Source organism: Stappia sp. WLB 29 (genome assembly GCF_023507705.1).
Lineage (GTDB): Bacteria > Pseudomonadota > Alphaproteobacteria > Rhizobiales > Stappiaceae > Stappia.
Window position 1 is genome coordinate 1 of the sequence record NZ_JALBGD010000008.1, and the last position, 55,351, is coordinate 55,351.

General features: G+C 68.2%; 52 protein-coding genes and 1 riboswitch (1 of these 53 cut by a window edge). Of the genes, 31 read left to right on the forward strand and 21 right to left on the reverse strand.

All coding sequences use genetic code 11. From position 1 onward, the window contains the following. Positions 1 to 823 precede the first annotated feature (823 nt). The 9 genes from MNI96_RS15230 to MNI96_RS15270 all read left to right on the forward strand — a co-directional run bounded on the left by MNI96_RS15230 (position 824) and on the right by MNI96_RS15270 (position 9,658). Positions 824 to 1,723: an NAD(P)-dependent oxidoreductase gene (locus MNI96_RS15230; RefSeq protein WP_249694511.1), complete on the forward strand. Its 900-nt coding sequence runs from the start codon at positions 824 to 826 to the stop codon at positions 1,721 to 1,723. After that, complete coding sequence (locus MNI96_RS15235; protein WP_249694514.1) at positions 1,716 to 2,972, forward strand: alpha/beta fold hydrolase; 1,257 nt, start codon at positions 1,716 to 1,718, stop codon at positions 2,970 to 2,972. The genes MNI96_RS15230 and MNI96_RS15235 overlap by 8 nt, the downstream gene beginning before the upstream one ends. A 19-nt stretch (positions 2,973 to 2,991) precedes the next feature. After that, entirely contained in the window at positions 2,992 to 3,402 is a 411-nt protein-coding gene (locus tag MNI96_RS15240; protein WP_249694516.1) for a carboxymuconolactone decarboxylase family protein, read from the forward strand. Positions 3,403 to 3,456: 54 nt separating this feature from the next. Next, positions 3,457 to 4,686 (forward strand): ABC transporter substrate-binding protein, encoded by a 1,230-nt coding sequence (locus MNI96_RS15245; RefSeq protein ID WP_249694518.1) that lies wholly within the window; start codon positions 3,457 to 3,459, stop codon positions 4,684 to 4,686. An 82-nt stretch (positions 4,687 to 4,768) separates the two neighbouring features. After that, positions 4,769 to 5,659, forward strand: coding sequence for a branched-chain amino acid ABC transporter permease (locus tag MNI96_RS15250; RefSeq protein ID WP_249694521.1), 891 nt, complete (start codon positions 4,769 to 4,771; stop codon positions 5,657 to 5,659). After that, positions 5,656 to 6,645, forward strand: a complete 990-nt coding sequence (locus MNI96_RS15255; protein WP_249694523.1) for a branched-chain amino acid ABC transporter permease — start codon at positions 5,656 to 5,658, stop codon at positions 6,643 to 6,645. Before MNI96_RS15250 ends, MNI96_RS15255 begins: the two co-directional genes overlap by 4 nt. Beyond that, entirely contained in the window at positions 6,642 to 7,382 is a 741-nt protein-coding gene (locus MNI96_RS15260) for an ABC transporter ATP-binding protein (protein WP_249694524.1), read from the forward strand. Before MNI96_RS15255 ends, MNI96_RS15260 begins: the two co-directional genes overlap by 4 nt. Further along, positions 7,382 to 8,116, forward strand: a complete 735-nt coding sequence (locus tag MNI96_RS15265; RefSeq protein WP_249694526.1) for an ABC transporter ATP-binding protein — start codon at positions 7,382 to 7,384, stop codon at positions 8,114 to 8,116. The genes MNI96_RS15260 and MNI96_RS15265 overlap by 1 nt, the downstream gene beginning before the upstream one ends. A 75-nt stretch (positions 8,117 to 8,191) precedes the next feature. Further along, positions 8,192 to 9,658: an NAD-dependent succinate-semialdehyde dehydrogenase gene (locus MNI96_RS15270; protein WP_249694528.1), complete on the forward strand. Its 1,467-nt coding sequence runs from the start codon at positions 8,192 to 8,194 to the stop codon at positions 9,656 to 9,658. A 90-nt stretch (positions 9,659 to 9,748) separates the two neighbouring features. On the opposite strand, the gene MNI96_RS15275 is transcribed toward MNI96_RS15270, so the two are convergent. From MNI96_RS15275 to MNI96_RS15290, 4 genes are all read right to left on the reverse strand, one after another. Continuing rightward, positions 9,749 to 10,492, reverse strand: coding sequence for a sulfite exporter TauE/SafE family protein (locus MNI96_RS15275; RefSeq protein WP_249694530.1), 744 nt, complete (start codon positions 10,490 to 10,492; stop codon positions 9,749 to 9,751). Between the two features lie 31 nt (positions 10,493 to 10,523). Further along, complete coding sequence (locus MNI96_RS15280) at positions 10,524 to 11,090, reverse strand: GreA/GreB family elongation factor (protein ID WP_249694532.1); 567 nt, start codon at positions 11,088 to 11,090, stop codon at positions 10,524 to 10,526. Between the two features lie 166 nt (positions 11,091 to 11,256). Beyond that, on the reverse strand, positions 11,257 to 11,688 hold the full coding sequence (gene rnk / locus MNI96_RS15285) for a nucleoside diphosphate kinase regulator (RefSeq protein WP_249694534.1): 432 nt from the start codon (positions 11,686 to 11,688) through the stop codon (positions 11,257 to 11,259). Positions 11,689 to 12,075: 387 nt separating this feature from the next. Continuing rightward, the gene (locus MNI96_RS15290) at positions 12,076 to 12,270 is read right to left on the reverse strand and encodes a hypothetical protein (RefSeq protein ID WP_249694536.1); all 195 of its coding nucleotides are present in this window, start codon (positions 12,268 to 12,270) and stop codon (positions 12,076 to 12,078) included. A gap of 242 nt (positions 12,271 to 12,512) precedes the next feature. Continuing rightward, positions 12,513 to 12,728, forward strand: a riboswitch (cobalamin riboswitch). A 179-nt stretch (positions 12,729 to 12,907) separates the two neighbouring features. On the opposite strand from MNI96_RS15290, the gene MNI96_RS15295 reads away from it, so the two are divergent. From MNI96_RS15295 to MNI96_RS15310, 4 genes are all read left to right on the forward strand, one after another. Further along, positions 12,908 to 14,890 carry a TonB-dependent receptor plug domain-containing protein gene (locus tag MNI96_RS15295; RefSeq protein WP_249694538.1) on the forward strand — a complete coding sequence of 661 codons (1,983 nt, stop codon included), beginning with the start codon at positions 12,908 to 12,910 and terminating at the stop codon, positions 14,888 to 14,890. A gap of 106 nt (positions 14,891 to 14,996) precedes the next feature. Continuing rightward, positions 14,997 to 15,767, forward strand: a complete 771-nt coding sequence (locus MNI96_RS15300) for an ABC transporter substrate-binding protein (RefSeq protein ID WP_249694540.1) — start codon at positions 14,997 to 14,999, stop codon at positions 15,765 to 15,767. Continuing rightward, positions 15,764 to 16,762: a FecCD family ABC transporter permease gene (locus MNI96_RS15305; protein ID WP_249694542.1), complete on the forward strand. Its 999-nt coding sequence runs from the start codon at positions 15,764 to 15,766 to the stop codon at positions 16,760 to 16,762. The genes MNI96_RS15300 and MNI96_RS15305 overlap by 4 nt, the downstream gene beginning before the upstream one ends. Continuing rightward, on the forward strand, positions 16,759 to 17,556 hold the full coding sequence (locus tag MNI96_RS15310; RefSeq protein ID WP_249694544.1) for an ABC transporter ATP-binding protein: 798 nt from the start codon (positions 16,759 to 16,761) through the stop codon (positions 17,554 to 17,556). Before MNI96_RS15305 ends, MNI96_RS15310 begins: the two co-directional genes overlap by 4 nt. Before the next feature lie 20 nt (positions 17,557 to 17,576). Here MNI96_RS15310 and MNI96_RS15315 read toward each other — a convergent pair whose 3' ends face one another. The 7 genes from MNI96_RS15315 to MNI96_RS15345 form a co-directional block, all read right to left on the reverse strand. After that, a complete protein-coding gene (locus tag MNI96_RS15315) occupies positions 17,577 to 19,373 on the reverse strand; it encodes an ABC transporter ATP-binding protein (protein ID WP_249694546.1) in 1,797 nt (598 codons plus the stop codon). Further along, positions 19,370 to 20,239 carry an ABC transporter permease gene (locus tag MNI96_RS15320; protein WP_502960350.1) on the reverse strand — a complete coding sequence of 290 codons (870 nt, stop codon included), beginning with the start codon at positions 20,237 to 20,239 and terminating at the stop codon, positions 19,370 to 19,372. The genes MNI96_RS15315 and MNI96_RS15320 overlap by 4 nt, the downstream gene beginning before the upstream one ends. A gap of 41 nt (positions 20,240 to 20,280) precedes the next feature. Beyond that, entirely contained in the window at positions 20,281 to 21,222 is a 942-nt protein-coding gene (locus MNI96_RS15325) for an ABC transporter permease (RefSeq protein ID WP_249694551.1), read from the reverse strand. Between the two features lie 162 nt (positions 21,223 to 21,384). Then, entirely contained in the window at positions 21,385 to 22,926 is a 1,542-nt protein-coding gene (locus tag MNI96_RS15330) for an ABC transporter substrate-binding protein (protein WP_249694553.1), read from the reverse strand. A gap of 74 nt (positions 22,927 to 23,000) precedes the next feature. After that, on the reverse strand, positions 23,001 to 23,714 hold the full coding sequence (locus tag MNI96_RS15335; protein ID WP_249694555.1) for an SDR family NAD(P)-dependent oxidoreductase: 714 nt from the start codon (positions 23,712 to 23,714) through the stop codon (positions 23,001 to 23,003). A 13-nt stretch (positions 23,715 to 23,727) separates the two neighbouring features. Beyond that, a complete protein-coding gene (locus MNI96_RS15340) occupies positions 23,728 to 24,906 on the reverse strand; it encodes an NAD(P)/FAD-dependent oxidoreductase (protein ID WP_249694557.1) in 1,179 nt (392 codons plus the stop codon). Then, positions 24,903 to 26,204 carry an NAD(P)/FAD-dependent oxidoreductase gene (locus tag MNI96_RS15345; protein WP_249694559.1) on the reverse strand — a complete coding sequence of 434 codons (1,302 nt, stop codon included), beginning with the start codon at positions 26,202 to 26,204 and terminating at the stop codon, positions 24,903 to 24,905. Before MNI96_RS15345 ends, MNI96_RS15340 begins: the two co-directional genes overlap by 4 nt. A gap of 92 nt (positions 26,205 to 26,296) precedes the next feature. Between MNI96_RS15345 and MNI96_RS15350 the strand changes: the two genes are divergently transcribed. Next, the gene (locus MNI96_RS15350; RefSeq protein WP_249694560.1) at positions 26,297 to 27,202 is read left to right on the forward strand and encodes a LysR family transcriptional regulator; all 906 of its coding nucleotides are present in this window, start codon (positions 26,297 to 26,299) and stop codon (positions 27,200 to 27,202) included. 145 nt (positions 27,203 to 27,347) lie between these two features. On the opposite strand, the gene MNI96_RS15355 is transcribed toward MNI96_RS15350, so the two are convergent. From MNI96_RS15355 to MNI96_RS15375, 5 genes are all read right to left on the reverse strand, one after another. After that, positions 27,348 to 28,598, reverse strand: a complete 1,251-nt coding sequence (locus MNI96_RS15355; protein WP_249694561.1) for an ABC transporter substrate-binding protein — start codon at positions 28,596 to 28,598, stop codon at positions 27,348 to 27,350. Between the two features lie 70 nt (positions 28,599 to 28,668). Next, the gene (locus MNI96_RS15360) at positions 28,669 to 29,493 is read right to left on the reverse strand and encodes a carbohydrate ABC transporter permease (RefSeq protein ID WP_249694562.1); all 825 of its coding nucleotides are present in this window, start codon (positions 29,491 to 29,493) and stop codon (positions 28,669 to 28,671) included. Continuing rightward, complete coding sequence (locus MNI96_RS15365; protein ID WP_249694563.1) at positions 29,490 to 30,392, reverse strand: carbohydrate ABC transporter permease; 903 nt, start codon at positions 30,390 to 30,392, stop codon at positions 29,490 to 29,492. The genes MNI96_RS15360 and MNI96_RS15365 overlap by 4 nt, the downstream gene beginning before the upstream one ends. Beyond that, the gene (locus MNI96_RS15370) at positions 30,389 to 31,480 is read right to left on the reverse strand and encodes an ABC transporter ATP-binding protein (RefSeq protein ID WP_249694564.1); all 1,092 of its coding nucleotides are present in this window, start codon (positions 31,478 to 31,480) and stop codon (positions 30,389 to 30,391) included. The genes MNI96_RS15365 and MNI96_RS15370 overlap by 4 nt, the downstream gene beginning before the upstream one ends. 53 nt (positions 31,481 to 31,533) lie before the next feature. Then, positions 31,534 to 32,166 (reverse strand): TIGR00725 family protein, encoded by a 633-nt coding sequence (locus MNI96_RS15375; RefSeq protein WP_249694565.1) that lies wholly within the window; start codon positions 32,164 to 32,166, stop codon positions 31,534 to 31,536. Positions 32,167 to 32,228: 62 nt separating this feature from the next. Here MNI96_RS15375 and MNI96_RS15380 point away from each other — a divergent pair, with 62 nt between their 5' ends. Continuing rightward, the gene (locus MNI96_RS15380; protein ID WP_249694566.1) at positions 32,229 to 32,975 is read left to right on the forward strand and encodes a DeoR/GlpR family DNA-binding transcription regulator; all 747 of its coding nucleotides are present in this window, start codon (positions 32,229 to 32,231) and stop codon (positions 32,973 to 32,975) included. A 52-nt stretch (positions 32,976 to 33,027) separates the two neighbouring features. Here the strand turns inward: MNI96_RS15380 and MNI96_RS15385 are convergent, their stop codons facing one another. Continuing rightward, positions 33,028 to 35,427, reverse strand: a complete 2,400-nt coding sequence (locus MNI96_RS15385) for a YbcC family protein (RefSeq protein ID WP_249694567.1) — start codon at positions 35,425 to 35,427, stop codon at positions 33,028 to 33,030. Between the two features lie 29 nt (positions 35,428 to 35,456). After that, the gene (locus MNI96_RS15390) at positions 35,457 to 37,022 is read right to left on the reverse strand and encodes a proton-conducting transporter transmembrane domain-containing protein (protein ID WP_249694569.1); all 1,566 of its coding nucleotides are present in this window, start codon (positions 37,020 to 37,022) and stop codon (positions 35,457 to 35,459) included. Between the two features lie 115 nt (positions 37,023 to 37,137). On the opposite strand from MNI96_RS15390, the gene MNI96_RS15395 reads away from it, so the two are divergent. The 11 genes from MNI96_RS15395 to MNI96_RS15445 all read left to right on the forward strand — a co-directional run bounded on the left by MNI96_RS15395 (position 37,138) and on the right by MNI96_RS15445 (position 47,576). Continuing rightward, on the forward strand, positions 37,138 to 38,052 hold the full coding sequence (locus MNI96_RS15395) for a LysR family transcriptional regulator (protein WP_249694571.1): 915 nt from the start codon (positions 37,138 to 37,140) through the stop codon (positions 38,050 to 38,052). 208 nt (positions 38,053 to 38,260) lie between these two features. Continuing rightward, the gene (locus MNI96_RS15400) at positions 38,261 to 38,731 is read left to right on the forward strand and encodes an Lrp/AsnC family transcriptional regulator (protein ID WP_067339422.1); all 471 of its coding nucleotides are present in this window, start codon (positions 38,261 to 38,263) and stop codon (positions 38,729 to 38,731) included. Then, the gene (locus tag MNI96_RS15405; RefSeq protein WP_249694572.1) at positions 38,718 to 40,457 is read left to right on the forward strand and encodes an aminotransferase class V-fold PLP-dependent enzyme; all 1,740 of its coding nucleotides are present in this window, start codon (positions 38,718 to 38,720) and stop codon (positions 40,455 to 40,457) included. Before MNI96_RS15400 ends, MNI96_RS15405 begins: the two co-directional genes overlap by 14 nt. 13 nt (positions 40,458 to 40,470) lie before the next feature. Beyond that, positions 40,471 to 41,769 (forward strand): NAD(P)/FAD-dependent oxidoreductase, encoded by a 1,299-nt coding sequence (locus tag MNI96_RS15410; protein WP_249694573.1) that lies wholly within the window; start codon positions 40,471 to 40,473, stop codon positions 41,767 to 41,769. A gap of 35 nt (positions 41,770 to 41,804) precedes the next feature. Next, on the forward strand, positions 41,805 to 42,314 hold the full coding sequence (locus MNI96_RS15415; protein ID WP_249694574.1) for an L-2-amino-thiazoline-4-carboxylic acid hydrolase: 510 nt from the start codon (positions 41,805 to 41,807) through the stop codon (positions 42,312 to 42,314). Between the two features lie 80 nt (positions 42,315 to 42,394). Beyond that, positions 42,395 to 43,519 (forward strand): ABC transporter substrate-binding protein, encoded by a 1,125-nt coding sequence (locus tag MNI96_RS15420; RefSeq protein ID WP_249694575.1) that lies wholly within the window; start codon positions 42,395 to 42,397, stop codon positions 43,517 to 43,519. 169 nt (positions 43,520 to 43,688) lie between these two features. Continuing rightward, entirely contained in the window at positions 43,689 to 44,603 is a 915-nt protein-coding gene (locus MNI96_RS15425; RefSeq protein ID WP_249694576.1) for a branched-chain amino acid ABC transporter permease, read from the forward strand. Next, the gene (locus MNI96_RS15430) at positions 44,596 to 45,606 is read left to right on the forward strand and encodes a branched-chain amino acid ABC transporter permease (protein WP_249694577.1); all 1,011 of its coding nucleotides are present in this window, start codon (positions 44,596 to 44,598) and stop codon (positions 45,604 to 45,606) included. The genes MNI96_RS15425 and MNI96_RS15430 overlap by 8 nt, the downstream gene beginning before the upstream one ends. Further along, positions 45,603 to 46,358: an ABC transporter ATP-binding protein gene (locus MNI96_RS15435; protein WP_249694578.1), complete on the forward strand. Its 756-nt coding sequence runs from the start codon at positions 45,603 to 45,605 to the stop codon at positions 46,356 to 46,358. The genes MNI96_RS15430 and MNI96_RS15435 overlap by 4 nt, the downstream gene beginning before the upstream one ends. Further along, positions 46,355 to 47,065 carry an ABC transporter ATP-binding protein gene (locus tag MNI96_RS15440; protein ID WP_249694580.1) on the forward strand — a complete coding sequence of 237 codons (711 nt, stop codon included), beginning with the start codon at positions 46,355 to 46,357 and terminating at the stop codon, positions 47,063 to 47,065. Before MNI96_RS15435 ends, MNI96_RS15440 begins: the two co-directional genes overlap by 4 nt. A gap of 40 nt (positions 47,066 to 47,105) precedes the next feature. After that, positions 47,106 to 47,576, forward strand: a complete 471-nt coding sequence (locus MNI96_RS15445) for an L-2-amino-thiazoline-4-carboxylic acid hydrolase (RefSeq protein WP_249694582.1) — start codon at positions 47,106 to 47,108, stop codon at positions 47,574 to 47,576. A gap of 39 nt (positions 47,577 to 47,615) precedes the next feature. On the opposite strand, the gene MNI96_RS15450 is transcribed toward MNI96_RS15445, so the two are convergent. From MNI96_RS15450 to MNI96_RS15460, 3 genes are read right to left on the reverse strand one after another with little or no spacing between them, the layout of a single operon-like run. Then, positions 47,616 to 48,539, reverse strand: coding sequence for a DMT family transporter (locus tag MNI96_RS15450; protein ID WP_249694584.1), 924 nt, complete (start codon positions 48,537 to 48,539; stop codon positions 47,616 to 47,618). A gap of 29 nt (positions 48,540 to 48,568) precedes the next feature. Continuing rightward, positions 48,569 to 49,201: a 2-dehydro-3-deoxy-6-phosphogalactonate aldolase gene (locus MNI96_RS15455; protein WP_249694586.1), complete on the reverse strand. Its 633-nt coding sequence runs from the start codon at positions 49,199 to 49,201 to the stop codon at positions 48,569 to 48,571. Next, a complete protein-coding gene (locus MNI96_RS15460; protein WP_249694588.1) occupies positions 49,198 to 50,145 on the reverse strand; it encodes a 2-dehydro-3-deoxygalactonokinase in 948 nt (315 codons plus the stop codon). The genes MNI96_RS15455 and MNI96_RS15460 overlap by 4 nt, the downstream gene beginning before the upstream one ends. Before the next feature lie 114 nt (positions 50,146 to 50,259). Between MNI96_RS15460 and MNI96_RS15465 the strand changes: the two genes are divergently transcribed. From MNI96_RS15465 to MNI96_RS15485, 5 genes are all read left to right on the forward strand, one after another. Next, positions 50,260 to 51,183 (forward strand): dihydrodipicolinate synthase family protein, encoded by a 924-nt coding sequence (locus MNI96_RS15465; RefSeq protein WP_249694590.1) that lies wholly within the window; start codon positions 50,260 to 50,262, stop codon positions 51,181 to 51,183. Next, positions 51,180 to 52,349, forward strand: coding sequence for a mandelate racemase/muconate lactonizing enzyme family protein (locus MNI96_RS15470; protein ID WP_249694592.1), 1,170 nt, complete (start codon positions 51,180 to 51,182; stop codon positions 52,347 to 52,349). Before MNI96_RS15465 ends, MNI96_RS15470 begins: the two co-directional genes overlap by 4 nt. Positions 52,350 to 52,370: 21 nt before the next feature. Further along, positions 52,371 to 53,648 (forward strand): ABC transporter substrate-binding protein, encoded by a 1,278-nt coding sequence (locus MNI96_RS15475; RefSeq protein WP_249694594.1) that lies wholly within the window; start codon positions 52,371 to 52,373, stop codon positions 53,646 to 53,648. An 89-nt stretch (positions 53,649 to 53,737) separates the two neighbouring features. Then, positions 53,738 to 54,646: a carbohydrate ABC transporter permease gene (locus MNI96_RS15480; RefSeq protein ID WP_249694596.1), complete on the forward strand. Its 909-nt coding sequence runs from the start codon at positions 53,738 to 53,740 to the stop codon at positions 54,644 to 54,646. Between the two features lie 13 nt (positions 54,647 to 54,659). Next, positions 54,660 to 55,351, forward strand: the 5' portion of a protein-coding gene (locus tag MNI96_RS15485; protein ID WP_249694598.1) for a carbohydrate ABC transporter permease. 139 nt of this gene lie beyond the right edge of the window; 692 of the gene's 831 nt are visible here — the first part of the coding sequence; it begins with the start codon at positions 54,660 to 54,662; its stop codon lies beyond the right edge, outside the window.

Genomic DNA, 55,351 nt, shown 5'->3' on the forward strand with positions numbered 1-55,351 from the left:
GAGGGGATGCGAGGGCGTGCCCCTTTCTGGGGGTGACGGGAGAGGGAATGCGGGGTGGTGCCTCCTCCTCGGAGGTCATCCCGGCCGCAGGCGAAGCCGGAGAGCCGGGAGCCATTGGCGCCCTCGGCAGGGGTTAAGCGGGAGGCATCGCCACCTCCTCGGCTGTCACGCCTGCGCAGGCAGGCGTCCAGTATCCGCTGGGGCAGATGGTGGCGCAAAACTGGCCGCCACCGGCGGTTCGGCGGCAGGGCTGAGGCCCGACTTCAACCGTTCGAGTGTACTAGATCCCGGTTTTCGGCTGCGCCGAAACTGGGATGACATCCTGTGGTCGGGGTTTGCGTGGGCGTGCCCTCCGCCGCGGCTCTGGAAGCCAATAGGCCCCGGGTCGCGCTGCGCTTGCCCGGGGTGACGGCAGAGGGGATGCGAGGCCGTGCCCCTTTCCCGGGGTAACTGGAGAGGGGATGCGAGGTCGGGCCACGTCTCGGAGTGACAGCCGAGGGGATGCGGGCGCGCGCCATTTTCTCGGAGTGACAGCCGAGGGGATGCGGGCGCGCGCCATTTTCTCGGAGTGACAGCCGAGGGGATGCGGGGCTGTGCCTCCGTCTCAGGCTGACGTTCAAGCTTCCTACCGACCCAAACTCCTTCCCCCTGACGCTCTCCCAACCTTCTCCTTGTGCGCTTTCACGCCCGTATCGCGATGTTGCCGCGGCAGGTTTGCCTGCAAGCGCAGGCACTTGCGCGACTGATTGACAGATTGTCTGATAATCTGATAATGCCGACCTGTCAGTTATGCAGAGGCTGAAAGCCCAGGGAGTTACGGAAAATGGTCGAGCAACCGGTCGCCACAAAAATCGCCTTCATCGGCCTCGGGCGGATGGGGCTGCCGATGGCGGTCAACCTGGTCTCGGCCGGCTACAACGTGACCGGCTACGACCGCTCGGCAGAGGCCTGCGCCGCCTTCGCCGCCAAGGGCGGAACGGCGGCCGACAGCGCCCGCGCGGCGGCACGCGGCGCGGAGATCGTCATCACCATGCTGCCGACCTCGGCCATCGTCGCGTCCTGCCTCGTCGGCGAGGAGAACGCGCTGGCGGACGCGGCGCCGGGCGCGCTGGTGATCGACATGAGCTCGTCGGTGCCCGCCGACACGCTGAAACTCGCCGAGGAGCTGAAGGCGCGCGGTCTCTCGCTGGTCGATGCGCCGGTCTCCGGCGGCGTCGGCAAGGCCATCGACGGCACGCTGGCGATCATGGTCGGCGGCGAGGCGGGCGATGCGGCCCGCGCCGAGCCGGTGCTGAAGGCGATGGGCGAGCGCATCTTCCTCGCCGGCAAGCTGGGCGCCGGCCATGTGATCAAGGTGCTGAACAACTACGTCTCGGCGGCCGGTGCGCTGGCAGCCGTGGAGGCGCTGATCGTCGGCCGCGAGTTCGGCCTCGACGAGGGCGTGATCACCGACATTCTCAACGCCTCGACGGGGCGCAACAACACGACCGAGAACAAGGTCAAGAAGTTCATCCTGTCGGGCGCCTTCAACTCCGGCTTCGATCTGGCGCTGATGTCCAAGGATATCGGCATCGCGGCGGGGCTCGCCGGCGATCTCGGCCTCGACATGAAGCTGCTGGCGCGCACCTCGCAGGAGTGGAACGCGGCGACGGACGAGCTGCCGGCCGGCGCCGACCACACCGAGATCTACCGCTATGTCGACGGCGGCGCGCGCCGTGGCTGACCTGCTCGCCACCCTTGTCGGCCGGTTGCAGGCGGCCTCCGGCGATCCGGAGCTGACCCGGCTGTCGCCGGGCCTCGCCGTGGCGCTGGCGGTCCGCGCGGGCGGCGCGCGCGCCGTGCTGCGGATCGAGGAGGGTAGGGTGGAGACGACCGGCGCGGACGCGTCCGCCGATATCGAGATGATCCTCGGCGAGGGCGTGCTGGAGAAGATGCTGCAGGTGCCGCCGCCGCCGCGCCACCAGGGCTTCACGGCGCTGCAGATCGCCAATCCGGACGTGACGGTCGAGGGCGATGCGCTGGTCATCGCGCGGGCGCGCGCCGCGCTGGAGCGGCTGTTCGAGATGGCGCTCTCAGCGCCCGAGCTTGCCGCGCCGAGGCGGACCCGCCGCACCGACGGGATCGCCGGGCGCCGTGTCACGCTCAACTGCGCCGAAGGGCCGCTGGAGATCCACACGGACATTGCCGGGCGCAAGGGCGCGGTGCCGCTGGTGTTCTTGCACACGGCGGGGGCGGATGCGCGCCAGTTCGAGGCGCAGATGGCCGACAGCGCGCTGGGCGATGCCTACGAGCTGCACGCGCCGGATATGCCGTTCCACGGGCGCTCAATGCCGCCGCTCGGCTGGGACGGGGCGCCCTACACGCTGACGGCGGAGCGTTATCTCGACTGGGTGAGGGCCTATCTGGCGCAGGTCGTCGGCCGGCCGGCGATTCTCGCCGGCTGCTCGATGGGCGCGGCGGTGACGCTGGTCTGCGCGGCGCGCGCGCCGGAGCTGCTGCGCGGCGTGCTGCCGATCGAGCCGCCCTACCGCTCCAAGGGGCGGATCAACCGCGGCCAGAACGACGTCGGCGTCCATGCCGGCCTGCACAACGGCGCCTTTGTGCGCGGGCTGATGGCGCCGACCTCGCCGGAAGGCTATCGCCGCCGCGCCGCCTGGATCTACTCGCAAGGGGCGCCCGGCGTCTACCAGGCGGATCTCGGCTTCTACTCGCTGGAATTCGACGGCGAGGAGATCGCCCCGATGGTGGATGCCGCCCGCCTGCCGGTGGTGCTGCTGTCGGGCGCCTACGACTACTCGGCGACGCCGGAGGACGGCGCGCGACTCTGCGCCCTGATGCCCGGCGCCCGCCAGATCGTCATGCGCGACCTCGGCCATTTCCCGATGACCGAACATCCCGACCTTTTCGCCGGCTACCTGGATCAGGCGCTGGCGCTTCTCGCCGCCGGACCCGGCGCCCCCTCTCACTCGTGAGCAACTGAAGGAAGCAACGATGACCACCAAGACCATGCGCCCCGACGGAACGCCGGCCGGCGAGCGCTTCGAGGCCGGCCTCAAGACCCGCCGCGAGGTGCTGGGCGACGACTACGTGAACGCCTCGGTCAACAAGGCGACCGACTACAACTGGCCGATGCAGCAGCTCGTCACCGAATACTGCTGGGGCGACGTGTGGAACCGCGAGGGCCTCGGCCGCCGCGAGCGCTCGATCCTCAACCTCGGCATGATCTCGGCGCTCGGCCGCAGCCACGAGCTGCGCCTGCATGTGCGCGGCGCGATCAACAACGGTCTCACCAAGGAAGAGATCCGCGAGATCATGCTGCAGGTCGCCATCTATTGCGGCGTTCCGGCGGGCATCGACAGCTTCCGCACGGCCCAGGACGTCTTCGACGAAATGGGCATCTGAACTGCGCAGCGCCCGGAGCGATATCCGGGCAAACACCCCTGGGAGGAACTCAAGATGACCAAAGACACGTCCAAGTCCCCGTTCAGCCTGTCGCGTCGCCAGGTGTTGGCGGCCGGTGCCGCAACGGCGCTGACCATGCCGTTCTACGCGCGCCGCGGCTTTGCCGCCGACACGATCAATGTCGGCGTGATCCAGCCGCTGTCGGGCGCTAATGCCCAGTTCGGCATCAACTCGCGCAACGGCATCCAGCTCGTCGCCGACGAGATCAACGCCGCCGGCGGCATCAAGTCGATGGGCGGAGCCCAGATCAACCTGATCATCTCCGACGCCACGTCCAACCCGACGCAGGCCGCAACCGTGGCGCAGCGCATGATGTCGCAGGACGGCGTGTGCGCGGTGCTGGGCGCCTTCGCCTCGTCGCTGACGCTGGCGATCTCCGAGGTGACCGAGCGCCGCGGCGTGCCGCTGCTCACCATGTCCTTCTCGGACCAGGTGACGGGCCGCGGCTTCCGCAACATCTTCCAGGTGGTCTCCAAGGCCTCGGACCTGGGCTCGGCGACGATCACCCACACGCTGGACCTTGCCCGCAAGGCCGGCGACGAGATCACCAAGATCGCCATCATGTACGAGGACACCGCCTACGGCACCTCGCAGGCCGGCGGCCTGCGCGCCGCGGCGGAGGCCAACGGCATCGAGGTGGTGATGGACGAGGCCTATCCGCTGGGCATCACCGACGTGTCGCCGCTGATCAACCAGCTGCGCCGCACCGAGGCCCAGGCCGTGTTCCCGGTCTCGTACCTCAACGACAGCCTGCTGATCATCCGCAACATGCGCCAGCAGGGCATCAACCTGCCGACCATCGGCGGCGCGGCCGGCTACATCATCCCGGACTTCCGCAACGGCCTCGGGGAACTGGCCGACGACGTGCTGTCGATCTCGCCGGCCGCCTACGACCAGGCGCCGGAGTTCACCGAGCGGTTCCGCGAGCGCTTCGGCTACTTCATGGTGCACGAGGCGCAGGAGCACGCGGCGTGCATGGGCGTCCTCGCCTCGGCTCTGGAGAAGGCGGGCAACGCCGATCCGCGCCAGCTGCGCGACGTCATCGCCTCGGAGACCTTCGACGAGGGCTGGGCCACCGTCATGTCGGGCGGCAAGATCAAGTTCGACGAGACCGGCCTCAACATCCACGCGGTGCCGATGATGGTGCAGTGGCGCGGCGACGAGCTGGTGACCGTCGCCCCGGCGGAATACGCCAAGGCCGACGCCGTCTGGCACAGCCTCTGATCCCGACATCACGCCCCCGCTGAGGGGCTGCCAGGCTGCCGGGAGGGCCATGAGCCCTCCCGGCGAACCTTGTGAGGGGACAATGGAATACCTCATCATCCTGCTACAGACCCTGCTCGACGGGATCATGATCGGCGGCGTCTACGCGGTGCTGGCGATCGGTCTCAGCCTCGTCTTCGGCGTCATGCACATCGTCAACTTCGCCCATGCGGAATTCATGATGATCGGCATGTTCATCGGCTGGGCGTGCTGGCACTTCTTCGGCCTCGACCCGATGCTCGGCGCCTTCATCGCGCTGGCGGTGACCTTCTGCTTCGGCATGGTGCTGCAGCGCGTGCTGATCCGCCCGGTGCTCGGCGCGCCGCAGGTCGCGCAGATCTTCCTGACCGTCGGCATGCTCTTCGCGCTGGAAAACGCCGCGCTGATGATCATGGGCGCGGAATACCGCTCGGTCACGACCCCCTACCAGACCCAGTCGCTGACGCTGTTTTCCTACGGCAGCGAGCGCGTGCTGGTGGGCATGGACAAGCTCTACGCCTTCCTGATGGCCCTGCTGTCGGGCAGCGCGGTGTGGCTGTTCCTCAACAAGACCCGCTTCGGCGCGGCCATGCGCGCGACCTCGCAGGACCCGATGGCGGCCAAGCTGATGGGCGTCAACACGGACCTGATGTATGCGGTCGCCTTCGGCCTCGGCGTCGGCACCACCGCCTTCGGCGGCTCGGTCGTACTGCCCTACATCACCGCCTCGCCGGCGGTCGGCTCGGGCTACGCGGTGCTGATGTTCACGGTGGTCGTGCTCGGCGGCCTCGGCTCGGTGACCGGGGCGATCATCGGCGGCATCGCCGTCGGCGTCATCCAGTCCTTCTCCGCCCTGTTCATGCCGATCCAGCTGCAGAACCTCGCCCTGTTCGTGGTGTTCATCCTGGTGCTGGCGCTCCGGCCTGAGGGCATCGTCGCCCGGAGGCGTTCATGACCCGCTCCAACACGCTTTCCATCGCGCTTCCCGCGCTGGTGGTCCTGGCGCTGATCATTGCCCCGCTCGGGCTCGATCCCTTCGGCTACACGCTGCGCATCCTCTGCCTGATGCTGCTGTTCTGCGCGATGGGCCAGGCCTGGAACATCGTCGGCGGCCTCGCCAACCAGATCTCGCTCGGCCATGCCGCCTATTTCGGCATCGGCGCCTACAGCTCGACGATCCTGTTCGGCTCGCTCGGCGTCTCGCCGCTGATCGGCGTGTTCGTCGGCATGTTCCTGGCGGCGATCTTCGCCCTGGTGCTGTCGCTGCCGACGCTGAGGCTCAAGGGCCACTACTTCGCGCTGGCAACGCTTGCCGCCGGCGAGGTCGCCCGCGTCGTCGCCAACTCCTGGACCAGCCTGACGGGCGGCCCGGTCGGCATCTCGGTGCCCTACCGTCCCGATGCCGGCTTCTGGGCGCTGCAGTTCCAGACCGTGCTGCCGAACTACTACCTGTTCCTCGGGGCCATGATCCTGGTGTCGCTGGTGTTCTGGCTGGTCCAGACCTCGGCCTTCGGCTACCGGCTGCGCGCGATCAAGGAGAACGAGACGGCGGCCGAGGTGATCGGCGTCAACACCTACCGGGTGAAGCTGCATGCCTCGATCCTGTCGGCGGTGCTGACCGCGATGCTCGGCACGCTCTACGCCCAGTTCCAGTTCTTCTTCGATCCCGACACGATCTTCGGCGTGGCGACGATCTCGGTGAAGATGGCGCTGATCGTGATCCTGGGCGGAGCCGGCCGGCTGTACGGTCCCTGGGTCGGGGCGGCGGTGATCATCCCGCTGGAAGAGATGGCCAACTCCTATCTCGGCAACTCCATCGCCGGCCTGTCGCAATTCGCCTACGGCGTGCTGCTGATCGTGGTGATCCTGCTCAACCCGCGCGGCCTGATCTCGCTGTTCGAGTCCCTGCGCGACCGGCTCAAGGGGAGGCAGCGCGCATGAGCGGCCATCTTCTGGAAGTGCGGAACGTCACCCGGCGCTTCGGCGGCCTGGTGGCCAATTCCGACGTCACCTTCACCGTCTCGCCGGGCGAGATCATCGGCCTGATCGGCCCCAACGGCGCGGGCAAGACGACGCTGTTCAACGTGCTGGTGGGCATCTATCCGCCGAGCTCGGGCGAGGTGATCTTCGACGGCAAGAGCATCGGCGGCCTGAAACCGCACCAGATCGCCAAGGCCGGGCTGACCAAGACGTTCCAGAACGTCGCGCTGTTCGGCGAAACCTCCGTGCTCGACAATGTCGTCACCGGCGGGCTGGTCAATCGCAGCCTGACGGATGCGCGCCGCTTTGCGGCCGAGTGCCTGGAGCGGGTCGGCATCGGCGCCATCGCGCAGAAGAAGGCGGGCGACCTGTCCTTCCCCGAGCGCGCCCGCGTCGAGGTGGCCCGTGCCCTGTGCACCTCGCCCAAGCTGCTGCTGCTGGACGAGGTGATGGCGGCGCTGACGCCGGCAGAGATGGAGGAGATCATCGAGCTCGTGCGCTCGCTGCGCGACGAGGGCATGACCTTCATCGTCGTCGAGCACCACATGAAGGCGGTGATGAAGCTGTGCGAGCGGCTGATCGTGCTGAACTTCGGCGAGATGATCGCCGACGGCACGCCGGAGGAGATCGCCGGCAACCGCAAGGTGCTCGACGCCTATCTTGGCGCCAATTTCTCGACGCAAGGGGAGGGCCACTGATGCCGGCCTCAGCCAACGACAAGGACGTCCTGCTGGACATCGGCGAGCTGACCGCCGGCTACGGCGCCCAGCCGGTCCTGCACGGCATCTCGCTGCATGTGGCGCGCCACGAGTTCGTTGCCGTGATCGGCGCCAACACCGCCGGCAAGAGCACGCTTTTGCGCGCGATCTCGGGCCTTCTGCCCCAGTGCAAGGGCCGCATCGCCTTCGACGGCAAGGACCTGACCAAGCTGAAGGCGCACGAGATCGCCGGGCTGGGCATTGCCCATGTCCCGGAGGGGCGCCATGTGTTCCCGGAGATGACGGTCGAGGACAATCTGCGCATGGGAGCCTATGCGCGTGCCGACCAGGCGGCGACGCAGCAGTCCCTGGAGCGGGTGTTCGAGCTGTTTCCGCGGCTGAAGGAGCGGCGGGCGCAATATGCCGGCTCCATGTCCGGCGGCGAGCAGCAGATGGTGGCGGTCGGCCGCGGCATGATGCTGGAGCCCAAGCTCCTCATCCTCGACGAGCCGAGCCTCGGCCTTGCGCCGCTGGTCGTTGAGGAAATGCATCAGCGCTTCCTCGACATTCACCGCTCCGGCGTTACGGTGCTGCTCGTCGAGCAGAACGTCTCGCTGGCCCTGCACAGCGCGGAACGCGCCTATGTGATGTCCTCGGGCTCCATCGAGATCGAGGGCTCGGCGCGCGAGCTGCTGCACGACGACCGCATTCGCAAGGCCTATCTGGGCATCTGACGGCGCAAGACCCGATGCTGCGCCTCGGCTCCGGGTCTTGCACCCCGCACGGATACGAAGAAAGGACGACCCCGCATGGCTGAGAATCCCCTCGCCCTGAAGGACCCCGGCCTGCTGAAGACGCAGGCCTATGTGAACGGACGCTGGATCGACGGCGAAAAGACCTTCCCGGTCTACAACCCGGCGACCGGCGAACTGGTGGCGAACGTGACGGATCTCGGTCCGTCCGACGTCGCCGGCGCGGTCGACGCCGCCCATGCCGCCCAGCCCGCCTGGGCGGCGAAGACCGGCAAGGAGCGCGCGGCGGTGCTGCGCCGCTGGTTCGACCTGATGGTCGAGAATGCCGACGACCTCGCCACCATCCTCACCGCCGAGATGGGCAAGCCCTGGCCGGAAGCGCGCGGCGAGATCCTCTACGGCGCCTCGTTCATCGAGTGGTTCGCCGAAGAAGCCAAGCGCATCTACGGCGAGACGATCCCCGGCCACCAGGCCGACAAGCGCATCGTCGTCATCCGCCAGCCGGTCGGCGTCGTCGGCTCGATCACGCCGTGGAACTTCCCCAATGCGATGATCGCCCGCAAGGTGGCGCCGGCGCTGGCCGTCGGCTGTTCCTTCGTCGCCCGTCCGGCCGAGCTGACGCCGCTGTCCGCCATCGCCATGGCGGTGCTGGCCGAGCGCGCCGGGGTGCCGGCCGGCATCTTCAACGTGCTGCCCTCGTCGGATTCGGCCGGTGTCGGCCAGGAGCTCTGCGCCAATCCGAAGGTCGCCAAGATCACCTTCACCGGCTCCACCCGCGTCGGGCGGATCCTGATGAAGCAGTGCGCCGACACGATCAAGAAGATGTCGCTGGAACTCGGCGGCAACGCGCCCTTCATCGTCTTCGACGACGCGGATGTCGATGCGGCGGTCGAGGGCGCGCTGATCGCCAAGTACCGCAATGGCGGGCAGACCTGCGTCTGCGCCAACCGCATCTACGTCCAGTCCGGCATCTACGACGCCTTCGCCGCGAAGCTGGCGGAGAAGGTGCGCGGCATGAAGATCGGCAACGGCTTCGAGGAGGGGGTGACCGTCGGTCCCCTGATCAGCGAAGCGGCGCTGAAGAAGGTCGAGGAGCACGTGTCCGACGCGCTGGCCAAGGGCGCGCGCGTGCTGGAGGGCGGCAAGCGCGCCGAGCTCGGCGGCACGTTCTACCGCCCGACGGTGCTCGCCGACGTGACCAGCGACATGGCGGTGGCGCGCGAGGAGACCTTCGGTCCCGTCGCCCCGCTGTTCCGCTTCGAGGACGAGGCGGAGGCCGTGGCCATGGCCAACGACACCGAGTTCGGCCTTGCTTCCTACTTCTACAGCAAGGATCTCGCCCGGGTCTGGCGGGTGGCCGAGGCGCTGGAAAGCGGCATGGTCGGCATCAACACCGGCCTGATCTCCACCGAGGTCGCGCCCTTCGGCGGCATCAAGCAGTCGGGCCTCGGCCGCGAGGGCTCGCGCCACGGCGTCGAGGACTATCTGGAGCTGAAATACCTGTGCATCGGCGGCATCGGCTGAGGCCGGAGCGCACGCACGCAACAAGAGGGCGGCCCGGCAGATGTCGGGCCGCCCTTTCGATATCTGCCGTCCGCCCGATGTTGCGGCGCCTCAGGAAAAGAGGCGCCAGAAGAAGATGGCGCTCATCACCGTGCCGACCGAGATGACGATGGCCCGCACCACCCGCCGGGGCAGGGCCCTGGCCACCGGCGCGCCGGCATAGCCGCCGATGGTGGCGGCGACCATCATCAGCATCGCCTGCGGCCAGCTGACGAGACCGGCCGCGGCGAAGGTTGCGACCGAAATGGCGGAAAGGACGAAGGAGAGGCCGGTCTTCAGCCCGTTCATGGCGTTGAGATCGCGCATGCCCCACAGCGAGAACAGCGCCAGCAGGATGATGCCGAGGCCACCATTGAAATAGCCGCCATAGATCGACACGAGGATCGTGCCGACAGGCCCGCCGGGAGCAAGCCGCCGGCGCTGCGCCCAGCCCTGCAACCGGTCGCCGAAGGCGAAGGCGAGGGTGGCGGCAAGCAGGAGGAAGGGAACGACCGCCGAAAAGCCGTCGTTGGACGACACCAGCAGCAGCAGCGAGCCGATGAAGCCACCGATCGCGGTGGCAATGACGACCTTGACGAGGAGCGCGCGGTCGAGGGCCGCGATTTCCTTTCGGAAGCCGGCGACGCCGCCGAGATAGCCGGGAAGCACGGCGACCGTGCTGGTCGCGTTGGCCGCCACCACCGGCACGCCGGTATAGACCAGCGCGGGGAAGGTCAGGAACGTGCCGCCTCCCGCGACCGTGTTGAGCATGCCGGCGGCGAACGCGGCCGCCGCCAGCACCATGTAGTCGAGCATGGATGTTTTCTCTCCAGATGGGGCCCGGACCTCAGGCGGCCGAGGGGCCGGGATCTTCCGGCCCCTTGTAGCCGCCCGCCGCAGAATGGTCTCTACCGGACAGGGCGCCATGCACCAGTTTCAGCACGGGGCGGCGGCGCGCCGGCTCGGGCATCGCCTGTGCCGCCGCTGCGCCGGCCTCTCCGCTGCCGCCGCCGCCGCTGCGCCGGGCGGCCTCCGGCTGGAAATGCACCTTCTGCAGCAGGATCCGCTCCTGGCGGCCGGCCGCGTCCGTCAGCACGAATTCCTCGCCCTCCGACAGGCCGAGCAGGGCCAGCCCCCGCCGGGTGGTGATCGGCAGGAACATGCCCATCGGCATGGACAGGTGGTCGTGCGAGATCACCCGCGTGTCGGGCGTGCGCCCGTCGACGCTGTAGGTGATGCGGCTGCTCAGGGTCGCGACCGTCTCCGGCACGTCTTCCCGGAAGACGATGGTCGCTGCCTCGAGCTTGCGCTTGAGGATCGGCACGAGAGGGTCCTCGCGGCCGCGGCGGCGGTCGCGCATCACCTCGAGAATGGTGAAGTCCTTGGTGGTCAGGATGCAGGTGTCGATGGACATCGCAGGTCTCCAGCGCTCCGTCCGCGGAGCGGCAAAGGTGAAACGGATCGGAGTCCCCCTGGCCGCTTTCGGTAGCGGCACAGGGGTTAGGATCCTGCGATGAGACACCCTCCGAAAATCGCCAGCCGGTCGCGCGGCTTCGGCTCTTGGGTCGACGCGGTGGCGGTCATGCGGGGCGCGCGTCGGCCTCGGCCGGGACGGGAAGCTCGACGCTCTCCACGGTCAGCCGGTGGGTGTGCCCGTCCAGCGCGGTCCAGTCGATGGACTGGCCGGCGGACAGGCCGATCAGGGCGGCGCCGATCGGGGTGAGGACGGAGATCTTGCCCTCGGCGATGTTGGCTTCGCCCGGGAAGACCAGCGTCACGGTGCGGTCCTCGCCGGCATCGGTGGTGAAGCGCAGCCGCGATCCCATGCGCACGACGTCGGCGGAAATGCGCCGGTCGTCGACGATGCGGGCGCGGTCGAGCTCGCTCGCCAGCTGCTCCGCGACAGCGGGATTGCGGGTGGAAATGGAGTCGGCAAGCCCGGACAGCCGCTCGTGGTCCGAGCGGGTGAGGGTGATGGCGGGCTTGCGCTTCTTCTGGGTGGCTGGAGCCATTCTCGGCATCCTTGCAATGTTGTAAGGCCGCCGACGCACGAGCGCGCGCGTCGGGCGGTCAAGGTTCGTGTTGGGAAGTTGTTCGCCGCCTGTGTGGCCCGCTGTCTGCCCGCAAGGGGACGAGCCGGCCTATGCCCCGCGGCCGGGGCGCGACGCGACCTAGCCGGGGGTCAGTGTCCCGCGATGGGGCACACCCTGAAAACGGAAAGCAGGCGCGGAGCGGTCGTGTACATCCCCTGAAGGTCGGTGCTTGCGGGGCGAAAGTCAAGTCGTGGCTTTTGCGGCGGGGTCTTTCCCGTCGTCAATAATCTTGTCTTCATCCTCGCCCGTAGCGATACGCATGATCTCGACGACGTCGCCGATCACTTCAGCGGGGCGCTTCTGTCCTTAGGTCCGGTCGGAATTTTCAATCACTTCGCGAACTTCGTCGTCGGTCTCGGATACGGCGATCTTCTGGCCGTTCAGTAGCACCAGAGTGGTGCATTCTGCGAATGAATCGTATTGAAATGTCGTGATCTTGTCGATCACCACATTAACCGGATCACCGCTGGCATTCTCCGTGAATCTGTGCGTCTTCGGCATGTTGGACCCCGATTGCTTTCCGTTAAGCATATAGGAAAACGCGGCGATGTTCGATGGGATGCCGATCAAATTTCAAACTGAGACACTACCCTTTTACGACCCGGCGACGGCGGGCACGGATTCGCCCACTGGAGGGAGCACGCCTACCGCTCCGCCGCGCCCGGAGATCACCTGACGCAGCGTCCGGTTGTGCCCGCGAACAGGCTCGCGACAGGAGATTGACTCCGGCGGGCGAAACCGCTCTCATTCGAGACGACAGAGGTTCCGGACATGTCCGGATGAAAAGGGAACACGGTGAGGCGTACCCAACAGGGACCGAAACCGTGGCTGCCCCCGCAACTGTGAACGGAGAGTGGACGCTCGAAGGCCACTGACCCCGCCGCGACAGGCAGGGTTGGGAAGGCGAATGTCCGCGACGACCCGTGAGCCAGGAGACCTGCCCCTGTCGGTCACCCGACCTTCGATACGGGGTGTGTCGAGGCGCGGCTTTCCGTTGAGGTGACACCCGAAAACCGCCTGCGCCCGCAGGCCGCTTCCTTGCGTCTTCGCGCGGGGGGCGCGCCCGCGTTCGCCGGCTCGTGCCGTATCGCGACGGAGCGCCGAGGGGCGTTTCGGCGCACGTCAGGGGTGTGTCCGGATGAGTTCGATTTTGCGTGGCGCCTTGCGCGCCGGGCCGGTGGCTGCCGTGGTTGGGGCCGGAATGGGGGCGGCGGTGATCGCCGTGCCGGGCGAGACCTGCGCGCAAGGCTTCGAAGAGGAGCCGACGCAGCTCCGCCGCATCGTCGTGTCGGCCGGGCGCACGCCGGTCGCCGCCGAGGCGGTGGGCCGCGCCCATACGGTGATCACGGGCGAGGAACTGGAGACGACGCAGCAGCGCTATGTCGCCGACGCGCTGCGCAAGGTGCCGGGCCTTGCCGTCTCGCGCACCGGCGGCAATGGCGGCATGACGCAGATCCGCATCCGCGGCTCGGAAGCCAACCACGTGCTGGTGCTGATCGACGGCGTCGAGGTGGCGGCGACCTCCAGCGGCGAGTTCGATTTCGGCGGATTGCAGGTCGCAGACATCGAGCGGATCGAGGTGCTGCGCGGCCCGCAAAGCGCCATCTACGGCTCCAATGCCAGCTCCGGCGTCATCGCCATCACCACCAAGGGCGGCATCCGCAACGACCTGGAAATCACCGGCCGGACCGAGACGGGCACCGACAGGACGGTGGCCGGCCATGTCGGCGTGCGCGGCGGCGGCGAGAGGTACGACATCGCGGTCTCCGGCGCCTGGCGCCAGAACGAAGGCTTCAACATCTCGCAGTTCGGCTCGGAAAAGGACGGCGACCGCAACGCCACGCTGAACGGCCGTTTCAACTGGGACATCACCGACGCCCTGAGCCTCGATCTCAGCGCCCGCTATGTCGACCGCAAGTCGGACACGGACGACCAGGACTCCGCCTGGCCGCCGACCCCGACCGAAGGCCTCGTCGTCGACACGCCCGGCCACAACGCGACGAAGGAGTTCTACACCGGCGTCGGGCTGTCCTGGTCGCTGTTCGACGACCGCCTGGTGCAGAAGGCGCGCGCCGAATATACCGGCCTGGAGCGCCGCGGCCTCAACTCCGGCAGCCTGAACGGCAACGACGACCGCCGCCTGCACCTGAGCTATCAGGCGACGGTGAGCGCGGCGACACCGGACTTCCTCGATGCCGAGCACAGCCTGACCGGCGCCATCGAATGGGAGCGCGAGCACTACAAGAACGCCTTTCCTGCCTTCGATCCCTCGCAGATCCCCGGCAAGCAGCGCGACCTGACCAGCTATGTCGCCGAGTATCGCGGCGCGTTCCTCGACGCCCTGTTCTTCAGTGCAGGCCTGCGCTACGACCGCAACGACCAGTTCAAGGACACGCTGACCTACAGCGCCAGCGCCGCCTATCAGCTGCACGAGACGGGCACGCGGTTCCACGCTTCCATCGGCACGGGCGTCACCAACCCGACCTTTTTCGAGCAGTTCGGCTTCATTCCGGCAAGCTTCTCCGGCAATCCGAACCTCAGGCCGGAAAAGAACTTCGCCTGGGACATCGGCATCGAGCAACGGTTCTGGGACGGGCGGGCGGTCACTGATGTGACCTATTTCAACGAGCGTCTGGAAGACGAGATCTGGACGCCCTTTGTGCCGGGCGTCGGCTCCTCGCCGGCCAACATGGCGGGCACCAGCCGGCGCCGGGGCATCGAGGTGTCGCTCGGTGTCGAGCTGCTGGCCGACCTCCACGCCAAGGGCACCTACACCTATCTCGATGCGACCGAGCCGAGCGGCCTGCAGGAGGTGCGCCGTCCCAAGCATTCGGCCTCGCTCAGCCTGACCTATGCCTTCCATGACGGGCGGGGCAACCTCTTCCTCGACACGATCTTCAACGGCCGGATGAAGGACAGCGAGTTCATCAGCGCAACGCCGCAGACGCGGGTGACGCTGTCCGAGTATGTCCTCGTCAATGCCGGCGCCGACTACAAGGTCTCGGACAATTTCACGGTCTATGGCCGTGTCGAGAACCTGCTCGATCAGCGTTACCAGGAAGTCTACAGCTACAACGCACAAGGACTGGCCGCCTATGCGGGCATCAAGGCAAGCTTCTGACCCAAGAGGCAGGGCAGCGGGGGTATTCCTCGCCGTCCTGCTGGCGCTGGCGGGTCCGGCTCCCGCCGCTCTCGCGGCAGGCGAGGCGCCCCGGCGGGTGGTGTCGATGAACCTGTGCACCGACCAGATCGCCATGCTGGTGGCAGCGCCCGGCCAGCTCGTCTCGGTGTCCTATCTGGCGGCGAGGCCCGACGCCTCCCTGATGAGCGCGCAGGCGGCCGGGCTGACGATCAATCACGGGCTGGCGGAGGAGATCCTGCGCCTCGACCCGGACCTGGTGATTTCGGGCACCTATACGCGGCGGGCGACGGTCAACATGCTGCGGCGCCTGGGGCGCCGGGTGGAGGAATTCGCCCCGGCGAACGGCTTTGCCGACATTCGCGAAAACGTCCGCCGGATGGGCGAGCTGCTCGGGCGCGAGGGGCAGGCCGCGCGGCTGATCGCCGCCTTCGATGCCGAGGCTGCCGCCCTTGCCGCCGCACCGCCGGGCGAAGGGGCGCCGGTGCTCGGCTCCTTCGGCGCCAACAGCTACACCACCGGCGGCGGCACGCTGGAAAACGAGATCGTCGGCGCGGCGGGCCTGCGCCATCTCGGCGAGGAACTGGCCATCGAAGGCATGGCGCGGCTGCCGCTGGAGGCCTTGGTGCTGGCCGACCCGGACTATGTGCTGCTGTGGGAGCGCTCGCTCGACGATCCTTCGCGCGCGGCGGACATCCTGCGCCATCCGGTGCTGGATGCGCGCTTCGGCGGCGAGCGGCGGGTTTCCGCCGACAGCCGCGCCTGGATCTGCGGCACGCCGCTGACGCTGGAGGCGGTGGCGAAGCTGCGCACTGATGCCGGCGGCGGGACCTCATCGCTGCGGGAGACGAACCGGTGACCGCGGACCGGCGCTATCCGCTGCTGCTGGCCGGCCTCGGCCTGCTGGCCGCGCTGCTGTTCCTCGCCTCGCTCGGGATCGGCCAGGTGTGGATCGATCCGCTGACGCTCGTCGCAGCGTTCCGCGACACGCAAAGCGCCGAAGCGCTGATCCTCGCCGAGATCCGCCTGCCGCGCGCGCTGCTGGGCGCGGGTATCGGCGCGATCCTCGGCCTGTCGGGGGCGGTGCTGCAGGGCTTCCTGCGCAATCCACTGGCTGAGCCGGGCCTGCTCGGCATTTCCGCGAGTGCTTCGCTCGGCGCGGTGATCGCCATCTATGCCGGGCTGACGGCGCTGCACCCTTACGCGCTGCCGCTCTGCGCGCTGGCCGGCGCGCTGGTCGCGGTGACGCTGGTGCAGATGCTGGTGGGGCGCTCCGGCGACATCCTCGTCATCATCCTCGCCGGCGTCGCCCTGTCCTCGCTCGCCGGAGCGCTGACCTCGCTGGCGCTGAACCTGGCGCCGAGCCCCTTCGCGGCGCTGGAAATCGTCTTCTGGATGCTGGGCTCGCTGACCGACCGCAGCCTCGTCCATGTCGGACTGGCGCTCCCCTTCATCCTGGTCGGCGGCGTCATGCTGGCGCTGACGGGGCGGGCGCTCGATGCGCTGGCGCTCGGGCCCGATGTTGCCCGCAGCCTCGGCGTCAATCTCGACCGCACGCGGGTGCTGGCGGTGGTGGGAACCGCCATCGGCGTCGGCGGGGCGACGGCGGTGAGCGGTGCCATCGGCTTCGTCGGGCTGATCGTGCCGCATCTGCTGCGCCCGCTCGTCGGCCACCGGCCCTCGCGCCTGCTGCCGGCAAGCGCGCTGGGCGGGGCGGCCTTCCTGCTGGCCGCCGATATCGCGGTGCGGGTGGTGATGCCCGAGCGGGACCTGAAGCTCGGCGTCGTCACCGCCATTCTCGGTGCGCCGTTCTTCCTCTGGCTGCTGGTGAGCCTTCGCAGGAGGACGGCATGATCCGTCTCGACTGCGAGAGCGTCGCCGTGCGCCGGGGCGCGCGCGAGACCCTGCGGGGGGTCTCGTTTTCCTGCGAGCGGCCGCAGCTGGTCGGCGTGATCGGCCCGAACGGGGCCGGCAAGTCGACCCTGATGCGGGCGATGACCGGATTGCAGCCCCATGCGGGCAGCCTCCGCTGGCAGGGGCGGGAACTCGCCGCGATGCCGCCGGGCGAACGGGCCCGGCTGATCGCCTACATGCCGCAGGAGCGGACGGTCCACTGGCCGATGGACTGCATCGAGGTGGTGCTGCTGGGGCGCCTGCCGCATCGCGGCGGGTTCGGCGGGGCGTCCGCCGACGACCTGCGCCAGGCCCGCGAGGCGATGGAGCGGATGGACGTCATCGGCTTTGCCCGCCGGCCCTTCGACACGCTGTCGGGCGGCGAACAGGCGCGGGTGCTGATCGCCCGCATGCTGGCGCAGGCCCCGCATGCCTGCATCGCCGACGAGCCGGTGAACGGCCTCGACCCGGCGCACCAGATCGCCCTGATGCAGGTGCTGGCAGAGCTGGTGGCCGAGGGGCGCCCGGTCTTCGTGTCGCTGCACGACCTGACGCTGGCGAGCCGGTGGTGCGACCGGCTGCTGCTGCTCGACCGCGGGTGCCTCGTCGCCGACGGGGCGCCGGGCGAGGTGCTGAACGCCGAGCGCCTTGCCGGCGTCTACGGCATCCGCGCCGAACATATCGACATCGGGGGGCGGCCGTCCGTCGTCCCCAGCGACCTGATTGCCGGGGAGGACCACGTCGAGCCTCATTGACATTCTCGCCGAGATCGCGGCTAGAACTCCCGGACCATGTGACCCTCGCCGACCGGATACATGCGCGAGGGCGGGCGGGCCCAGTCGAGCGCGCGCACCGGGCTCTTCAGCTCGTCGGTGAGCAGCCCGCCGCGCTGGCGCTTGTCGGCGGGATCGGGCACCGGAACGGCTTCGATAAGCTTCTTCGTGTAGGGGTGCTGCGGGTTGCGCAGCACCGCGTCGCGCGGGCCGATCTCGACGATCTCTCCGAGCAGCATGACGGCGATGCGGTGGCTGACCCGCTCGACCACGGCGATGTCGTGGCTGATGAAGAGATAGGCAAGGCCGAGCTCCCGCTGCAGGTCGAGCATCAGGTTGATCACCTGCGCCTTGATCGAGGCGTCGAGCGCGGAGACGGACTCGTCCGCCACGATCATCTTCGGCTCGAGCGCGAGGCTGCGGGCGATGCAGATGCGCTGGCGCTGGCCGCCGGAGAACTCGTGCGGGAAGCGCAGGGCGTGCTCCTCCTTCAGCCCGACGAGGCGCAGCAGCTCGTTGACCCGGTCGGGGATCGCCTCGTCGGCCATCAGCTTGTGCACGCGGATCGGTTCGGCGATGGCCGAGCCGACCGCTTGGCGCGGGTTGAGCGAGCCGTAGGGGTCCTGGAAGATCATCTGCAGCCGCTGGCGGGCAAGGCGCAGCTCGCCGTGGCTTGCGGCCATCAGGTCCTTGCCCTCGAACAGGATTTCGCCGCCGGCCGGCTGCACCAGCCGCAGGATCGAGCGGCCCGTCGTCGACTTGCCGCAGCCCGATTCCCCGACGAGGGCCAGCGTCTCGCCGGCGGAAAGCGTCAGCGACACGTCCTCGACCGCATGGACATTGCCGACCGGCCGGTTGAGCAGCCCGCCGCGCACGGAAAACCGCGTCGTCAGGTTGCGCACTTCCAGGAGCGGCGCGCCGCGCAGGTCCGGCTCGTTGTCGGGCTCGGGCCCGGCGCCGGTGTCGTCGAGCTTGGGGAAGCGGCGCGGCGTCTTCGTGTCGCCGAGCCCGCCGAGGCGGGGGACGGCGCCGAGCAGCATCTTGGTGTAGGGGTGCTCGGGCGCGGCGAAGAGCCGGTCGACGGGGGCTTCCTCCACCTTGTCGCCGCGCAGCATGACGACGACCCGGTCGGAGATTTCGGCGACGACGCCCATGTCGTGGGTGATGAACATCACCGCCATGCCGATCTCGCTCTGCAGCTCGCGGATGAGCTGGAGGATCTGCGCCTGGATGGTGACGTCGAGGGCGGTGGTCGGCTCGTCGGCGATGAGGAGCTTCGGCTGGCAGGCGAGCGCCATGGCGATCATCGCCCGCTGGCGCATGCCGCCGGAGAAGGAATGCGGATACTCGCCGATGCGCCGCCTGGCGTCGGGGATGCGCACCAGGTCGAACAGGCGCAGCACCTCGGCTTCGGCCTGGGCCTGGCTCATGCCGCGATGGCGATACAGCACCTCGGCGATCTGGAAGCCGATCTTCAGCACCGGGTTGAGGCTGGTCATCGGCTCCTGGAAGATCATGCCGATCTCGCCGCCGCGCACGTCGCGCATCGCCTCCTCGTCGAGCGCGAGCAGGTCGCGGCCGGACAGGCGGACCGAGCCCTCGATGCGGCTCGAGCCTTCCTGCAGCAGCCGCATGATCGACAGCGCGGTGACCGACTTGCCGGAGCCGGACTCGCCGACGATGGCGACGGTTTCGCCGGTGTCGATGGTGAAGCCGAGATCGCGCACCACCGGCACGAAGGCGCCGTCGGTGCGGAAGGACGTGGTGAGGCCTTCGACCTTGAGAACGGGCTCGGTCATTGTTCCCCCTTCAGTCGCGGGTCGACCGCATCGCGCAGGCCGTCGCCCAAAAGGTTGAGAGAGAAGACGACGACGAGGATCGCCAGCGAGGGAAAGAGGGCCAGCCAGAAGCTGTCGAGAATGTTCTCGAAGCCCTCGCGGATCATGCCGCCCCAGGTGGCCGTCGGCGGATTGACGCCGAGGCCGATGAAGGCGAGCGACGCCTCGACGCGGATGGCGGTGGCCAGCCACAGCGAGCCCATCACCAGCACTTCCGGCGCGATGTTCGGCAGGATGTGGCGGAACATCAGCCGCATATGCGAGTAGCCGAGCGCGTGGCCCGCCTCGATGAACTCGCGGTTCTTGACCGCGATCGTCGGCGCCCGGGCGATGCGCGCAAAGGGCGGGATCGCGGTGAGCGCGATGGCTATGACGAGGTTGGCGACCGACGGGCCGAGCATGGCGACGACGATCAGGCCGAGGATCAGCGAGGGAAAGGCCAGCAGCACGTCCATCACCTGCATGGTGATCAGGTCCGTGCGGCCGCCGAAATAGCCGGCGACCATGCCGATCAAGGTGCCGATGATCATTGCCGAGCCGATGGCCAGCAGGCCGATGGTCAGCGAGATGCGCGCGCCCCACAGGATGCGCGAGAGCGTGTCGCGGCCGTAATAGTCGGTGCCGAACCAATGCGCGTCCGACGGCGGCTTGAGGCGGAACAGGATGTTCTGCTGCAAGGGATCGTAAGGGGCGATCACCGGCGCCAGGATCGCCAGAAGGGCGACGATCAGGAACACGGCAAGGCCGACCCACGAGGTCTTGTTGGCGTTGAACGCCCGGAACAGGCCGGACACCACGGTCGCCAGGGCGAGGCGGTAATAGGTCATGCGCGACGGGCGGCGGCCGGTCGCGGCGCTCGACTGGGTCGTCATGAGTATTTGATCCTCGGGTCGATCAGGCCGTAGGTCAGGTCGGTGATCAGGTTCACCAGCACGACGATCAGCGTGTAGATGACCATCATGCCCTGCAGCATCGTGTAGTCGCGCTGGTTGAGCGCGCCGACGATCAGCTTGCCGAGACCCGGGCGGTTGAAGACGATCTCGGTCAGCACCGAATTGCCGATGAGGATGCCGAGATAGAGGCCGACGACGGTCACCACCGGGATCAGGGCGTTGCGCAGGCAATGCCGCCAGACGATGATCGCGAAGGCGAGGCCCTTGGCCCTGGCCGTGCGCACATAGTCCTGGTTCAGCACCTCCAGCATCGCCGAGCGGGTGACGCGGGTGATGTAGGCGGCCATGATCAGGCCGAGATTGATCGCCGGCAGGGCGAGATCCCGCATCCGGTCGGCAAGGCCGCTGCCCTGGCCCGAGCTGATCACCGGGAACCAGCGCAGGTGGATCGAGAAGAACAAGAGCAGCAGCACCGCCGAGACGAAGGCCGGGAACGACAGGCCGAGCAGCGAGCCGATGCGGGCGAGATAGTCCGGCAGCTTGTTGCGGCGCACCGCCGACCACACGCCGATGGGCACGCCGACGACGATGCCGAGGATCAGCGAGGCGACGGTGAGTTCGATGGTCGCGGGAAGGACCTTGAGGATTTCCTCGATCACCGGCCGGCCCGAGACCAGGGAGACGCCCCAGTCGCCCACCACGACGCCGCCCAGAAAGACGAAATACTGCTGGTAGAGCGGGACATCGAGGCCGAGGCGGACGCGCAGGGCCTCCAGCGCCGACTGGCTGGCCTGGTCGCCCAGGATCGCCATGGCGGGATCGCCCGGCAGCACGCGGACGATGAAGAAGACGATGGTCAGCACGGCGAAAAGCGTGATCGCCGCGAAACCAAGCCGCTTGAGAACGAATGCGGTCATGTAAGGCGAGCCTCCGTCGCCCACAGGCAGGGAAGCGCTTGCGCGCGCCCGCCGTGGCGGATGAGATCGCCTCCGCCGCCGGGCAAGATGCGCCCGGCGGAAGAAGCGTCGTCACTTGCCGGACCGGCCTTGCGGCCCTCCGGTGCGGAGCTTACGCGCTTCTCACTGCGAGAAGGACGCGGCTTCGGTGACGGGCGGGCTGAGGTTCAGCGAGCCCTTCACCTCGACGCCGAGGTCGAGCGTGTCCTTCCAGGCCCACAGCTGCATGCTCTGCACGATCGGCACGACGCAGACCTCGGCCATGATCTTGCGCTGGGCCTCGGCCCAGTATTCGAGCTGCTTCTGCAGATCGCCTTCCACACGAGCCGCCTCGATCTCCGCATCGGCGACGGAGCAATGCGAGAAGTTGGCGACGGCCGTCGGCGTGCCGACGATCGCATCCGAGTGATAGAACTGCGAGAGATAGACGTCCGCGACGGGGAAGCGGGCGGCCGCGTAATGGGTCACCTGGCTCATGTCCTTGCGGATCTGCTCGTGGAACGTCGCGTGCTCGACGGTCTCGATCTCCAGGTTGATGCTCGCCTCGCGCAGCAGGGCCTGGATCGCCTCCATGGTGGTCAGCATGCCCGGCAGCGTGGTGTGGATCGCCTTGATCGTCACGCCGTCCGGATGCCCGGCCTCAGCGAGCAGGGCCTTGGCCTTCTCCACCGAATACTCGTAGGTCGGCACGTCGGCGGTGAAACCGAGATTGCCCTCCGGAACCGGCGAGATCGCCGCAAGCGTCACGTCCGGGCCCTTGAACTGGACCATGGCGTCGCGGCTGATCGCATGGGCGACGGCCTGACGCACGCGCAGATCGTCGAGCGGCGGCATCTTCATGTTGAGGTGGATGACCGACATCTCGCCCGGCGTCATCACCGAAACGACGGTGCCCGGCACCTCCTTGATGCGCTCGACCCAGGTCTGTTCCTGCTTGCCGTAGATCATGTCGACCTCGCCGGACTGGAAGGCGAGATCACGCGAAGAGTCGGACGGGATGTAGCGGTAGAAGATCTCCTTGATCTTCGGCTCGCCGCGGAAATACTCCGGATTGGCGACCAGCTTCACATATTGCTGCGGCTGGTATTCGGCGAACATGAAGGGGCCGGTGCCGATGGGGGTGCGCTGATACTCGTCGCCGAGCGCCTCGACCGCGTCCTTGCAGACGATGTTGCCGCCATGATAGGGCACCAACAGGCCGAGCAGGCTCGGGATCTTGTTCTTGAGCTTGATGGTGACTTCCAGCGGGCCGGTCGCCTCGACGCTGTCGAAGGCCGTGTAGTCCTTGGCGAAGGCGGAGATGTCCGCATTGGCCGAGCGCGTCAGCGAATAGACCACGTCCTCCGCGTCGATCTTGCCGTAGTCGCCGTGGCACTCCACGTCGTCGCGCAAGGAGAAGACCCAGGTCAGGCCGTCATCGGACGTGGTCCAGCTGCTGGCGATGTCCGGCTCGATGAATTCCGGGCTCGCCTCGCCCGGCTTGATCCGCACCAGACCGTTGAACATCCAGTGAAGGAGGCCCTTGTCGGGGGTGGAGGTCGCCACATGCGGGTCGAGCTTGCCAGCATCCGCGCTCGCCATACCCACGTTCAGGGTCGTGCCGGCGGCATAGGCCTGTCCTGTCGCCAGCAAGGCTGCAAGTGCAATTCCCAGTCCGGTTTTCATGGTCCTGTCCTCTGGTCGATGTTTTTGTTTGTATCGTTTTGTCTATGGGGCCCTTTTATTGTTCACGCTGCTCCTCACAGCGTGTTTTCAAGCCGGCAGTTTACCAGCATTTCCGCCATGGCTGCCGTGTTCGGCAGGGCCAGCGCCAGGGCGGTGATCTCGGCGAAATCGTCGGGATGGATCATCTCCTCCCGCGAGATCTTGGTGACCCCGTCGGTCAGATCCGTTGCGACGAAACTCGGGCAGATGGCGGTGGCGCGAACGCCGTGGTCCCAGCCGATGCGCCGGGTGCCGTGGGTCAGCGCCATCAGGGCGTGCTTGGTCATGTTATAGGCAACGTTCTCGTTGCGCACGCGTTTGCCCGAGAGCGAGGCGACATTGATCACCCGGCCGCTGCCGGCGGCCTTCAGATGCGGCAGGCAGGCCCGCGTCAGGAACAGCGGGCCCTTGACGTTGATCGTCCACAGCGCGTCGAGATCCTCCTCCTCGCCGCTTTCGATGGAGAAACTGTTGGAGGTACCGGCATTGTTGACGAGCCCGTCGAGCCGGCCGAAGCGCGCGAGCGTCGCCGCCAGCCACGCGCCGTGCGAGGCGCGGTCGCCCGCATCGTAGCGGGCGCAGAGGAACCGGTCGCCCGGCGCATCGCCCAGGAGCCCGGCGAGCGCATCCGGGTTCCGCGCGCCGGCGCTGACGCTGTAGCCCTTGTCGAGCAGCTTGCGGGTGATCGCCAGCCCGATGCCCCGGCTGGCGCCGGACACCATGACCACGCGGCCTTCGGGATTGAGCATGGGCTGGTCTCCTCTATCCGTGCAGGGTGAGCGGCGCGTCGGGGCCGGTTTGCGCGGCAAAGCGGCCGTAGCGGAAGGCGGACACGTCGTGGCCGGGATCGCGCCCGAGCGCGATGCGGCCGGCGATGGGGCCGGTGACCGGGCCGATGCCGAAGCCGTGGCCGGAAAAGCCGGCGGCGACGACCGCATTGTCGAGGCCGGGCAGCCGGTCGATCACCGGCAAGGCATCCGGGGTGAGGTCGAGCGCGCCGGCCCAGCACTCGGCCAGCTCCACATCGGCAAAGCCCGGCAGCACCTCGGCGACCTTGGCGATGGTCTCGCCAATGGCGCGCATGCGCGGGCGGATGGTGGGGCGCCCGCCCGTCTCGACGATCTCGCCGGCCCAATCCTCCATGCCGCTGGTGACGCGCATGCGCCCGTCGTTCTCCTGGCGCGCCGCCATGTTGGCATTGGCGACGCCGAGCACGGGGGCGAGCAGGGGCGGGCAGGGGGTGCTGCGCAGCACGGTGACCATCGGCCGGCGCAGGGGAATGCCGTGGCCGAGCGGGGCGAGCAGCTCGTTGACGAGGAAGCCGGCGGCGATCAGCACCGTGCCGGGGCTCAGGGTGCGGCGGTCGGTGACGACGCGCACGATGCGTCCGCCTTGCGCCTCCAGCCGCAGGACGCGCTCGCCGAAGGCAAGGCGCGCGCCGAGCGCCTCGGCGCGGGTGCCATAGGCGGTGACGGTCGCAAGCGGGTCGGCATGGCCGTCGGAGGGGCAGAAGGAGGCGGCGAGCACCCGGTCCGACAGGGCCGGGGCGATCTCGCGCACGCTGGAAAGGTCCGGCAGGAAGGAAAGCTGCAGGCCGGCCCGGGTCTGGTCCTCGACCAGCGCGCGGATCGTGGCGACTTCCGCATCCGTGCGGGCAAGGCGCAGGTTGCCGGAGCGGCGATAGCCGGTCGGCGCGCCGAGATGTTCGTGAAGATCCTGCCAGAGTTCGACGGCGGCGAGCGCCAGCGGCAGCTCCGCCGGATGGCGGCCGGACTGGCGCACGCCGGCCAGCGTCCAGCCCGAGGCCATGGCGGCGGGGCCGTAGGTGTCGATCACTTCCACACTCGCGCCCGCCCCGGCGATTTCGAGCGCTGCCGCGGTGCCGGTGATACCGGCGCCGATGACGAGCACGTCGGGCGTGGCGAGGGCGGGATGGTTCATGCGGCCGCCTTCGATTTTTTGCCGAAACGGGTGTAGGCGAAGGGCTTCGTGTCGACCAGGGGCGTGTCGCCCTCGATCTGCTGGACCACCAGGCGGGCAACGCCGGGGCCGATGCCGAAGCCGTGGCCGGACAGGCCCGTGGCGACGACGAGGCCGGACCAGCCGGCCGGCTCGTCGACGACGGGGATCTCGTCCGGCATGACGTCGATCAACCCGCCCCAGGTCTCGGCGATCTCGACGCCGTCGAGGCGCGGATGCAGGGTCTTGGCCGAGGCGAGCACATTGGCGAGGAGGCGCGCGTCGGGCACCGGATCCATCACCCGCACCTGTTCGAACGGGGTGACCTCGTCGGCCTGCCAGCGATGGCGGCCGAGCGGGCCGAAGAAATCGCCGCTGAGGCGGATCTTCATGATGTGCCAGCGGTTCGCCAGCACGGGCAGGAAATCGAGGAAATGGCGGAAGGCGGCCGGCACCAGCTGGAACTCCGCCGCACCGGAGCGGGCGATGGTGTAGCCGCCGTCGGCGCGCCGGCGCAGCGAGGCCCTGGTCGCGCCGACCGCGCCGGCGACGACTTCCGGGCCGGGCGTCGTGCGCATGACCGAGGATTTCACCGCCAGCTGCGGCAGCGACAGGCCGAGATTTTCAAGGAAGGTGCGCGACCACACGCCGCCGGCCAGAACCACGCTCTGGCAGGCGATCTCGCCATGCTCGGTGACGACGGAGCGGACCTTGCCGCCGGCGCGCTCGATCGTGCGGACCGCGCAGCCCTCGATGATCGTGGCGCCGAGACGCGCGGCATAGCGGGCCATCGCCGGGACGGCGAGGGAGGGCTCGGCGGTGGCGTCGGACGGGGTGTGCAGGGCGCCGGCGAACTGGCGGTCGTTGCGCTTGAGCAGGTCGTCGGTCTGCTGCGGGCTCAGAAGCACGGAGCCGTGGTTGAAGCCGGCATTGTCGCGCAGCCAGACTTGGTGCTTTTCCAGCTCTTTCTCGTCGGCGGCGAGATAGGTGGTGCCGCGAATGCCGTAGCCGATGTCCTCGCCGAGGCGCGGGGCGAGGTCGCGCCACATGGCGGCGCTCTCGATCATCAGTTGGAGTTCGCGGTTGTCGCGGCCGGCCTTGCGGATCCAGCCCCAGTTGCGCGAGGACTGTTCGCCGGCGATGCGGCCCTTCTCGCACAGGACGACGGGAATGCCCTCTTCGGCGAGGAAGAGGGCGGTGCAGACACCGACGATGCCTCCGCCGATGACCACGACCTGCGTGCTTGCCGGAACCTGCCGGTGATCGTCTGCCGCGCTCACGTCGCCCCTCCAGACTGACTGCTATTGTCAGAGTGCGAAGGTGCCGAGTATAAGGCAAATACCGTTTCCTTTCACGATTATGCGGAATTGTTATGGTCTCTTCGATTTCGCAGCGTTCCCTGGAAGCTTTCCGCTGCGTCATGCGCGCGGGAACGGTCTCCGCCGCCGCCGACGAGATGGCGATCTCGCAGCCGGCCGTCAGCCGCCTGATCCGCGATCTGGAGGAGCGGCTGCAGCTGCCGTTGTTCAGCCGCAGGGGCGGGCGGGTCGTCGCCACCCGCGAGGCGCACGAGCTGTGGACGGAGGTGGAGCGCAGCTTCGTCGGCCTCGGCCAGATCGAGCGCGCCGCGACGCAGATCCGCCAGGGGTACCGGGCGACGCTGACCATCGCCGCGGCCCCGGCCATCGCCCAGTCGGCGCTGCCCGGCGTGATCGCGATGCTGTCGCAGGAGCGGCCCGAATTCCGCGCCGAGTTCCTGTCGATGACGACGCTGCCGGTGGTGCGGCAGGTGGCGCTGCGCCAGTGCCAGGTGGGCTTCGGCATCCCCACGCGCCACAAGCACGAGGTGGATGTGGTGGGCAGCGGCTCCGTGCCGTTCCGCTTCATCGGCCCGCCCGGCCATCCGCTCGGGACGCGCGACATCGTGCGCGAGGAGGACCTTGCCGGCGTCGACTTCGTCGGCTTCGTGGACTCCACCATGTCGGGCCGCGCCTTCGACCGGGTGTTCGCCAAGATGCGCCGGCCGCCGGTGCAGAAGATGAAGTCCTACCTGTCGCATATCGTCTCGGCGCTGGTGATGCGGGGGCTGGGCGTCGGCATCGTCGATGCGTTCACCGCGCGCGATCATATGCGCATGGGCGGGGTGATGCGGCCGGTCGAGATCCCCGACCGTTTCGAATACTCGATCATCAAGCCGCACGGCGACAAGCTGAGCCCGGAGGCGCTGGCGCTGGTCGACGGGTTCGAGCGCTACGTGCGCGACTATCAGGACGACTGACGCGGCTCGGCCCGCGCCATCAACATGACTGACGCGGCTCGGCCGCGCCGGGCAGGACGAGTGACGCCGAAAACGAAAACGGCCGCACCCGGAGGGCGCGACCGTCTCCAATCCGGTCTTGGGAGAGACCGGTTGACCGGGGGGCCTATTTCATGCCGAGCTGCACGCGCAGCGTCTCGGCCAGGTCCTTGATCGTCGCCTCCGCGTCGGCGCCTTCCGTTACGTCCACCAGCGCGGCGGCGATCAGGTCGGTGACCGCGACGCCCTCGGCGCCGGGAAAGGCGTACCAGGGGCCGGCATGCTGGGCGATCTGGGTGTGGGCGACGAGCGCGTTCGGGTCCTTCTCGTAGAAGGCGCCGAGATACTCCTTGTCCTCGACCACGATGGAGTTGGCCGGAGCGTAGCCGGTGTTCTCCACGATGATCTTCTGACCCTCGGGGCCGGTGACGAAGGCAATGTACTCCCACGCCGCCTTCTGCTTGGCCTCGTCCCTGGTCAGCATGACGATGCCCGAGCCGCCGGTCGGGAAGTAGACGGAGGCCTCGTCGTCGGTGCCCAGCGGCAGCGGCTTGACGGTGAGCTCGAAGGCATCGCCCGCGCCCTGCTCGAAGCGGGTCTGCAGCGAGGAGCTCTCGAACATGATGCCGAGCGTGCCGGCCGGCAGGGCCTGGCGGGCGTCGCTGTCGGCGTAGGACTTCATGCCCGCTTCCTTGGCGAAGCGCTGGTAGAGGCGCGCGGCCTCGATGCCGGCCTCGCTGTCGAAGGTGATGTCGGTCTCGTCCTCGTTCATCGGACGCCCGCCATAGGCGCCGAGCAGCGACTGGTAGCGCCAGTCGTGACGGTCGATCCACACGCCGTCGATCGTGTCGCCGAGCGCGTTGATCCTGGCGGCGAGTTCGATCACCCCGTCGAAGGTGGTCGGGAAGTCGTCCATGGACCCGCCGGCCTGCTCGACGAGCTTCGGGTTCACATACATGACCAGCGTCGAGGCGGAGGTCGCCAGCGCATGCTGCTGGCCCTTGAAGCTGCCGAGCGACAGCAGCGCCGGGGTGTAGCCCTGCTCGGCCGGATCGTCGCCGAGGAAGCCGTCGAGCGGTTGGGTCAGGCCGCGATCCTGCAGGATGCGCCAGCGGTTGAGGCCGACATAGGCAACGTCCGGCGCGGTGCCGGCGACCGCCTCGCGCAGCAGGCGCTGCACGCCTTCCGGATAGCCCTCGGCCGGGCCGTCCAGGGTGACCTTGATCTCGGGATGCTTGGCCATGAAGGCCTCGGCAAGCGCCTTCTGCGTATCGGCCCAGATGGTCGGGATCGCATAGTGCACGCGGATCTCGGTCTCCTGGGCGGTGGCGCTGCCGGCGACGAGCGCGAAAGCCGCGGCGAATAGGGCACGTCTCATGCTTGACACTCCTGGTTGACGTTTCTCGGCGCGCGGTTTGTCCCGCGTCTGTGGTTGTCGGGTACCCGCTTCACTTGAGCCCGCTTGCGGCGAGGCCTTGCGTGAACTTGCGCTGCGCCAGCAGGAACGCGATGACCAGCGGCGCGGTGATGATGAGAGCCGCGGCCATGAGCGGGCCGACATCGTCGCCCGACTCCTCGTCGCGGAAGTAGAGAATGCCGCGCGGGGGCGTGGCGAGCTGCGGATCGGTGGTGGCGATCAGCGGCCAGAACAGGTCGTTCCAGTGCGCCGTCACCGAGAAGATCGCAAAGGCGGTCGCCGCCGGCAGCACCAAGGGGAAGGTGATGCGCCAGACGATGGCCGTCTCGCTCAATCCGTCGACGCGCGCCGCCTCGAACAGCTCCGCCGGGAGCTGCGAAATCGCCTGGCGGAACAGGAAGATGCCGAAGGCGGTCGGGATGAACGGCAGGATCAGCGCCCAGTAGGTGTTGAGGATGCCGGCCTGGGCGAAGCCGAGGAAGATCGGGATCGCGGTGACGTGGAACGGCACCAGCAGGCCGGCGAGGACCAGGCCGAAGACCAGCGCGCGGGCCCGGAAGGTCCGCTGCGCCAGCGCATAGGCGCAAGGCACGGCGAAGAGCAGCTGGAAGACCAGGATGCCGACCACCACGACAAGCCCGTTCCACAGGAACAGCGGCACGTCGGTGCTGGTCAGCGCCACGACGAAATTGCGCCATTCCAGCCGCGAGGGCAGAAGCGAGATCTCGGTGCTGAAGATCTCGTCGCGCGGCTTCACCGACAGCGACAGCATCCAGACGAAGGGCAGGAGGATCGCGGCGGCTCCGACGAGCAGCAGCGTTGTGGAAACGGCACGGCCGAGAAACTTGCGGATCATCTGTAGTGCACCTTCTTCTCGACGATGCGGATCTGCGCGAAGGTCAGGATCAGCAGGAAGGCGAAGAAGACCATCGTGATGGCGCTGGCATAGCCCGCCTTGAAGTAGACGAAGCCTTCCCGGTAGAGCGCGTAGACCAGCGTGTCGGAGGCGAAGGCCGGGCCGCCGCGCGTCAGCGTGGCGACGGTCTCGAACACCCGGAAGGCGTTGGTCGCGGTCACCACCAGCACGAAGAGGGTGGTCGGCCCGAGCATCGGCCAGGTGACGGTCCAGAAGCGCGACCAGCCGCCGCCCGCCCCGTCGACCTCGGCCGCGTCGTAGAGCTCCGGCGGAATGGCGACGAGGCCGGCCAGGAACAGCACCATGTTGTAGCCGACGGTCTGCCAGATGCCGATCACCGCCAGCGTGTAGAGCACCAGCCCCCGGTCGCTGAGCCAGTTGCGCGGCTCGCCGCCGAGGGCCGCGAGCACGTGGTTGACCACGCCGAGCGAGGGATGCAGCACCATCTGCCAGGCGACCGACATGGCGACCAGCGTCGCGGCGACGGGCAGGAAGTAGACGGCGCGCAGCGCATGGGCGAGACCCGGCGCCCAGCCGGTCATCCGGTGCAGGCCGAGCGCGACCAGCAGGCCGAGCGCGACGGAGGCCGGAATGACGATGGCCACGTAGAGCAGGGTGTTGGTGATGGCCCGCTGGCCCAGCGTCGAGCCGAGCAGGCGCTGGTAGTTCTCCAGTCCCGTCCAGTTCAGCGTGGTGGCGCCGAACTGGTAGTCGGTGAAGGAGAGCAGGGCGACGATGGCGACGGGCAGGAAGATGAACAGCACCATGGCCAGCGTCGCGGGACCTGCGAGCCAGAGCGTGGTCAGTGCCTCGCGGCGGGCAATCGACAGGCGCCTCATGCCGCTTCTCCGATGCGCTGGCCGGACGCGGCGTCGAAGACATGCACCTGCGCCGGGTCGAAGCCGAGCCGCACGGCGCTGCCGGGGGCGGGAATGGCGTAGTTGCCCGGCGCGATGGCGCGAAGCTCCGCGCCGCTCTCCGCCCGCAGGGCCAGCACCACTTCCGAGCCGAGATATTCCGCCGTCTCGAGCCGGGCCTCGACCGTGCCGGCGGCGGCCGGGCTGATATGCTCGGGCCGCAGCGCGATCACCGCCGAGCCGGCCGCCGGGTGCAGGCCGGCCGGCGCGCTGCCGGGCTCGAAGAAGTTGATGGCATTGGTGCCGATGAAGCCGGCGACCTCGCGCGAGGCGGGGCGCTCGTAAAGGTCCTGCGGGGTGCCGGCCTGGGCGACCCGCCCGCCGATCATCACGACGATCTGGTCGGCCATCGCCATGGCCTCGGACTGGTCGTGGGTGACATAGACGAAGGGCCGGCCGGTGCGCTTGTGCAGGGCGACGAGCTCGGAGCGCATCTTCACGCGCAGCCTTGCGTCGAGATTGGACAGCGGTTCGTCGAGCAGGAACAGGACGGGATCGCGCACCAATGCGCGGCCGAGCGCGACGCGCTGCTTCTGGCCGCCGGACAGCTGCGCCGGCTTGCGGTGCAGCAGCTGCTCCAGGCCGAGCATTTCCGCGACCTCGCCGACGGCGCGGCGGATCTTCGCGCGCGCCTCGCCGCTGCCGGGCGCGAAGCGGCCGACGACGGGCATGCGGCCGAGCGTCGTCAGGTGGCGCATGGCCAGCGGCAGGGCGATGTTCTGCTCCACGCTCAGATGCGGGTAGAGCGCATAGGACTGGAACACCATCGCGACATTGCGTTCATGGGCGGTGCGGTCGGCCACATTCGTGCCGTTCAGCAGCACGGCGCCCTCGTTCGGCCGGTCGAGCCCGGCCATGATGCGCAAGGTGGTCGACTTGCCGCAGCCGGACGCGCCCAGCAGCGCGGTGAAGCTGCCGGAGGGAATGGAGACGTCGACGCGGTCGAGGACGGTCTGCGGTCCGAACCGGCGCGTGACGCCCTGCAGTTCCAGTGTCGGGGTGGTGCTCATCGTGTGCCAGCCTTGTAAGCTTTCTTACATTGTGAGGGGCATGCGTGTAATTTTTATGACGAGATCGCCATCGCCATCACGTGCCCGCAAAGCCGCTCGACCGCGTCCTCCGGATCGCTCGCCATTTCCAGGCCCTCGACCGCCGGCGCGCCGAGCAGACCGAGGACGGGCTTGGAGAAATGCAGGCCGTAGGCGATCTCCGACAGGGTGCCGTAGGACCCGCCGACGGCGACCAGCACGGCCGACGACTTGGCGATGATCATGTTGCGGCCCTCACTGAGGCCGGTGGCGATGGGGATGGCGATATGGTCGTTGGCGCAGCGCCAGTCGTGGTCCGGCAGCATGCCGATGGTGAGGCCGCCGGCGCCGCGGCAACCCTTGGCTGCAGCCTCCATGACGCCGCTCTTGCCGCCGCAGATCATCGTCAGGCCGAGGGCGCCGAGCGCCCGGCCCACGGCCTCCGCCCCGGCATATTGCTCGGGCGTTGCCGCGCGCGGTCCGATGACGCCGACGGGCACGCGGCGGGCGCCGCCCGTCGCACCGATGGCGGCCAGCGCCTCGCGGGCGGACACGGCGCGGGCATCGGCGGGAAGCGCGCAGGCCTGCCAGCGCCAGTTCCACGCATCGAGGCGGCCCTGCTCGCTGTGGACGGTGTCATCAGACAGAAAATAACGCGTGTTACCCATTGGCCGGCTCCGATCGTTGATGTAAACTTTTTTACATTCAAACAGCGGAGTACGACAAGACCATGAATCGAGTCGAGCCCTTGTCGGCCTTCAGCCCCCGCCAGCGCGAGATCCTGGCGCTCACCGAGCGCAACGGGTTCGTCACCATCGAGAGCCTTGCCGAGGAGTTCGGCGTGTCGGCGCAGACGATCCGGCGCGACATCATCGCGCTGGCCGATGCCGGCCGCTTGCAGCGCTTCCACGGCGGGGCCGGCGTCACCGGCCAGGCCGAGACGCTGCGGCTCGACCACGGGCAGAAGGAACAGCTCTCCGTCGAGGACAAGCTGCGGGTCGCGCAGGCGGCCGCGGCCTGCGTGCCCGACGGGGCGAGCCTCTTCCTCGATGTCGGAACGACGGTGGAGATGGCGGCCAAGGCGCTCAATGCCCGGCCGGGTTTCCGCGTCTTCACCAACAGCATGCGCGCGGCGCTCGCCTTCGATCCCTCGCGCCACGACGTCAACGTGATCGGCCGGCGGGTGGCCGGGCGCGACGGCTCGCTGGTCGGCGAGGAGACGATGCTGGCGCTGCAGGGGCTGCGGCTCGACTATGCGCTGATCGGCTGCTCGGCGGTGGATGCCGAGGGGCGGGTGATGGATTTCGATCTGTCGAAGATCGCCGTGAAGAAGGTGGCGATGCAGGCGGCGGGCAAGTCGCTGCTGCTGGCGACGCCGAGCAAGTTCGGCCGCTCGGCGCTCTCCACCATCGCCATGCTGTCGGATTTCGAGCAGGTTATCGACGGCAGCCGGGACCTGGCGGCGCAGGCCGGCTGAGCCTTGTCGGCGGGTATGTCCGGCCCGCGAAAGGCGGGCCGGAGCTTGCCTGTCATGCTGCTTCCTGAAGCGGCGATGTCACGGTTTCAAAGGCAAGGCCGGGCCGGTAGCGGGCCGAGACCTTTCCGTCTTCCAGCAGCAGCAGGTGCATCCAGCCGTTGTCGAAGAGGGCGCGCAGCCCCTCGTGCCGGGCAAGGATGTCGTGCACTGCCTCGCGCGGGGCCTCCACCAGCACCGACAGCCGCAGCGGCTCGTGCATCAGCCGCGCGCCGTCGCTGACCGCCTGCCAGGGCAGGCCGGCGCGCAGCCGCCCGCCATTGCCCTCGACGACGCCGATGCCGCCGACCACGTTGTGCAGCAGCTTGTTGCCGCCGCCGAAGAGCTCGGGCGCGACGGTCGAGCCGTAATATTGCAGCGAGATCCAGCTCGCCACGACCACCGGCGCGGTGAGGATCAGCTCCAGCACCTGCATGCCCTCGTCCGCCCGCCAGTCGTAGGAATGCAGGAAGGCCCGCCCGCCGAGATCCGCCCCGGCGGTGACGCCGCGCGGGGCGGCGATGAAGGCGGAGCAGCCGGCAAGCCCCCATTCGGGCCGGGTCTCGGCCCAGTTGCGCGCCCGCAAGGCCAGCCGGTCGTGGCTGGCGCCCGGCAACCGGGCGGCCCGCTCGATCCGGGCGAGCCGTCCCGCCTGGGCGAGCTTCTCCTGCGCGAAGGCGAGATCCGCCGCATGCGCCTCCGACGGCACGTCCTTCGCAAAGAGCGTCACCTCGTCGGTGGTGGTGTCGTGCAGGCCGGCGACGAAGAGCGTGTCGGCGGCGATGGGCAGGCCCCTCTCGGCAAGGCCGGTGCGGGTCTCGGGATCGTTGAGAAGCTGCGCCAGCAGCCGCGCCGAGACCTCGCCGGTGTGGCCGCCGCAGGCGCCGCAGTGGTAGGCACTTTCCTGCGGATTGTTGGCGGTGCTGGCGCCGTGCCCGAGCAGGAGCACCAGCCGGGCATGGCCCTGCGTCATCGACATCGCCTTGAGCACGGTTGCCGCCGTCTCGGCCTTTTGCCGGGCGGTGAGCGCCGGGTCGAGCCGCGGCGCGCAGCCGTGGTGGTCGTGATGATGCGCGGGCGCCAGCGACAGCGCATCGCGTACCAGCTTTGCCGCATAGAGCGGGCCGGCCGCCTCCACGAAGGCGAAGGAGGAGACGGCGGCCTGCCGGAACCGGTTCCACGCCCGCCGCGCCCGCGCCTTGATCCGCCCGGCGGTCTCCGCCTGCGGCTCCAGCTGGGCGGTGGAGGTCATGCCCGGCGTCAGCAGCACGGGAAGATGCGCCTCGCTTTCCACCGAGCCGTGCGGATGGTGGGCGACCGGCAAGCCGAAGAAGCCGGCAAAGCCGAGCGTGCTGATTCCGGCATCCTGACTTTCCAGCGCCCGCCGGAACACTTCCGAGCGCACGTCGATGCAGAAGGCCGCCTGCAGGGCCGGCCGTTCGGTTTCTGCATGTTTCTCCGGCGCGTGAAGGCGGGCGGCAAGCCGCCGCTGGAAGGACCGCTCGGCCGCCTCCTGCAGGATGGCATCGGCAATCTGGTCGGCGGTGGCGCCGGGCGCCTCGCCATGGGCGGCGAGCACGCCCTGCCACTCCTCTTTCACGGCGTCGCCGAAGGTCAGGAACAGCGCCTCCTCGAAGACCAGCCGGATGGCGAGAAGGTCCGTCAGCGTGGCGTCGGTGCTCCCCGCAAGCTCTGCCTGCCAGAGCAGGTAGCGGGCGTGCTGGGCCCAGCCGCCGAGATCGACCAGCAGCCGGTGGTAGAGGCTTTCGGCCGCAGCGCCCGTCACGCCGAGCGAGGTTGATGCGCGCAGGATCGCCCGCTCCGGCGTGTCCGGGCAGGCGGCGGCATGCCGGCAGAAGCCGGCAAGGCCGGCAAGCTCCGGTGTCAGGTCATGCTGCGCCCACTCCCGCCAGGCGGCGAAGGCGGAGCGGCCGGGCGCCGGCGTCCACAGCGCCTGGCCCCGGTCGAAATGGCCGGCGGCCCACAGTCCGGTGGTGCGGGCGACGATCTCCGGCCAGTCGGTGCCGGTGGCGCGGGCGGCAAGATCGGCGAGCGTCGGCAGCGGCGAGGGGGCGGCTGCGGGCTGCGCAAGCCGGGCCCGCAAGCTCTCGATGTCTGCCGGCTTGTCGGCGAAGGGCGCGGCATCGAGCGCGTCCTGCAGGTCCTGATCGGAGATCTCGCCAGAGGCCAGCGCATCGGCCTGCAGGCGCCGCGCCGGCACGATGTCGCTGCCGGCGACCCGTGCGAGGCGCGCGGCGGCGGTGCCCATGTCCTCGCCGGTCTGGCCGAGGAATGGGTTGACGGCGACAGTCGCATCCAGCGGGAAGGCCGGAGGCACCCGCCGGGCGGCCCGGTCGGCGGCCTGGAGAAGAGCGGTCACCTGCGGCGTGGCAAGAGAAGTCGGAGGCGTGAGCATCTCGGGATCTTTCTGCGGATCGGAACGGATCAATTGGACGAGGGGAGCCGGAAGCCGCCGATCAGGCGGTCGAGCGTTGCATTGACGTAGAAGCCGTTGGCGAAGTGGACCCGCAGACCCGCCGTCGCCGGATGATGCGCCCAGTGCGGGAACAGCGCCTGCGCGATGGCGACACCGCCGAAGGATGCGAGCGCCAGGGCGATCAGCGCCCATTCCAGCGGGCCGGCCTGCGGCGGGGCGGGCAGCGCGCCGCCCGCCACCAGTCCGGCCAGCACGTGGAAGCCGAAATAGCCGATGGCGGCGGCGACCGAGGCTGTCGCGGTCTTGCGGGTGAGGGCGGCGGGGGCGGCATCGGCCAGACCCTGCGCCACCAGATAGGCGACGCCGAAGATCAGGATCGCGCCGAGCGCCAGCGCCTGGGCCGACTTCTCCAGCGGCAGCAGCGAGAAGGCGCCGGCGACAGCCGCGTAAAGAGCGAGGGCGAGCAGGAAGGCGCGCGTCACCGCGGCGATGCCGGGCGCGGCGACGGGACCCGGCCGCCGCGTCGCCTCTACCGCGCGCACCGCCGTGCCGGAGGAGAGGAAGGCGTGCGCCTTGTAGAGCGAGTGGGCGACGATGTGCAGCAGGGCGAGCGGCCACAGGCCGAGGCCGCATTGCAGCAGCATGAAGCCCATCTGCGCCACCGTCGACCAGGCGAGCGCCGTCTTCACCGCGCTCTGGGTCAGCATGACCAGCGCGCCGAACAGGGCCGAGAAGCCGCCGAGCATGACCAGCAGCGTCATCGCCGCAGGGCTTGCCTGCACCGGCTCGGCAAGGCGGATGAGCAGCAGACCGCCGGCATTGATGATGCCCGCATGCAGCAGCGCCGAGACCGGGGTCGGGGCCTCCATCACCTCCGTGAGCCAGCCGTGCAGGGGAAAGGCCGCCGTCTTCAGCAGCGCGGCAAGGACGACCAGCAGCACGGCGATGTCGGCGGCAAGCGGCATGTCGCCGCCCCGGGCGGCCTCACTGATGCCGGCGAGCGACACCGTGCCGAAGGCGGCCCAGAAGCCGAGGGCGGCAAGCAGCAGCGCGGCGTCGCCGGCGGTCCAGGCGAGGGTGAACTTCGCCGCCGCCCGCCGGGCCTGCGGCCGCTCGCGGTAGAACAGCAGCAGCTGCCGCAGCAGCGCGCCGACGAGGATGAAGCTGAGGATCAGGACCGGCAGGGTGGCGGCCTGCACCAGCACCAGGACGGCGGCGATGGCGGCGAGCAGCAGGCCGTGGAAGGCGCCCTCCCGCGCCTCGCCGTCGAGATAGCTGCGCGAGAAGCGCACGACCACCCAGCCGACAAAGGCGACCAGGACCGACATGACCGCCGACACCGTGTCGAGAGCAAGCGCCAGGGCGAGGGGGCCAGAGTCGTTGCTGGTGCCGATGCCGAGCGTTGCCGGCCCGCCAAGCGCCAGCTGGAGCGCGCCGGCAAGGGCGAGAGCGAGGGACAGCAGCGCGGCGCCCTCCGCCAGTGTCGGCAATGCGCCCGGTCGGCGGCCGGGATGAGCCAGGGCGAAGGCGGCAAGGATCAGGAGCGGCAGGGGCGCGAGCGCTGTGGGGAACATGTGGGATCTCCGCAAGTGAAGTGCGCGCCGGAGATACCGCTTGCCACTATTCAAGAAAATTACATATTTAAGCGGAAATCATTCTGTTCAATGGAACGATCCATAGGAGAGGCCGATGCCGCCGCTCAATCTCCATCACCTCCGGTTGTTCAGCGCCGTCGCCGAGGACGGGACGCTGACCGGCGCCGCGCGCCGGCTCAACCTGTCGGCTTCCGCCCTGTCGGCGCAGGTGAAGACGCTGGAGGGGGCGCTGGGCCACGATCTCTTCGAGCGGCGCGGGCGCGGCCTGGTGCTGACCGAGGCGGGGCGCATCGCCCTCGACCATGCGCAGGCGATCTTCCGCACGGCCGAGGACCTGTCGGCGACGCTGAAGGGCGGCGGGCAGAAGCCGCGCGCCCTGCGCGTCGGGGCGCTGAGCACCCTGTCGCGCAACCTGCAGATCCAGTTCCTGATGCCGGTGATCGGCAAGCCGGACGTCGATGTGGTGGTGCGCTCGGGCAGCCAGAAGGAACTGCTGGCCGGGCTGGAATCGCTGGCGCTGGACGTGGTGCTGACCAATGTGGCACCGGCGCGCGACGAGGCCCGCCGCTATCTCGTCCACCGCATCGCCGAGCAGGCGGCGAGCCTGATCGGCACGCCGGAGCGGGCCGGGCAGGGGCGTTCGCTGGTGGATCTGCTGGCGCGCGAGCCCCTGGTGCTGCCGACCCGCGAAACGGCGATCCGCGCCGGTTTCGACGTGCTGGCCGCCCGGCTCGGCGTCGTGCCGCGCATCGCCGCGGAGGTCGACGACATGACGATGATCCGCCTGCTGGCGCGCGAGGATGCGGGGCTTGCCGTCATTCCGCCGATCGTCGTGCGGGACGAACTGGCGAACGGCGTGCTGGTGGAGGCCGGCCCGCTGCCCGGCATCACAGAGGTCTTCCTGGCGGTGACGGTGGAGCGGCGCTTTCCCAATCCGCTGCTGGCGGACCTCCTGTTCCGTACGCCCGAGGGGGTGCCGGCAAACTCCGGGGACGGGGCGGGGACATGATCGGCATGCAAACGCGCTAAACGCGAAAGACAATCCTTTCAAACGCGCGTGAGTTGAAATGTCTGCACGCGTTTTAGGCAGACACTGCCTACCCGCTTTTTTCGACGGCTTCGAAGTTTAGAAGGCTCATTCTCCGCTGGACTTGGATTTTCATTTTTGTAGGATGAATATCCTAACAAAAATTCCAGAGGTAGAACGAACGATGCAAATTGATGAGTTCGATAGGAAAATACTTTCTGTAATTCAAGATGATGCTAGCCTATCCATAGCTCAGGTTTCTGAGAAGGTAGGTCTCTCGACAACGCCATGTTGGCGTCGCCTCCAGAAGCTCGAGCGAGAGGGGTATATCGACGGCCGCGTAACGCTTTTGAATCAAAGCAGGATCGGCCTCGAGCTCACGGTTTTCGTGATGATACGGACCAGCCAGCACAACACAGCCTGGCTGGAGAAGTTCAACAGCGTCGTGAGTCTATTCCCGGAAATCGTGGAAGTGAACCGACTGGCGGGCGAGTATGACTATCTCTTGAAGGTAATCACCAAGAGCAATTCGTCCTACGACGCCTTCTACAAGAAGTTCATCAATCTCATCGAGCTCAATGATGTCACATCCTGTTTCTCAATGGAACAAATCAAGCGAAGTACCCGACTACCACTCGACGCTGTCGATGGCGGACGCTGACGCGCGCATCGCGCGGATCCGCGCCGGCGTCATCGGCGAGGGCCGGGCGATCGAAACCCCCTTCGGCGTGCGGCCTCTCGTCTATGCGGACTATGTTGCCTCCGGGCGCGGACTGTCCTTCATCGAGGACCTGATCCGCGACCGCATCCTCCCCGACTACGGCAACACCCACACGGAAACCTCCTATACCGGCCGCCAGACGACGGTGCTGCGCGAGGCCGCCCGCGAGACCATCCGCAAGGCGGTCGGCGCAGACCAGCGCCATGCGGTGATCTTCACCGGCTCCGGCGCCACCTCGGCCGTCAACAAGCTGGTGCGCGCCCTGCAATTGCAGGGCCGCCTGCCGCGGCGGGCCTCTGTCGCCGAGACGCCTCAGAGCGAGCTGCCGGTGGTCTTCGTCGGCCCCTACGAGCACCATTCCAACGACCTGCCGTGGCGCGAGACCGGCGCCCGCATCCGCCGCATTCCGCTGAACGCGGCCGGCGGCATCTGCCTCGACACGCTGGCGCGCGAACTCGCCGCCGTCGGCGAGGGCGTGCCGCGCTTCGGCGTGTTCTCGGCCGCCTCCAACGTCACCGGCGTCAAGAGCGACGTGCGGGCGATTGCGAAGCTCCTGCATGCCCATGGCGCCCTGTTCTTCTGCGACTATGCGGCCGGCGCCCCCTACATGCCGATCTGCATTGGCGAGACGGCGGAAGGGGCGGGCGATCACATCGACGCGCTGTTCCTGTCGCCGCACAAGTTCGTCGGCGGGCCGGGCGCGTCCGGCCTGCTGATCTGCGACAAGGCGCTGTTCGAGGGCATCGAGCCGACCGCCACCGGCGGCGGCACGGTCAGCTACGTGACCGCGGAAGGACATTGCTACGTCTCCAGCGTCGAGCGGCGCGAGGAAGCGGGCACGCCCAACATCGTCGGCGACATCAAGGCGGGCCTGGCGCTGGAGCTGAAGGACTGCGTCGGCGCGCACGAGATCGAGCGCCGCGAGGCGGCGATGGTGGCGCGGGCCATGCGCAACTGGGCGCAGGACCCGAATATCGAGCTGCTGGGGCCGCTCGACGCCGAGCGCATCGGCGTCTTCGCGCTGAACATCCGCAGCGGCTCCAAGAAGCTGCATTACGGTCTCGTCGTCGCGCTGCTGAACGACCTGTTCGGCATCCAGGCGCGCGGCGGCTGCTCCTGCGCCGGGCCTTACGGCCATGCGCTGCTGGGAATCGGCGACGACGATGCGCTGCGCCACCAGCAGGAGGTGCGCGGCGGGCAGAGCGTGCTGCGGCCGGGCTGGGTGCGGCTCGGGTTCAACTACTTCTTCGACGAGCGCACCACCGACTACATCATCGAGGCGGTGCGCTTCGTCGCAGCCCACGGTGCGGCCTTCATGTCGCTCTACAAGGTCAACCCGCAGTCCGGCGTGTGGGCGATGAGCGGGGCCGTGCGTCCCAAGGCGCGGCCTGCAACGCTGCTCGAGGCGCTTGCCCCCGATGCCGCGCTGCAGCAAACTGGCGAGGCGAACGTGCCGGACTTCGACACGTGTCTTGAAACGGCGCGGCGGCTGGCCGCCGAGCAGGAAGCGGCGCTTGCCGGCCTTGCCGGGGATCCCTGCGGCGATTGCGGCGAGGACGACAGCCTGCGCTGGTTCTGGCGGCCCGAGGAACTGCCGCTTCTCCACAGCCAGTTGATCGCCGGGGCGAGAACTTCTATCCACAAACCCCCGTCCCGGGCCTCTTGAGAACGGACCGCCCATGTTTTCCAGCAAGCAGATCTCGGCATCCCTTTGGGCGGACACCGCCCCGCCGCGACAGGCGGCACCGGCCGTCGCCGGCCGCATCGAGACCGATGTGGCGGTCATCGGCGGGGGATTCTCGGGCCTTTCCACGGCGCTGCATCTGGCAAGGGCCGGGCACCGGGCAATGGTGCTGGAAGGCATGGAGGTCGGCTTCGGCGGATCGGGCCGCAACAACGGCCAGGTGATCCCGACCATGACGGCGGCCGAGCCGGACGCGATCGAGACGCGATTCGGCGAGGCCGGCGAGCGGTTCGTCGCCCTGGTGCGCGACAGCGCCTCCTACCTGTTCGACACCGTCCGCGAGGAAGGGATCGACTGCGAGGCGGAGCAGACGGGCTGGTTCCAGCCCGCGCACCGGGAAAGCCGGCTGAAGCTGAGCCGGGCCCGCGTCGAGGCCTGGGCGAAGCGCGGCGCGCCGGCCCGCCTGGTGGAGGCGGCCGAATGCGCCGAGCTGCTCGGCTCGGATCGCTGGTTCGGCGGCATGTACAACCCGACCGGAGGCCATATCAACCCGCTGGCGCTGGCGCGCGGCCTGGCAAGCGCCTGCGAGGCCAAGGGCGTTGCGATCCACGAGAAGAGCCCCGTCGAGGCGGTGGAACGGCGCGAGGGCCGCTGGCACCTGCGCACCCCGTCCGGCGAGGTCGTCGCCCGCTCCGTGATGCTGGCCAGCAACGCCTATACGGGCTTCCTGTCCTCGCAGCTGGCGCCGAAGGTGGCACGCTCCGTCGTGCCGGTCCTGTCCTGGCAGATGGCGACGCGTCCGCTCACCGAGGCGCAGCGCGAGGTGGTCGTGCCGGGCCGCCAGGCCGTCTCCGACACCCATGGCGACCTGCATTTCTTCCGCTACGACAGGCGGAACCGCCTGGTGACCGGCGGCGCGCTGGCACTCGGTCACAACGGCCCGGACCGGCTGCGCGAGATCGTCGGCCGCCGGCTGCAGACGGCCTTCCCGGTGCTCGGAAAGCCGGAATTCGACTTCGTGTGGAACGGCTATATCGGCATGACCGAGGACCGGTTCCCCTTCATCTGCCAGCTCGGCCCCGACTTCTGGTGCTGGGCCGGCTGCAACGGCCGCGGTGTCGCCCTTTCGGTGTCGCTCGGCCGGGAATTCGCAGCGGCGATCGCCGGCACTCCGGTCTCGCAGCTCGCCCTGCCTATGTCCGATCCCAAGCCAATCCCCCTGCACGGTCTGGTCAAGACCTTCGCCCCGCCGGTGATGCTTCAGCTGTACCGGTGGCGCGACGGCCGCGACTGACCCAAGCAACGACAAGCAAAAGGACGATGCCCCATATGACCCAGGAAACCACCACCGAGCCGGTCGTCACGCTCGACATGCTGAAGGCGGCCTTCGCCATGCGCGCCAAGGCCTATGCGCATATGTTCGACGTCCTGCGCGAGGCCTATGGCGCCGACCGCGCCGTCGAGCTGATCGCCGAATCCACCCGTCGTCTGGGCAAGGACATGGGCAAGAAGTTCGCGCATCTGGGCCCGGACGACCTGCCGGGCCTGAAGGACGCCTTCATCGGCGGCATCCCGTGTTCCGACCAGATGTTTGCGCCCGAGATCAAGAAGTGCGACGACGAGAGTCTGGAAATCCAGTTCCACCGCTGTCCGCTGAAGGACACGTGGACGGAGCAGGGCCGCAACGAGGAAGATCTCGAGCTGCTCTGCAAGGCCGCCGGCGCCATCGACGGCGGCCTGTTTACCGAGGCCGGGTTTACCTTCAAGGGAGAAACCTGGACAAAGGGCAAGACCGGTTGCTGCCTGCTGCGGGTGGAGCCGGGCGCGAACGCAGGCTGAGCTGACTGTCATCCCGGCTGCGGGGTGACCCCATCAAACAACAAACCAAAAGCTCTTCCAGAATACAGGAGAAGATCACTATGACGATGTCTCGCAGGACCACCATCGGGTTGCTCGCCGGCGCCGCCGGCATGCTCGCCGTGCCGTTCGGTGCGATGGCCGAGGGGCCGGTTTATCTCGGCTACCAGCTGCCGCTGACCGGCAACACGGCGCAGTACGGCCAGGACTTCAAGACCGCCGCGGAGATCGCCCTCAAGGACTTCAACGCCTCCGGCAAGATCAAGGTGCCGGTGGAGATCATCTTCGAGGACTCCCGCTCCGACGCGAAGGAAGGCGTTGCCATCGCCCGCAAGTTCGTCGACGACGACCGCATCGTCGCGGCGCTCGGCGACTTCACCTCCACCGTGTCGATGGCCGCTGCCCAGGTCTACAAGCGCGCCGAGATGGCCCAGCTGAGCCAGACCGCATCCCATCCGGACTTCGCCAAGATCTCCGAATGGCAGTTCCGTAACATCACCACGCAGGCCCAGGAAGGCGTCTACAACGCCGACTGGATGAACGAGCAGGGCCTGAAGAAGATCGCGGTCATCGCCGAGCAGACCGACTGGGGCCAGTCGGTGGTCAAGGACTTCGCCGAAAAGGTCGAGGCCAATGGCGGCGAGGTGGTCTTCACCGAGTTCTTCAACCGCGGCCTGCCGGACTTCCGCTCGATCATCACCAAGATCGAGCGCGCCAAGCCGGACGCGATCTACACGGGCTTCTTCTATGAGGACGGCGCCCAGTTCCTCAAGCAGATGCAGCAGCTGAACATCGACATTCCGGTCTATTCGACCTCCGCCGCGTACAACCAGAAGCTCGTCGAGCTCGCCGGTCCGGCCGCCGAAGGCCTGTTCCTGACGGTCACCTTCCTGCCCAACAGCGAGACCGATCACGTCAAGAAGTTCGTCGACGAGTGGAAGGCCGCCCGCGGCGGCGCCGAGCCCGGCCAGTTCCCGGCCCAGGCCTACGACGCGGTGAACATCATGCTCGAGGCCGTCGCCCGCGCCTATCCGGACGTCTCGCGCCAGAACGTCCGCGACGAGCTGGCCAAGACCAAGGACTTCCCGGGCGTCACCGGCGTCACCTCCTTCGACGAGAACGGCGAGGCCCTGAAGCAGCTCACCAAGGCAACGGTGACCGGCGGCCAGTTCGTCCCGCTCAAGTAACGCCGCGTTCCCCGCTCCCCGGACGCAAGGTCCGGGGAGCGGGGCCGCAGCCGGGCTCCGCAGGCTTGTGCGTATCGAGGACCTGCCGCCGCCATGACCCGGTTCCCGGGGGGCGGGGACGGCTCCCGTTACGCCTGGTTCCCGTGTTCCCAGGTCAGGACAGACTCCCGTGATCGATCCCTATTACCTGCAACAGCTGACGATCGGCATATCGCTCGGCATGGTCTATGCCCTGATGGCCATCGGTTTCACGCTGATCTTCGGCGTTCTCAACGTCGTCAACTTCGCCCATGGCGAGGTCTACACGATCGGCGCCTTCGCCGGCATCATGGCGATCGCCGCCTTCGGCCCGCCCTTCCTCGTCATCGTCTTCATTGTCCTGGCGGTCGGTGCGCTGGCGGGCTTCAGCCTGGAAAGGGTGGCGTTCAGGCCATTCCGAAGATTCTCGGACGAAGCCTCGCTGAAATCGCGGGCCATGCGCGAGGCGACGCTGATGTCCTCGCTGGCCATGTCGATCATCGCCCGCGAGGCCATGGAGTTGCTGTTCGGCTCCGAGTTCCAGACCATCGACATCGGCTACCTGATCAACAAGCCGATCTCGCTCGGTCCGGTCACCATCGTCAACGGCGACATCATCATCTTCGTCGTCTCGGTGCTGATGCTGGGCGGGCTGCAGTGGCTGCTGAAATACAGCGCCATCGGCCTGTCGATCCGCGCGGTGTCGAACAATCCGCTGGGCGCGAAATATGTCGGCATCAACACCGACCGCACCATCGTGCTGACCTTCGTCATCGGCTCGATGATGGGCGCGCTCGCCGGCATTCTCGTCGGCCTCTACTACGGTGCGGTGTTCCCCTCGATGGGCTTCATCCCGGGCGTCAAGGCGTTCGTCGCCATGGTCATGGGCGGGTTGAGTTCGATTCCGGGCGCCGTCATCGCGGCGCTGGTGCTGGGCGTGGCGGAAAGCCTGTCGACGACCTTCGTGTCGTCGGTCTGGGCCGACATGGTCGCGTATCTCTTCCTCATCGTCACCTTGGTGTTCTTCCCGCAGGGGCTCTTCGGAGCGAGGAGGGAACGTGTCTAAGGACTTTATTCAGTCGGCGGGCCTCAAGCTCGCCATCCTGGCGGTGCTCTTCGTCGCCCTTCCGCTCCTCCTGGTGTCCCTGGACAAGGGCTACATCTACCAGGTGGTCATGCTGGCCCTGATCTTCTCGCTGCTGGCCGTGTCGCTGCAGCTGGTCACGGGCATTGCCGGTCTGCTGCATCTGGGCCATGCCGCCTTCTACGGCGTCGGCGCCTATATCGCGGCGCTGGCCGGGGCCGATTACGGCATCGGTTTCACCCTCGGCCTGCCGCTGGCGGGCCTCGGCGCGGCGGCCATCGCCTTCGTCGTCGCGCTGCCGACCATGCGTCTCGTCAGCATCTACTTCGCCGTCGCCACGCTCGGCATCGGCCAGATGATCTTCCTCGTCCTGCAGAACTGGGTCGAGGTGACGAAGGGGCCGAACGGCGTCAGCCTGTTCTCCGGGATCGACCTGTTCGGCTATACCGTCGACAGCGAACTGGGCATCTACTTCGTGGTGGCGACCATCGTCTGCATCTCGATCTGGGTCATTCACCGGCTGAGCCATTCCTATTACGGCAATGCCCTGCGCAGCCTGCGCGAAGACGACCAGTGCGCCGATGCGATGGGCATCAACACGGTCCGGCTGAAGATCGAGTCCTTCATGATCTCGTCCTTCTTCGCCGGCATCGCAGGCGCCTTGTGGGCCTACACCACGGGCTACATCTCGCCGGTGGACTTCGACTTCGCGGAATCGATCCTGATCCTCGCCATGGTCGTGGTCGGCGGGCTGGGCAGCATTCCCGGCGCCATCATCGGCGCCCTGCTCCTGATCCTGCTGCCCGAGGCCCTGCGCGGGGTGGGCGACATGCGCAACATCATCGTCGGCTTCGTGCTGTTCTTCTCGATCCTGTTCCTGCCCAAGGGACTGTTCGGAGAGGTGCCCTCGCTCAACTTCATCCGCCGTCAGTTCGGCTCCGCCTGGCAGGACAATCCCGACAAGCAGAAGGTGGGCTGGAAATGACCGCCATGCTCGAGGTGGACAACGTGTCCCGGCGCTTCGGCGGCCTCATGGCTGTCGACAGCGTCACCACCACCGTCGGAGAGCGGGAACTCGTCGGCCTGATCGGCCCGAACGGCGCCGGCAAGACGACGCTGTTCAACCTGATCTCCGGCTTCACCCCGGTCTCGTCGGGCGAGATCCGCTATCGCGGCGAGAAGATCAGCGGCCTCAAGCCGTCGGTCATCGCGTCGAAGGGCATCTCGCGCACGTTCCAGAACCTGCGCGTCTTCCCGAACATGACGGTGTTCGACAACGTCTCCGTCGGCGCGGTCGGGGCTATCGGCCAGACGCCCTGGCAGGCGATCGTCGGCGGATCGAACCGCGCGCAGCAGATCTCCGAACGGAGCTGGGAGGCGCTGGAGAAGGTCCAGCTCACCCGCTATGCCAACGATCTTGCGGCGAACCTTGCCTATGGCAAACGCAAGTATCTGGAAATCGCCCGCGCGCTGGCGATGAACCCGGACCTGCTGATCCTTGACGAACCGGCCGCGGGACTGAACGATTCCGAGACGGCGGAGCTGGCCTCCTTCATCAAGGACCTGCATTCCAGCGGGATCACCGTCATGCTCGTCGAGCACGACATGGGCCTCGTGATGAGCATTTGCGAGCGCATCGTCGTGCTGGCGTCGGGCAAGAAGATCGCCGATGCGGAACCGTCGGTCGTCCGGCAGAACCGCGAGGTGCTGGAAGCCTATCTGGGGGTGGACGAGTGAACGTTCTCGAAATCGCAAACCTGTCCCTGCGGATCGGCGTCCAGGACATCCTGCACGACATCAGCCTGGACGTCGCCGAGAAGGGCATCTACGCCATTCTCGGCGCCAACGGTGTCGGCAAGACCAGCCTGATGCGCTGCATCTCCGGCATCTACCACCCGACCGGCGGCGAGATCCGCTACGAGGGCAAGAACATCGTCGGCCTGAAGAGCCACCAGATCGTCGATCTCGGCATTCTCCAGGCCCCCGAAGGGCGGCAGATCTTCTCCAACATGAGCGTGCTGGAGAACCTGACCATCGGCGGCGGGCCGCTGAAGACGGCGGAGCTCGACCGGGTGCTCGGGCTGTTCCCGAAGCTGAAGGAACGGCTCAAGCAGGGCGCCGGCTCCCTGTCGGGCGGCGAGCAACAGATGCTGTGCATCGGCCGCGCCCTGATGCGCCGGCCCAAGGTGCTGCTGCTCGACGAGCCCTCGCTCGGCCTTGCGCCGATGCTGGTGCGCTTCATCTTCGACCTGGTCGAGGAGATCCGCGCGCAGGGCTACTCGATCCTGATCGTCGAGCAGAACGCCAAGGCGGCGCTGCGCATCGCCGACCGGGCCGCCGTTATCGAGGGCGGCAAGATCGTCATGGAAGGCTCCGCCAAGGAGCTGGCCAGTGACAGCCGCGTCGCCGACGCCTATCTGGGAGGGCATGTCGCGGCGCATTGAGCCGCGGCATCGGGCACGACACAGGAAAGAGGGACCCACGATGACGCTGCCGATGATCGAGAAACGCCGGATCGAGGCCGCGGTCCTCAAGCACGTCTTCGATGTGCTGGTGGAGCGGCACGGGCGCGAGGAAGCGGAAAAGGTGATCGGCGAGGCCGTCTCCAACTCCGCCATCGCGCAGGGCAAGGAGTTCCGGGAAAAGGAGCCGCAGGAGCCCGACCTCGAGAACTTCGCCGACCTGCTGCCGCTGTGGCAGATGGACGACGCGCTGCAGATCGAGGTGCTGGAGAAGGGGCCGGACCGGCTCGACTTCAACGTCAAGCGCTGCCGCTATTCCGAGGTCTACAAGGAGATGGGGCTCGGCGATATCGGCCACCTGCTCTCCTGCAACCGCGATGGCGACTTCTGCATCGGCTACAATCCGCGGATGGAGCTGACGCGCACCCAGACGATCATGAAGGGCGCGTCCCATTGCGACTTCCGCTACCGGCTGAAGCCGGCGGCCGAATAAGCCTCGTCGCTTTCCCGTTTCAAAATGACGGCGCGGCCTTCACGGTCCGCGCCGTTTTCTTTCGGTGAAGACGAGGCCGATGCCGCAGGCCGCGATCAGCGCCGCGCCGACCAGCGTCAGCGGGCGCGGCGGCAGGTCGAACAGCACCAGATCGAACAGGGCGGCCCAGATCACCGCCGAGTAGCGGGTGGCGGCGACCATGGTCGAATGACGGGCCCGCGTCGCCGAGGCGATCAGGAGATTGCTGAGAATATAGAAGACGATCATCGCCGCGATGATGCCCGTCTCGCCCGCGACCAGCGGCCGCCAGTCGCCGATGACCCCCATGGCAAGCGCCAGGATCAGCGTCGCGATGCTGGCCGTGAACGACAGTTCGAGGCTCGGCACGCTCGAGGCCCGCCGGCTCGTCAGCATGTCGCGCGCGACGTAGAAGGCGGCAGAGCCGACGGCGGAGAGCGCCCCTTCCATGCTGCCGGCCAGCGCCGGGCCGGTGGCGATCAACGCACCGGAAAACGCCAGCAGCAGCAGGATGCGTCCGCGCGGCGACAGGGGCTCGCCGGCCAGCAGCCAGTTCATCGCCATCACCCCGATGGGAATGGTCATCATGACCGTGGCGACGAAGCTGAGCGGGGCGAGGGTGAGCGCGTGCATCAACCCGGCCGTAGCGATGGCCTCGAGCGCGGCGCGCGCCAGCACCACGCGCGGCGGCCAGCGCAGGCCGCGCCGGATCATCAGCGGCAGCAGGATGAAGATCGTGCCGACCGCCCGCAGCAGGATCAGCTGGCTGGTCGGCATCACCGCCAGCAGCTTGACGCAGGCATTGTTGATGTTGCCGGCCCCCGTCGCCAGCAACCCCTCGATCAGCGGCCGCCGCTCACTGAGCGTGGGCGGCGGCGGGCCGTGATCGGGTGCGGGCTGGCCGGAACTGGGCTTGCCGGGCAATCGGCCTGCGTCTGAGGGCATGGCGGTGAGGGTCCCGAAGGGAGGAGCGGTCAGTTTCCGGGAAAGGCCTTGCGGGCGGCAGCAATGAGGCCTTGTGCCTTGTCCGCAAGCTGGTCGAGGGAGATGCCCGGCCGGTAGAGAGAGGAGCCGAGGCCGAAGCCGCTGGCGCCGGCCTGGCACCAGGGCGCCATCGTCGTGGTGTCGATGCCGCCGACGGGAAGCAGCAGCGCCTCTTTCGGCATGACGCTGCGCCAGGCCTTGAGCGCGCGCGGCTCCATCGCCTCGGCCGGGAAGAGCTTCAGCGCGTCCGCCCCCTGGCGCAGCGCGGCGAAGGCCTCGGACGGGGTGGCGACGCCCGGAAGCGTCGCGAGCCCGCTCGCCTGCGCCTCAGCCACCACGTCGGGAGCGTAGTTCGGCGCGACCATCAGCCGGCCGCCGACATCGGCGAGCCGGCGGCACTGGTTCGGCTCGAGCACCGTTCCTGCGCCGATCAGCGCCCGCCCGCCGTGGGACTTCGCCAGCTTGTCGATGCTGGCGAAGGGATCGGGCGAGTTGAGCGGCACCTCGATGATGCGGAAGCCGGCCTCGAAGAGGACGTCGGCGACATCGGTGATTTCCGCCGGGGTGACGCCGCGCAGGATGGCAATGAGCGGGCAGGCGGCAAGCGCTTCGCGCAAGGTCATGTCAGGTCTCCCATGGCCGCGGCGAGGATCTGCCGGGCACCGTCGATCGCGGCATGGTCGCTCCCCTCAACGACATCCAGCCCGAAATGGCGGGCGACGACGGCATAGCGGCGGTTGAGCCCGTCATTGCCGACGATGCCGATGCGCTCGCCGCTGGCGAAGAAGCCGCAATTGCGGGCCTGGCGGAACTCCTGCGCGATCAGGAGCCCGGAGACGTAGTCGCGAATTTCGCCAGGGGCAAGCTTGCCGGCGAGCATGCCGGTACGCGCGGCAAAGACCAGCGAGAGCATGGCATCGCCCTCTGCGCCTTCCGGCGAGCCGTCTTCGATGCCGCGCTCGAAGGCGGCCATGTCTTCCCCGGCATGTTCCGAGCCGGCGGCGCGGGCAATGAACGAATGCTGCGTCAAAAGGGCGAAGAACTCGCCGGTGACGAAGGTGCGAAAGCCCGAGATCCGTCCGCCGGCAACGCGGGCCCACTTGCTGTGAGTACCGGGCAGGACGAGCGTTGCGTCCTTTTCCAGGCCGAAGCCGACGATCTGGGTCTCCTCGCCGCGCATCACATCGGGGAAGGGCGCGCGGGCCGGATCGTTGATGCCGGCGAGCAGGATGGCGCGCGAGCCGTTGGAAAGGGTGCGCGTGACCGTACCCCGCGCAAGGTCTTCGAGCGAGCACGGGCAGGGGACATAGGGCACCTCGATCCAGCCGTTGCGGCTGGTGACCATGCCGACCAGCACGATGTCGAGCGCTCCTTCCGCCTCCAGCCAGGGCGCGAGCAGGGCAAGCAGCCGGGTCTCGAACGCATGCTTTTCCACAAACTGGATGCCGTCGCCCGTCTCGATGCGGTCGCGCTGCGTGCCGTCGGCGGCGAGCAGCACCGCGCGGAAGGAGGTGGTGCCCCAGTCGACCACGACATGCGGCGCATTGAGGGCGGAGGGGGAGGGCATGAATCGGTCCTTTCGGGGAGCGGCGGTGGGTCGAGCATTCATGCTTGTCTTAGCCGGAGAAACAAGATAGTGTCAATTTATGAAACATAGTCTCACATATTGGACATAGACGACATGACTGATCTCGCCGGCATCCTTCCGGTTCTCCCGACGCCCTTCACGCAAGACGGAAAGGTGGATCTTCCGGCGATGCGCCGCCTGGTCCGCTTCGCGCTCGATTGCGGTGTGGACGGCGTCGTCTTCCCGGGTTTCGCCAGCGAGGTGGAGCAACTGGAAGCGGGCGAGCGGGCCGAGCTGCTGGCGCTGGTGGCGCAGGAGGCCGGCGGCAAGGTGCCGGTGGTCGCCGGCGCCAGCGCACCGAGCGCCGCGGACGTGATCGTCCATGGCCGCGTGGCGGCCTCCGTCGGCGTCACCTGGCTGATGATCCAGCCGCCGGTCGCCATCGGCCGCGAAGCGGCGGCGGTGACGGCGTTCATGAGCGAGGTGGCGGCCGGCCTGCCGGAGGCGCGTATCGTGCTGCAGAACGCCCCGGCGCCGCGCGGCTCCGACATTGCGCCGCAGACCCTGGTCGAGGTGGCGCGTGCCGTGCCGCAGATCGCCTATGTCAAGGAAGAGACCCTGCCGGCGGGACCGGCGATCAGCCATCTGCTCGCCCATCGGCCGCAGACGCTGGCCGGCGTCATCGGCGGCGGCGGGGCGCGCTACATTCTCGACGAATATGCGCGCGGGGCCTGCGCGGCCATGCCCGCCATCGAGATTGCCGACGAGCATGTCGCGCTCGACCGGGCCTGGCGGGCCGGGCGCATCGCCGAGGCGCGGGAGATCTATGTGCGGACCCTGCCGCTGCTGACGCTGCAGGCCGTCTACCGGATGCGCCTGACCAAGCATGTGATGATCCGCCGCGGCGTGCTGGAGAACACCGTGGTGCGCGCACCCACGCCGGAGCTCGACGGCCCGGCGAGCGCGGATATAGATGCCAACCTTGCGGCGCTCGGCATCGGCGCGCCGCAGGCGGCTGTCGCCGGGGGCGCCCGATGAGCGACGCTGTCCGCAGCATCGAGGTCTTCACGCTGACGCAGACGCGGGACAAGCCCTATCTCGGCGCGGCCCGCAAGGGCGAGGAGCCGAATGCGCGCGGCTATCTGGTGCGCAAGGGCAACCGCACCGTCTATCCGACCTTCGACCGCAGCGTGCTCTTGCGCATCGAGACCCGCGATGGTGTTGTCGGCTGGGGCGAGACCTACGGCCTCGTCGCGCCCGGCGCCGTTGCCGAGATCGTCAAGGACCTGCTCGCCGACTTTACCATCGGCCGCGATCCGACGGGCCCCTCGGCCATTTACGACGACCTCTACGACCTGATGCGGGTGCGCGGCTATACCGGCGGCTTCTATGTCGACGCGCTGGCCGCCATCGACATCGCCCTGTGGGACATTGCCGGGCAGATCGCCGGCAAGCCGGTGGCGGAGCTTCTGGGCGGCGACCGCTCGAAGACCATCCCCGCCTATGTCTCGGGCCTGCCCGAGGCGACCCGCAAGGCCCGCGCCGAGCTCGCCTTGTCCTGGCAGGCGCGCGGGTTCGATGCGTTCAAGTTCGCAACGCCGGTCGCCGACGACGGGCCGGCGGCGGAGATGGAGTCCTTGCGCGCGGCGCTGGGCCCCGATGCGCGGATCGCCGCCGACATGCACTGGAACCAGACGGCCGACGAGGCGCTGGCCCTGATCGAGACGATGAAGCCGCACGGGCTGTGGTTCGCCGAGGCGCCGGTCTACACCGAGGACATCTCCGGTCTGGAGCGGGTCACGAACGGTACGGACGTGCCGATCGCCGTCGGCGAGGAATGGCGCACGGTCTGGGACATGCGCCACCGGGTGGAGCGCTGCCGCATCGCCATCGTCCAGCCGGAGATGGGCCACAAGGGCATCACCAACTTCACCCGCATCGGCGCGCTGGCGGCGGAGCGGGGCATCGAGGTGATCCCGCACGCGACCATCGGCGCGGGCATCTTCCTGGCCGCCAGCCTGCAGGCGAGCGCATCGCTGCCGACGCTCACCGGCCACGAGTTCCAGCATTCGATCTTCGAACCTAACCGGCGCCTCCTTGCAGGTGACATGGACTGCGCGGACGGCGTCTACCGCCTCCCGACCGGTCCAGGTCTAGGGGTGCGCCCGTCGGAGGAAGCGCTGCGCCTGATGCAGCGGATATAAAAGCCAAGTGGAGGAAACGCGATGACCACGACTTTCGGACGGTTCGTCAGGACCGCGACCGCAGCTGCCATGCTCTCGGCGACGATGCTGTCGCCGGCGCTGGCCGACACGACCCTCAAGTTCGTCTCCTGGCAGGTGGACGATGCCGGCACCGGCGACTGGTGGAAGGCCGCCATCGCCGCCTTCGAGGAAGCCAATCCGGGCGTGAAGGTGGAGTTCACCAAGGTCGAGCGTGCGGCCTATGCCGACACGATGACGACCCTGTTCGCCGGCGGCCAGCCGCCGCATATCGTCCACCTCGCCTCGTTCGAGTTCCAGTCCTTCGCCGAGAACGGCTGGATGGAGAACCTCGGCCCCTGGCTCGACAAGGACGGCATCGACATGACCGGCTGGGCCGGCCAGGGCAAGTGCATGTGGAACGGCGAGACCGCCTGCATCATGATGAACTACTTCGGCTTCATCATGGCGTACAACAAGGCGATCCTGGAGAAGGAAGGCCTGTCGGTCCCCACCACCTATGCCGAGTTCCTCGAGGTCGCCCGCAAGACCACCAAGGACTTCAACGGCGACGGCATCACCGACCAGTACGGCACCGGCCACGAGACCAAGGGCGGCGCCGGCCAGTATCTGACCGAGATGCTGAGCTACATCCTCGACGCCGGCGCCTACTGGACCGACAAGGACGGCAACATCACCATCGACACGCCCGAGATGGTCGAGGGCCTGACCCGCTGGAAGACCGTCGTCAAGGAAGGTCTCACCCCCATCGACCTGTCCGCCGGCGACATCCGCAAGCTCTTCGCCGACGGCAAGATGGCCCTGCGGCTGGACGGCCCCTGGCTCTACGGCATCATGCAGAAGGGTGCGGCGTCCGCCGACACGGCGGTCGCCGAGCCGGCCTTCAGCCCGCCGGTGGGCGGCTCGTCCAACGTGCTCGGCATGGCGAGCGAGATTTCGGACGAGGAAAAGGCGCTGGTGTGGGACTTCATCAAGCTGGTGATGTCGCCCGAGTGGCAGCGCAAATACGCCACCATCGGCAAGAACACCCCGCCGAGCCCGGCGGCCGACGTCTCCGGCGTCGAGCAGGAGGTGCCGCACTTCCCGCTGCTGATCAAGACGATGATGGCGGCCTCCGATGCCGGCGTCGACCGCATCCCGACGGGCCTTGAGATCCAGTACAACGAGTTCGGCAAGATGGTGCAGGAAGAGGTCCAGCGCATGCTGATCGAGGATCTCGATCCGGCCGAGGTGGTCAAGGTCATGCAGGAGCGGGCCGAGACCATCAAGAACGGCGGCTGACCGCCTATCCGCAGCCGGCCCCTTTCGCAGGGGCCGGCTTGTCTTTTTCGTTCCTGCGCCGCGGCGCTGCGCCCGCGGCAGGAGGTTGCATGTCCCGAGTCCGGCTCTTCGATCTGGCCAGGCCGAGCCGTCAGCATCTGCTGGGCTACATTCTGCTCACCCCCGCGGTGCTGCTGGTCGGCCTGATCATCGTCTATCCCCTGATCATCTCGATCGACCTGTCGCTGCAGGCGGTCAAGCTGCCGCGCATCGGCGCCCCGCGCGCGCCCTTCACCACGGCCAATTACGAGCGGCTGTTCGCCTCCAGCGAATTCTGGATGGCGTGCTGGGTGACGCTGAAGCTCGTCGTCGTCGTCACGGCCGGCAGCCTGATCACCGGCGTCTCGACCGCGCTTCTGGTCAACAACCGGTTCCGCGGACGCACGCTCGCGCGCCTTGCCATGGCGCTGCCCTGGGCGGTGCCGGAAGTGATCGCGGTGGTGATCTTCGCCTGGATCTTCGACAGTTCCTTCGGGCTGATGAGCTGGCTGCTGGTCACGCTCGGCCTCTCCGACGGCATGGTCGCCTGGGTGTCGACGCCGGGCGCCGCCTTCTGGGCGGTGGCGATCACCATGATCTGGAAAGGCTACCCCTTCGTCTCGATCATGACGCTGGCCGGCCTGCAGTCGATCCCGACCGACTTCTACAATGCCGCCAAGGTCGACGGCGCCAACGTCTTCCAGCGCTTCCGCTGGATCACGCTGCCGCTCCTGATGCCGGTGCTCGGCGTCACCCTGGTGCTGGTCATCCTGTGGGTGTTCCGCGACTTCTCGATCATCAAGGTGCTGACCGAGGGCGGGCCGCTGAAGTCGACCCAGACCCTGTCGATCATGACCTACGACCAGGCCTTCGGCTTCTTCAACTTCGGCTATGCCTCGGCGGTGGGTGTCGTCACGCTGGTCATCTGCGTCGTCGCGAGCCTGTTGCTGCTCGGCCGCCAGACCCGCGCCATGTATTGAGAAAGGGGATCCCATGAACCGCACACCCCTGCAAAGCCTGGCGCTCTACGGCACCGTCGTCCTGCTCGCCGCGCTGATCCTGTTTCCGGTCTACTGGCTGCTGGTGACCGCCGTCTCCACCTCGGCGGACCTGTCGCAGCTGCCGCCCAGCTTCTGGCCGGACGAGGCCCAGTGGGGCACCTTCGCCAAGGTCTGGGAGGAGCGGCCGATCCCGCTCTGGCTGCTCAACTCGATGCTGGCGGCCATCGGCTCGGTCACCCTGTCGATGGTGGTCTCGGTGCTGGCGGGCTACGCCCTGTCGCGCTTTACGATCCGCGGCGGCCATTCGCTCGGCCTGTTCATCCTGACGGCGAAGATGCTGCCGGCGACCCTCTTGGTGATCCCGCTCTTCTCGATCTTCCGCAACTTCGGGATGATCGGCAGCCTGTGGACGCTGGTGCTGGCGCATTCGACGCTGATCATTCCCTTCACCACCTGGATGCTGAAGGGCTATTTCGACACGATCCCGCGCGAGCTGGAACAGGCGGCGATGGTCGACGGCTGCTCGCCGATGGGCGCGATGGTGCGGGTCGTGCTGCCCGTCGCCACCCCCGGACTGGCGGCGACCTCGCTCTATGCCTTCGTGCTGAGCTGGGCCGACTACGCCTATGCGCGGACCTTCCTCGTCAATGCACCCGACAGCTGGACCGCCAATCTCGGCATCAC

Excerpts from the sequence above, each read along its gene's own strand:
- MNI96_RS15230 (WP_249694511.1), top strand. The coding sequence starts at position 824 with ATGGTCGAGCAACCGGTCGCCACAAAAATCGCCTTCATCGGCCTCGGG.
- MNI96_RS15240 (WP_249694516.1), top strand. The coding sequence starts at position 2,992 with ATGACCACCAAGACCATGCGCCCCGACGGAACGCCGGCCGGCGAGCGC.
- MNI96_RS15245 (WP_249694518.1), top strand. The coding sequence starts at position 3,457 with ATGACCAAAGACACGTCCAAGTCCCCGTTCAGCCTGTCGCGTCGCCAG.
- MNI96_RS15250 (WP_249694521.1), top strand. The coding sequence starts at position 4,769 with ATGGAATACCTCATCATCCTGCTACAGACCCTGCTCGACGGGATCATG.
- MNI96_RS15255 (WP_249694523.1), top strand. The coding sequence starts at position 5,656 with ATGACCCGCTCCAACACGCTTTCCATCGCGCTTCCCGCGCTGGTGGTC.
- MNI96_RS15260 (WP_249694524.1), top strand. The coding sequence starts at position 6,642 with ATGAGCGGCCATCTTCTGGAAGTGCGGAACGTCACCCGGCGCTTCGGC.
- MNI96_RS15265 (WP_249694526.1), top strand. The coding sequence starts at position 7,382 with ATGCCGGCCTCAGCCAACGACAAGGACGTCCTGCTGGACATCGGCGAG.
- MNI96_RS15270 (WP_249694528.1), top strand. The coding sequence starts at position 8,192 with ATGGCTGAGAATCCCCTCGCCCTGAAGGACCCCGGCCTGCTGAAGACG.
- MNI96_RS15275 (WP_249694530.1), bottom strand. The coding sequence starts at position 10,492 with ATGCTCGACTACATGGTGCTGGCGGCGGCCGCGTTCGCCGCCGGCATG.
- MNI96_RS15280 (WP_249694532.1), bottom strand. The coding sequence starts at position 11,090 with ATGTCCATCGACACCTGCATCCTGACCACCAAGGACTTCACCATTCTC.
- rnk (WP_249694534.1), bottom strand. The coding sequence starts at position 11,688 with ATGGCTCCAGCCACCCAGAAGAAGCGCAAGCCCGCCATCACCCTCACC.
- MNI96_RS15290 (WP_249694536.1), bottom strand. The coding sequence starts at position 12,270 with ATGCCGAAGACGCACAGATTCACGGAGAATGCCAGCGGTGATCCGGTT.
- MNI96_RS15295 (WP_249694538.1), top strand. The coding sequence starts at position 12,908 with ATGAGTTCGATTTTGCGTGGCGCCTTGCGCGCCGGGCCGGTGGCTGCC.
- MNI96_RS15300 (WP_249694540.1), top strand. The coding sequence starts at position 14,997 with ATGAACCTGTGCACCGACCAGATCGCCATGCTGGTGGCAGCGCCCGGC.
- MNI96_RS15310 (WP_249694544.1), top strand. The coding sequence starts at position 16,759 with ATGATCCGTCTCGACTGCGAGAGCGTCGCCGTGCGCCGGGGCGCGCGC.
- MNI96_RS15315 (WP_249694546.1), bottom strand. The coding sequence starts at position 19,373 with ATGACCGAGCCCGTTCTCAAGGTCGAAGGCCTCACCACGTCCTTCCGC.
- MNI96_RS15320 (WP_502960350.1), bottom strand. The coding sequence starts at position 20,239 with ATGACCTATTACCGCCTCGCCCTGGCGACCGTGGTGTCCGGCCTGTTC.
- MNI96_RS15325 (WP_249694551.1), bottom strand. The coding sequence starts at position 21,222 with ATGACCGCATTCGTTCTCAAGCGGCTTGGTTTCGCGGCGATCACGCTT.
- MNI96_RS15330 (WP_249694553.1), bottom strand. The coding sequence starts at position 22,926 with ATGAAAACCGGACTGGGAATTGCACTTGCAGCCTTGCTGGCGACAGGA.
- MNI96_RS15335 (WP_249694555.1), bottom strand. The coding sequence starts at position 23,714 with ATGCTCAATCCCGAAGGCCGCGTGGTCATGGTGTCCGGCGCCAGCCGG.
- MNI96_RS15340 (WP_249694557.1), bottom strand. The coding sequence starts at position 24,906 with ATGAACCATCCCGCCCTCGCCACGCCCGACGTGCTCGTCATCGGCGCC.
- MNI96_RS15350 (WP_249694560.1), top strand. The coding sequence starts at position 26,297 with ATGGTCTCTTCGATTTCGCAGCGTTCCCTGGAAGCTTTCCGCTGCGTC.
- MNI96_RS15355 (WP_249694561.1), bottom strand. The coding sequence starts at position 28,598 with ATGAGACGTGCCCTATTCGCCGCGGCTTTCGCGCTCGTCGCCGGCAGC.
- MNI96_RS15360 (WP_249694562.1), bottom strand. The coding sequence starts at position 29,493 with ATGATCCGCAAGTTTCTCGGCCGTGCCGTTTCCACAACGCTGCTGCTC.
- MNI96_RS15365 (WP_249694563.1), bottom strand. The coding sequence starts at position 30,392 with ATGAGGCGCCTGTCGATTGCCCGCCGCGAGGCACTGACCACGCTCTGG.
- MNI96_RS15370 (WP_249694564.1), bottom strand. The coding sequence starts at position 31,480 with ATGAGCACCACCCCGACACTGGAACTGCAGGGCGTCACGCGCCGGTTC.
- MNI96_RS15375 (WP_249694565.1), bottom strand. The coding sequence starts at position 32,166 with ATGGGTAACACGCGTTATTTTCTGTCTGATGACACCGTCCACAGCGAG.
- MNI96_RS15380 (WP_249694566.1), top strand. The coding sequence starts at position 32,229 with ATGAATCGAGTCGAGCCCTTGTCGGCCTTCAGCCCCCGCCAGCGCGAG.
- MNI96_RS15385 (WP_249694567.1), bottom strand. The coding sequence starts at position 35,427 with ATGCTCACGCCTCCGACTTCTCTTGCCACGCCGCAGGTGACCGCTCTT.
- MNI96_RS15390 (WP_249694569.1), bottom strand. The coding sequence starts at position 37,022 with ATGTTCCCCACAGCGCTCGCGCCCCTGCCGCTCCTGATCCTTGCCGCC.
- MNI96_RS15395 (WP_249694571.1), top strand. The coding sequence starts at position 37,138 with ATGCCGCCGCTCAATCTCCATCACCTCCGGTTGTTCAGCGCCGTCGCC.
- MNI96_RS15405 (WP_249694572.1), top strand. The coding sequence starts at position 38,718 with ATGGCGGACGCTGACGCGCGCATCGCGCGGATCCGCGCCGGCGTCATC.
- MNI96_RS15410 (WP_249694573.1), top strand. The coding sequence starts at position 40,471 with ATGTTTTCCAGCAAGCAGATCTCGGCATCCCTTTGGGCGGACACCGCC.
- MNI96_RS15415 (WP_249694574.1), top strand. The coding sequence starts at position 41,805 with ATGACCCAGGAAACCACCACCGAGCCGGTCGTCACGCTCGACATGCTG.
- MNI96_RS15420 (WP_249694575.1), top strand. The coding sequence starts at position 42,395 with ATGACGATGTCTCGCAGGACCACCATCGGGTTGCTCGCCGGCGCCGCC.
- MNI96_RS15435 (WP_249694578.1), top strand. The coding sequence starts at position 45,603 with ATGACCGCCATGCTCGAGGTGGACAACGTGTCCCGGCGCTTCGGCGGC.
- MNI96_RS15445 (WP_249694582.1), top strand. The coding sequence starts at position 47,106 with ATGACGCTGCCGATGATCGAGAAACGCCGGATCGAGGCCGCGGTCCTC.
- MNI96_RS15450 (WP_249694584.1), bottom strand. The coding sequence starts at position 48,539 with ATGCCCTCAGACGCAGGCCGATTGCCCGGCAAGCCCAGTTCCGGCCAG.
- MNI96_RS15455 (WP_249694586.1), bottom strand. The coding sequence starts at position 49,201 with ATGACCTTGCGCGAAGCGCTTGCCGCCTGCCCGCTCATTGCCATCCTG.
- MNI96_RS15460 (WP_249694588.1), bottom strand. The coding sequence starts at position 50,145 with ATGCCCTCCCCCTCCGCCCTCAATGCGCCGCATGTCGTGGTCGACTGG.
- MNI96_RS15465 (WP_249694590.1), top strand. The coding sequence starts at position 50,260 with ATGACTGATCTCGCCGGCATCCTTCCGGTTCTCCCGACGCCCTTCACG.
- MNI96_RS15470 (WP_249694592.1), top strand. The coding sequence starts at position 51,180 with ATGAGCGACGCTGTCCGCAGCATCGAGGTCTTCACGCTGACGCAGACG.
- MNI96_RS15475 (WP_249694594.1), top strand. The coding sequence starts at position 52,371 with ATGACCACGACTTTCGGACGGTTCGTCAGGACCGCGACCGCAGCTGCC.
- MNI96_RS15480 (WP_249694596.1), top strand. The coding sequence starts at position 53,738 with ATGTCCCGAGTCCGGCTCTTCGATCTGGCCAGGCCGAGCCGTCAGCAT.